We start from the raw sequence: 57108 nt of genomic DNA, 5'->3' as shown, positions 1-57108 counted from the left end.
GCTGGCGCCCTTTCTTCCTCGCCCACCGGGCGCGATCGGGTGCGCCCCGACTCGGAATCGATCCCGGCAGCCGGATTGCGCCCGGAATTTTCCACAGGAAATTCAGCAATCCGGTCCCCCATCCCTTCTCACGCGCAGTAGGCCTACGCCAGAGGCGCGTGATCTGACCAGCGTCTTCCTCACGGCAGCAGCGCCACCAGCCGGCCGGCCAGCGCGGTCACCAGCGGCACGCTCATCGACAGCAGCACCACGCGCGCGCCCAACTCCACACGGCCGGCCAGCGCGCCCTCGCCGGCGTCGCGGCACAGCTGCGCGGCGAACTCGCCGAGCAGCGTCACGCCGGCGGCGCGCAGCATGATCCCGGTCGAGGTGCCGGGCAGCCCCGCGCCCCCGGCCAGCGCGGTCAGCGCGGCGACCGCGTCCTTCACGTAGCCGAGCGCCCAGATCAGCGCCATCACGCCCGCCGCGATCGACAGCGCCATCGCGAGCTCCGGCCGCTGCACGCGCAGCGCCGCACACATCAGCGCCGCCGCCACGCACAGCAAAAACAGCTTCACCACGTCCATCGTCAGTACAGCTGGAAGATCGACCTGACGCTGCCGAAAAATTCGGAGATCAGGTTGACCACCATGAACAGCACGATGATGAGCCCCGCCAGCGCGGTCAGCATCGCCATGTCGTCGCGCCCGGCGCGGCTGAGCACCTGCGACAGCACCGCCACCAGCACGCCGATCGCGGCGATCTTGAAGATCAGTTCAATGTCCATCGCGCCGCTCCTTTCCATTTTCTCTCCTCGGAGGGGTGCCCTCGCGGGGGCGGGGTGGGGGCCTGATTACAGAGCCCGCGAAGCTTGAGCGGTACGACCAGCAGGTTCACCACCCCGCCTGCGGGCGCCCCTCAGAGGAGGGGAATGGGTCGGTTCGTCACAGCAGGCAGATGGATAATGCCAGCCCCGCAATCAGCCCCAGCGAGGTGTAGAGCTTCGCGTGCTCGTCGGCGGTCTTGCGTGCGGCTTGGGCGAGGCGCTTAAGCTCCTCCTGCACGCCCTCGAGCAAAATCCGCTGCTCGGACGCGCCCGACGTACCCAGGCCGTCGAACAGCCGGTCGAGCGCGGCCACGTCCTCGCCGCAGAGCGCCGACAGCTCTCCCCCGCGCGCGCGCAGAGCGTCCGCCGCGCCGAGCCACGAAAGCAGCGCCCCGCGCGCGCCGGTCATGCCCTCTCCGACCGCCCCGAGCGCCGGGTGGGCCGAGGCGGCCAGCGCCTCCTTGAGCGGCAGCAGCTTTTCGAGCATCTGCACCTCGAGCCGCTGAAGCGCCGCCGTGAGCAGCATCAGCTGCACAACGCGCCGCCGCCTGACGGCGGCGAGGCTCCGGCCTGCGGCCGCGCCGCACAGCGTCAGCACCGCCGCCGCGGTAAGCCTCAGCGTCCATCCGTCCACAGCGTTCCCCCCTCGCCGTCCAGGATCCTCACCACATGCCCCGGCGAGCCGTCGAGCTCGACGTAGCGCTCGAACACCCCCGCACGCAGCAGCCGTTCAAGCGACGGCCGCCGGACAGCGCTTTCGAATGAGCGCGCGTGGGCGGTGGCCAGCACCGCGGAGCCGCAGCGCGCCGCCTCTTCGACCGCCTCGGCGTCGCCGGAATGGCCCAGCTCGTCGGTCGCGACCACATCGGGGGAGAGCGCACGCAGCATGCGCATGATGGCGATGCGCTTGGGCACGAGCGCGGCCACGTCGGCGCGCGGCCCGAGCGTCGGCGCGCCGCCCAGCTCGTCGCGCTCGTCGGCCACCGCTACGGCGCAGCCGGCCTCCGACAGCGCGCGAATCAGCGCGCGCAGCAGCGTGGTCTTGCCCATGCAGGGCGCGGACAGGATCAGCGCGCTCAGCGGGCGCGCGCCGTCCATCAGGAACGGCAGCACGGTCTTGACCGCGCCGTCCACCGCGCGGCTCAGGCGGATGCATACCGAGGTGACCTGCTGGATGGGCGCGTCTTCGCCCGAGGCGTAGCGGCCGGTCAGCCCCACGCGCAGCCCGCCGGGCAAGCTGAAGAAGCCTTCGCGCATTTGAACCTCACAGGCGTACAGCGAGTGCGCGGTCAGCGCATGGACCAGCGCTCGGAGCACCGCCGCCGGGACCGGATCGCCCATGAGACGACTGCCGCGCGTGCCGCGCAGCTCCACCTGTTGGCCCAGCCGCACACGCACCTCGCGCACCTCGGAAAGGTCGATTTCCCCGATCCACATCAGCTCGTCGGGCAGCCGTTCGATCAACGAGCGCATGTCCCTCCCTCCCGCACAGCAATATATGTGCCCGAGAAAATGAAAAGAACGCTCGCGCCAAGGCCCGGCCGCCTGCGCGTAAACGCGGATGGGCGTCCGGAGGACAAAGCCCTCCGGACGCCCATCCGCGTTTATGTACGGCGCTTACGCCGCCGCGCCGCGCGTAATCAGCTTGACGGCCACGAAGACCGCCAGCGCGATCGCCAGCGTGGCGATCATGGCGATGCGCAGCTTGGGCGCGTCGCGTTCCAGCCGGCGCTCGGCGTAGCGGGGCACCACCGTGGCCAGCGCCAGCGCGATCAACGACCCCATGGGCAGGAAGCCATTGGACTTGGGGTAGAAGAACAGGCTGGCCGAGGCCAGCAGGCCCAGCACCACGCCGGCCAGCGCCGACCAGAGGTTCCACTCAGACTCGGGCATCTTCTCCACGCGCCGCAAAAACCCGGTCTTGGGCACGGCGGGCTCGCCGTCTTCCGACCGCTCTTCACGAATCTCTTCCGTGCGTTCTTCCCGAGTCTGCGGATCGCGCGGTTCCAGCTCTTCCGACATGGTCATCCCTCCGCATACAATTGGTTTACTTGGCGAACACGACGAAATCCGAACCTTCGGGCCAGGCCTGAACCTGATGAATGCCCTTCTCGGTGTAGCCCAGGGTTTCCTCGTATTGCACGCCGAACTCGTAGTACAGCTGCCGCACCCGGCGACGGGTGAATTTATGCAACTCGTCGAGCGTCACCTTGCCGTCGCCGTCTGCGTCGGCCTTCCAGTCGCAGGTTACGCCCTGCCTAAGGTCCCAGCCGGTGCCTTCGCAGACCGCGGAGCCGAACAGCCCCGCGCCGTAGAAATTCTGCAGCCCGCCCTCGGGGATGTCGTTGTTGTAGTTGAAGATGCTCTCCTGTGTCTGGCTGGCCGCGCACAGCACCAGGTATTTTTCCGCCGCAAGCTCGCCCGACTTGCGCACCCGCCGCTGGGCCGTGAACGCGCGCATGAACGCGTCGAACGAGGGCCCCTTGGCCGTGCCCTTGCCGATCGCGCCGCCGCTGAAGCAGCAGCCCAGCATGACGACGACCTTGCCTTGAACGGTGTCGAGCGCGCGGCGCAGCTGCGCGGAGCTGACCCAGCAGGAGTTGTCGTCGTTTGAGCCGACCGCCATCCAGAAGTCCGGCTCGGTCGTGGCGGGGTCGGCGCCATGGCACTGGATGTATACGTAGCTGACGTCGTCCGGGCCGGCGTCGCGCAGCGCGTGCCTGAGCCCGTCGAGTACTTCGGCCCCGGTCGGCAGATTGGTCAAAAGCGACACGGTGTCAATGCCGCCCGCGCCGCCGAAGCCCGACTGCGCGAAGGCGTTGCGCATTTGCAGCCCATCGTGCGCGAACACGTAGGCGTCGCCGCGCATGCTGCCGCCCTCGGGCAGTACGCTGCCGGTGATGATGACCGCGCGCCGTTTGATGCCGATGGGCGCGGGCGCGTTTGCGGAGGGGCCCACGGTCAAAAACACGCTGGCGCTCACGCCGTTCTTGGAGCGGGCGCTAATCATCGCGTTGCCCATCGTGAGACCTGTGACCAGCCCCTCGCTGTCGACGGTGGCCACCCGCGCGTTGTCGGTCTGCCAGGCGAGCGCCTGGTCGGCCGATATCGGCCACGCCTGGCCGTTCAACTGGAGCGTGCCGCCCGCCCTGAGGTCGAGCGTATCGGCCCCGATCGTCACCGATTGGGCCTTGGGGCGCTTGACGGAGACCGTGCAGGTCGCGCGCCTGTCACCGATCCGCGCGGTGATGATCGCGGTCCCTTCGTAGCCGAAGATTGTGACGATGCCGCGCTCGTCCACGCTCGCCAGTGCCTCGTCGCTGCTCGTCCAGGTAAGGCCGGTGGCGTAGGCGGGCGTCACGCGCGCGGTCAACTGGATATCGTCGCCGTACTCAGCCGAGACCTTCTTCTTATCGAGCACGACCGACCGGGCCTTGATCGCGGGAATCGGGGGCTGGGCCTCGTAGGCGGCGGCCAGCGCGTCGAACTGGCGGTGCGCGCTCGAGCCCGGATCGGTCACGGGCGCGACGCGCTGATCGACGTGCGCGGCCAGATAGGCCTTCAGCTGCTTTTCATACTTTTGCTGGCTCGTCATGCCGTTGTTCACCGTGTAGACGCGCCGGCCCTCTACCTCGTAGGCAGCAAATCCCCGCGCGATTTCGGCCGTCCGCCCCCGCTTGCGCAGCTCGGCCAGTACGCGCTGCTCGGGCGTGCCGCCTTGGAGTTCGGCGCGCCAGGCGTAACCGCCCTTCTTGACGCGGTGCAGCGTAAGCCGAAGCGCGCTTGCCTCGAACGGCAGCGGGAACCCCCCGCTGAGCAGCGCCTGCCTGCCCACGGCCGCAAACACCAGCAACTGCCCGTCCGCCGCGCAGATCAGCTCCGGCGTACCGTCGAAATCGAGGTCGGCGAGCGAGGCCAGCCGAATCTCGTCGAGCCCGAGCAGCCCGAGCAGCCGCTGATAGTTTGCGCGCCAGCCGCCTTCCTCACCCACCGCCAAAACCGGCGCGAGCAGCAAAGCCGCCGACAGCGCCAGCGCAATCCACCGTCTGCTGAACGTATTCATTGTGCCTCCAACCGCGCGATCGACGCCTTGGTGAGCGTCTCAAGCTGCGCCTGCGTTTCTTCCGCCGATTCGGTCACCACATTGGCGTAGATGCGGATCTTGGGCTCGGTGCCCGAGGGCCTGACGCACACCCACGCACCTTTGTCCAACTCGAAGTAGAGCACGTCCGACACCGGCAGGCCCAGGTGGGAGGGCGTTCCGTCCTCGATCCGGATGCCGGTCTGGTAGTCTCGCACGGCGACCACCTTGAACGGGCCGAATTCGGTCGGCGGATCGCTCCTGAGCGAGCGCATGATTTGGCCGATGCGCGTAAGGCCGTCCTTGCCCTTGAGGCTGAACGCGGTCATCTGCTCGCCGTAATGACCGTACTCCTCAAACAGCGCCTGCAGCGCGTTGTAGAGCGTCATGCCCTGCTTCTTGTACCAGGCCGCGGTCTCGGCGATCAGCATGCAGGCGTTTACGCCGTCCTTGTCGCGCACCTCGGTGCCAGATAGGAAGCCGAACGACTCCTCGAACCCGAACAGGAAGGTGTGGTCGTGCTCGGTCTCAAAGCGCTGGATCATCTCGGCGATGAACTTGAACCCGGTCAGCACGTCGAACAGCGTCACGCCGTAGCGGCCGGCGATTGCGCGCGCCATCTCGGTGGACACGATCGACTTGACCGCCGCGCCGTCCTTGGGCAGCTCGCCCCGCGCGGCCTTCTGCGACAGGATGTAGTGCAAAAGGAGACAGCCGATCTGGTTGCCGGTCAGGACATGCACCTGGCCCGCGCCGTCCTTGACCGCGACGCCCACCCGGTCGCAGTCGGGGTCGGTGCCGAACACCACGTCCGCATTCAGTTGCTCTTGCAGCTTAAGCGCCAGGTCGAACACCGCCGGGTCCTCGGGGTTGGGCACCCTGACCGTGGGGAAGTCGGGGTCGGGCGCTTCCTGCTCGGGCACCACGTGGACCTGCTCGAACCCGATCTCCTTGAGCACGCGCCGGACCGGCACATTGCCCGAGCCGTGCAGCGGCGTGTATACGATCCCCACCGTCTTGCCCATCTCGCGCGCAAGCTCCGGGTTGACGCACAGCGACTTGACGAAGTCGATGTAGGCGTCGTCCACCGCGGCCGGGATCATGCTGAGCAGACCCTTGTCAAGCGCCTGCCGCTCGTCCATGGCGACCGCGTCCCTGTAGTCGATCGTGCCGATTATCGAAGTGATCTCCTTCGCGCGCTCGGGCGCGATCTGCCCTCCATCCTCCCAGTACACCTTATAGCCGTTGTACTCGGGCGGGTTGTGGCTGGCGGTAATCACGATGCCAGCGACGCAATTCAGGCGCCGAACCGCGAACGACAGCACCGGCACGGGCCTGAGCGAATCGAACAGGTGCGCCTTCACGCCGCGCGCGCACAGCGTGAGCGCGGCCTCGCGCGCGAACGAATCCGAGCAGCGACGCGAGTCATAGGCGATCGCCACGCCGCGCGCCGCCTGGCCCGGCTCGCGCAGGATGTACTCGGCCAGCGCCGCGGTCGCGCGCCGTACGTTGTATGCGTTCATGCGGTTGAGCCCCGCGCCCAGCACGCCGCGCATACCGGCGGTGCCGAACTCAAGCCCGGTGTAGAAGCGATCCTCGATCGCGCGCTCGTCGTTTGCGATCGCGGTGAGCTCTTGGATGGTCGCGGCGTCGTCCGAAAAGTCTCGCAGCCACTTGTCATACGCTTGCCTGTAATTCATGGCGCAACCTCCATCAGCATGTCGATCAACTCCTGCATGTGCCGCCGCTCCTCGGTGACGATGTCGGCAAACGCGCGGCGGGCGGCCTCGCTTTGGGCGCGCTCGATCATCTCGCCGTAGAACAGGATGGAGTCCTTCTCCGATTGAATGGCGCGGCGCAGGATGGCCGCCGGCCCGTCGACGATGGCATGCGACGCCATCTCGACCAGTCCGCCCGGGAACACCACGTCGGCCGCCACCGCCGCCAGGTACGCGCTGCTTTCCTCCGCGTAGGGCTCGGCCTCTACATGCGCGTCCCGCAGGCGCTCGTAGTGCGCGGAAAACTCGCGCTGGTGGTCGAGCTCGTCCCTTTCCAGCCGATGGACCAGCGCAACCACCTCGGGCCGCCGGCTGACGCGCGCCGCGTGGCGGTACAGCTCCGCGCCGCGTTTCTCCATCTCGATCGCAATGCGCAGTCCCTCCAGATCGCTGAACACATGCTTCATCCCGTCGCCTCCCCCGCGCGTTATCCCAGTGGTCTGACGATCACACTTATCCACAATATCCACAACCCCGAACGCGGGTTCTGTGGATAAATGGTGCAAAAACCTGCGGATCGCTACTGTTTCAGGGCCAAATACTCGTTGAGGTCGCTGACCAGCTGGTCGACGTCGACGCTATGGGCCGCGCCGGCCTGCTCGATCGATTCGGCCGTGGCGTGCGGACAGCCCAGGCAATGCATGCCGTACCTCATAAAGATGGGCGCGGTGCTGCGGTCGAGCGAGAGTACCTGGCCGATGCTCATTGTCTTGTCTATCATAAAAGTCCCTCCGCCTTGCTTGAAATCCGTCCGGTATTAGGATTTGCCGGACGTACGGGCATTATAACACCCCAAGCGCAACGTTGACAAGTGCATAACGGTCGGTATAATAATAGAATGGAGTCTGAAATTGCGGGGTGGGCGCATGGCGCAGGCGGGGGAGCGCGCGTTTGCGGACGCGTTTTCGCTCGGCAGCGAGCACTGCATCAACCGCGAGCTCAGTTGGTTGGCGTTCAACCAGCGCGTGCTCGAGGAGGCGGCGAGCGAGGACAACCCGCTGTTTGAGCGGATGAAGTTCCTCTCGATCGCGTCGAGCAACCTGGACGAATTCTTCATGATCCGGGTAGCCGCGCTGTGGGAGCAGGTGGACGCCTCGGTGGACGAGCCCGACGTGACCGGCATGACGCCGCGCCAGCAGATCGCGGCGATCACCGCGCGCGTGCGCGTGATGGTCGAGCGCATGGGGGAACTGCTGCGCAAGGAGATCCTGCCCGCGCTCGAGAAGGCGGGCATCCGCGTGCGCGGCCCGCGCGCCATCACGTCCGAGCAGGCGGCCTTCCTCGACCGCTACTTCGAGGCGCACATCTATCCGGTGCTCACGCCGATGGCGGTCGACGCGCGCCGGCCGTTCCCGCTGATCCTCAACCGCAGCTTGAATTTGGGCCTCTTGATCGACGAGGGGCCGGGCGAGCCCCCCTCGTTCGCCACCGTCCAGGTGCCGAGCGGCCTGTCGCGTCTGGTGACGCTGCCGGAGGAGCACGGCGTCAGCGTGATGCTGCTCGAGCAGGTGATCGCCCGCTGTATCGGCCAGCTGTTCCCCGGGCGCAAGGTGCTGTGCTGCCATGCCTACCGCATCACGCGCAACGCCGATCTGACGATCGAGGAGGACGAGGTCGATCTGCTCAAGGAGGTCGAAAAGCGGCTCAGGCAGCGCCGGTGGGGGTTCGCGGTGCGGCTGGAGATCGACCACCGCGCCGACGCGCGGCTGGTCAAGGTGCTCGAGGCCGCGCTGGAGCTCGAGGGCGGCGACGCCTACCCGATCCACGGCCCGATCAGCCTGGACTTCTTGATGAAATACCTGTACGCGCTGCCCGGCTACGACGCGCTCAAGTACCCGCCCTACTTGCCGCGTCCGCTGCATCTCGCCGAGGGCGAGACCATGTTCGACCGCATCCGCGCGAGCGATATGCTGCTCTACCACCCCTACGACAGCTTCGAGCCAGTGATCCGGCTGGTGCGCCAGGCCGCGCGCGACCCGCGCGTGCTGGCCATCAAGCAGACGCTGTACCGGGTCAGCGGAGATTCGCCGATCATCGCGGCGCTGGCCGAGGCCGCCGACGCCGGCAAGCAGGTGACGGTGCTGCTCGAGCTCAAGGCGCGCTTCGACGAGGAGAACAACATCCACTGGGGGCGGCGGCTGGAGCGCGCGGGCGCGCACGTGATCTACGGCATGCAGGGGCTCAAGACCCACTCGAAGATCACGCTGGTGGTGCGCGGCGAGCCCGGCGGCATCCGCCGCTACGTGCATCTGGGCACCGGCAACTACAACGACGTGACCGCCAACATCTACACCGACCACGCTCTGTTCACCTGCGACGAGCAGATCGGCGCGGACGCCTCGGCGTTCTTCAACATGCTGACCGGCTTTTCACAACTGCCGCCGCTCGCCAAACTGGTGAGCGCGCCGGATAAGCTGCGCGGGAGGTTTTATGCGCTGATCGACCGCGAGATCGGCAATGCCCGCGCGGGAAAGGACGCCGAAATCTTCGCCAAGATGAATTCGCTGGTGGACGAGGGCATCATCGCCGCGCTGTACCGCGCCTCGATGGCCGGCGTCCAGGTGCGGCTGATCGTGCGGGGCATCTGCTGCCTGAGGCCCGGCATGCCCGGCGTCAGCGACCACATTCAGGTGCGCTCGATCGTAGGGCGCTTCCTCGAGCACAGCCGGGTGTACATGTTCGCAAACGGCGGCGAACGCGAGATATACCTGTCAAGCGCCGATTGGATGCCGCGCAACCTCGACCGGCGCGTAGAGCTGATGTTCCCGGTCGAGCAGGCGGCGCTCAAGCGCCAGGTGGAGGATCTGATGGCGCTGCAGTGGAGCGACAACGTCAAGGCGTCGCAGCTGTCGAGCGACGGGCGGTACGAGCGGCTTTGCAAGCCGGGCGACGCCAAAGTAAACGCGCAGGAAGCGCTGATGAGGATGTACAAGTGACGATCAACCACAACGACGACGCCTTTGCGACCATGCTGCTCATGAGCCAGATCACGCCCAGCCGCGAGGAGCTGGTGCGCCCGCTGTCCGCCGCCGAATGGCACGCGCTGAACAGCCGCGCGCGCGAGGCCGGCCTGCCGGGGCTGGGCGCGCTGCTGGGCTTGGACATGAGCGGCTTTATGATGAAGATGGATCTGACCGAACAGGAGGCCTACCGGCTGTGCGTGCTGCTGGGCCGCACGCTGCCGCTGTCGATGTCGCTCGAGCGGTTCGCGATGAACGGCATCGAGGTGGCCACCTACTTCGAGCGCGCCTACCCGCAGCGGCTGCGCGAGCGGCTGGGCACCGCGGCCCCGCCGATGATCTACCTGGCCGGGCGCAGCGAGCTGTTCCTGCAGGACGCGATCGCCATCGTGGGCGCGCTGCCCGCGCGGGGCGAGGCCGAGGAAGCGGTTCGACAGCTTGTGCAACTGGCGGTCGCGCAGGGCTACGTGGTGGTGACCGACGGCAGCGTGGGCCTGTCGCGCATCGCCGAGGACGAGGCGATCAGGGCCGGCGGGCGCACGGTCGAGGTCGCGGCCGACGCGCTGACGACGCGCGTCGCCGAGCGCGACATGCTGCTCATGATCGAGATGCGTCAGGGCGCCGCGCTGTCGCTCGTGCACCCCGACGCGCCCTACACCATGAGCCACGCGCAGCGGCGCAACAAATGTGTGTACGCGCTTTCACAGGCGGCGTTCGTGTTCGCGGTCGAGGAAAAAAAGGGCGCGGCCTGGGACGGCGCGTGCGAGGCGCTCACCCGGCGCTGGTGCGACGCGCTGTACGCCTGGGACACCGACCTCTACAGCGGCAACCGGGCGCTGATCGCGCGCGGCGCGACGGCGATTTCGAAGATCACGCCGGCGGCGTTCGATCAGATGGCGCTGACCTGGCGCAGCCAGGCCGCGCGGCAACTGAGCATGTTCGATCGGGGCGAGCCGCTGCCGTAAGCGTTGGGGCGAGCGTCGCGGGGTTAATGCGGCGTTGCCTGGCGGTGAATATCCCCCCGCCCCCGCGAATAGCCTTGTAGCGAGCCGAGGGGGTGTGCGGATGGTTCACATCAAGGTGGTGCATGCGTCGCGGATCTTGTTTTGGTTGTCCGTAGCGCTGCTGGTGGCCGTGCTGGCTGCGGCGGGCGCATGGTGGCTGCGGGGCGGCGCGCGGCCGGCGATCAGGCCGCTGGGCACGACGAAGCTGGTCGAGAGGCGCGAGGGGGCGGCGGCGGTTTTCGCCGCCGCCCCTCTGACGCCGCGCGCCGTGGTGTTCGACAGCCCTGACGAGAATGAGCACACCGACGCGCGCGCCGACGGATTCGACGTGGTCATACTGCCCCGGCCCACGCCCGAAAAGGAGCGCGCGCACGATCCGATTCCGAACGCGCAGGGCAAGGGCGTGCTGATCTACCACACGCACACGCACGAGGCCTACAGGCAAACGCCCGACGACCCCTATGTCGAAGTCGAGCCCGGCCGCACAACCGACCGGGCGCACTCGGTGGTGCGCGTGGGCGAGGAGCTGGCGGAACTGCTGCGCGGCTTCGGGCTGACCGTGGTCCACGACGTGACCGACCACGAGCCGCCCAAGCTCGGCACCGCCTACGTGCGCTCGCTCGAGACGCTGAACCGCTACCGCGGTCAGAAGTTCGACCTGTACATCGACCTCCACCGCGACGCCTACGACGAACGCATCATAGCTTCCCGCGCGGTATCGGTGGGCGGCGTGCAGGCGGCGCAGCTGATGGCGCTGATCGGCAACGGCGAGGGCTTCGATGAAAAGCCCGATACCGAGAAAAATCTGTCATTCGCCCGCGCCCTGACCGATCGGGTAAACGCGCTGGCCGACGGCCTGATGCGCCCGGTGCTGGTCAAGACCAACCGCTACAACCAACACATAGGCACCCCCGCCATCCTGATCGAGGTGGGCCATCACCAAAACACGCTCAAGGAAGCGCTGGCCTCGCTGCCCACGCTGGCCCGCGCGCTGGCCGAGCAATTGGGGGAGGGGACCGGGTAGGAGGATGCTATTTTACCGGGTCAGAACCAGCCGCTCGAGCAGCGCCGTAAAGCCGCTTCCCTTTCGGCTTTACGCCGAGGCTTTCAGGCGACGCCAGGACGGAACCCTTAGCGCCGCTCGGTCGTTCGGCACCGCACGGTGCGGCGGGACCCCTTAGCGCCGGGCGGTAGTTCGGTACCGCACGGTGCGGCGGGACCCCTTAGCGCCGCTCGGTCGTTCGGCACCGCACGGTGCGGCGGGAACCCTTAGCGCCGGGCGGTCGTTCGGTATCGCACGGTGCGGCGGGGGAGACGCCGCCTGATGGATGCGGGCATGTCCGGTTCGTATTAAAATAAGGAATCGAGCCCGCCGTTTAGACGACAAGCCCGAAGCAAAAGACCGATCAGCATTCGTATTTCCGGATACGGTCGACTTTGGGCTGCGACGCGCAACCCGGCTCAAACTCGGACGTGAGAAATTCCTCGGTCAGTCGCTTCATGTGCATGATCCCCAGGGTAAACGCGCCGAAGCATGCGATGTTGCAGTCGTTGCTCTTTCTGGCCCGCTCCGCCGAATACACGTCGGCCAGCAGCGCGGCGTACGCGCCCTTGACCTTGTTGGCGGCCAGCGATACGCCGATGCCCGTTCCGCAGATCAGAACGCCCCGGTCATACTGCCCGGCGGCGACTGCTTTTGCCACCTCCACCGCCACGTTGGCGTAGATCGGGTCGTCGCTGCCAAAATCCGTGACGGAATAGCCCTTTTTTTCGAGGAATGCGATCAACCCTTGCTTCGCCTCGGCGGCGTTGGGATCGCATCCAATTGCAATGGTGTGCATCCTGTCATCCTTTCCGGCGATGCCGCGCCGCTTTTCGCGCTGATCGACCGGGAACGGTTGAACCTGGTGTTTTTCAACCTTGCGGACAATGCCGCGTGCCACAACCCAAAGGGCACAAAATTCGGCGTGCACCTTACCAGCGCCGAAGGACGCATCGCGATCACGATCCAGGATGACGGCGTTGGCATCCCGGAATCCGCCGCCCACGACATCTTCAAGCCCTTTGATCGGGTGGACGGCGTCCGGAATTCGGGAACGGGCGGTGTGGGACTGGGGCTTTCGATCGCGCGAAAGATTGCAAAGGCCCACGATGGAGGGCTGACGCTCGACCAGAGCGTGTGCTCCGGATGCGCCTTCAAGCTGGAGCTTCCGCTGATTTAAGGTATGTTAAAACCGGAATAGGCTTGATTTCAACCTGGCCCGTTATAATGAACCGGAAATCAAGCCCATTCACATTGCAATCGGCATGCAAGCAGGCATGCTGCATATGGCTGTTAGGTCAATCGCTATATGCGCCTTGGGATGCGGCAGGCGGCCGCATCCCAAGCGTTGACTATTCTTTGGCTTTGTCGATGCGGATTTGGCACACGTCGCAGCCTTTGGCGATGGTGTCGCCCAACTCGAAGGTGAATTTTTCGTAGGTGCTGATGATGCCGCGATCGCCGTCCATGGCAATGTCGCAGAGTTCGGGGATATCTTCTTCGGGTAGGCCGAGCTTCATCCATGCGCTGACCAGGGGGCAATAGTGAAAGTCGATGTGCAGGTGCTTGTCGTCGTTTTTTAGGAGTTCCATCTCGAATACGCCCTTGACGTCCTCATTGGCGAACGCAGGTGAGAAGACCGTCAGGTCGTCGGTGCGGGGGTACTTGTGTAGACCATGGAACGCGCCGCAGCGCATGATCGCGTCGTGCGCGAAGCTCGTGTCCAGGCCCTTCTTCCTGGCCTCATCGATCAGAAGTCCCATCCAGGTGGCGCGGTGCTCAATGGCATTGCGCAGAAGTTCGGTGCGTTCATTGGTTTTGGAAGGCTTGTTCTTAATCATGGTGTTTCTCTCCCTTTCTTTATTAGAGTAAGTTGCTTGCGATATAGTCGCACAGGCATTCGAGCTGGTAGCTCATCGTAATCGCGCCCGGGTCGAGGTGGCCGACGCCCTTGTTCAATTGGTAGCTGGCGCGGCCCTTGACGGCCTTCATGGCGCGGGTTGCCTCCGCGCCGTCGATAGCGGCGCGTTTTACGGCCTCCATCGTTTCGCGGTCGGACAGGCCCTCGGCGAGCGAGCGCTTATAGGCCTCGGTCGCCGGGTGCAGCGCGTCGATCATCGTCTTCATGCCCGGCTCGGCCTTGCCGCGGTTCATCATGTCCTGAACCATCGCCTCAAGTGCGTCCTTTAGCTCCTTGCTCGATAAGCTCTGCCTGCCCGCGCACTTCTTCGATGCCGCCGTGTACGCGCCGCCGTAGAGGATGCCGGAGCTTCCGCCGATTTTGCTCATCATCAACATGCCGATTTTTTTGAACACGCCGTCGATGGGCAACTTGCGCATCTCCTCGCCGGCGGCGACGAGGTGTTCGAAGCCCATGTTGATGTTTGCCCAGTGGTCGCCGTCGCCGGTGGCGGCGTCCAGCGCGCTGATGTAGTCGCTGTTTTCGCCGATCTTACTCGCGGCGATTTCAAGGTAGTTGACGTAGTCGTCCGAGGTCAGTTGAAAGCCCATTTATCCTTCCTCCCTTCTCTACACCCGGAAGGCGGGGGCCTCGCTCGGGTAGTCGAGGCAGCCCTTTAATTCATCGTCCAGCTTGAAAAGCGTCACGGACGCGCCGGCCATCTCGAGCGAGGTCATGTAGTCGCCGACGAACGCCTGGTGGATGCGGATGTCTTTTTCGGATAGGATTTTCTCGACCTCGTTATAGAGGATGTACAGCTCCATCAATGGCGTGCCGCCCAGCCCGTTGACCATGACGGCCACTTCGCTGCCCGCGTAGTCGAAGTCGGCAAAGATCTTGCCGAGCAGTTTTTCGGCGAGATCGGCCGCGGGTGAGATTTCCTCGCGGTTAATGCCCGGCTCGCCGTGAATGCCCATGCCGATCTCGACCTCGGTCTCGCCCAACTGGAAGCCCGGCTTGCCGACGCCCGGCAGCACGCAGGGCGTCATCGCCATGCCCATCGTGCGGATGTTTTCGATCGCCTTTTCGGCAACCGCCTTGACCCCGGCCAGATCCTTACCCATCTCCGCCGCCGCGCCCGCGATCTTATGCACGAATACCGTGCCGGCGATACCCCGACGGCCGGTGGAGTAGGTACTGTCGGGCACGGCCACGTCGTCCTTGACGACGACGAAATCGGTGCGTATGTCCTCAAACTCGGCGAGCTCGCCCGCCATCTGGAAGTTCATGATGTCACCCGAATAGTTTTTGACGACCATCAGGACGCCCGCGCCGCTGTCGGCGGCTTTGACGCCCTCGATGATGCGGTCGGGCGACGGGGAGGCGAACACATTGCCCGCGATCGCGGCATCAAGCATGCCCTTTCCTACATAGCCCGCGTGCGCCGGCTCGTGGCCGCTACCGCCGCCGGAGATGATGCCGACCTTGCCGGGCGTTTTCTCTTTGCGCGCGATGACCTCGACGCCCTCGCCGAGATAGCTCACGGCGGGATTGGCCTTGGCGAGGCCTTGCAGCATATCGCTAACGACCTGATTGGGGTGGTTGATGATCTTCTTCATATCGTTTCTCCTTTCGGCTGATGCTCGGCGCAGTGCGCATTCCCTCCGAGATATGCGTTTTTTACGCGGGGATCCTCCGACAGCTCCGCCGCCGGGCCGGATATGGCGATATTGCCGGTCTCCAGCACATAGGCGCGGTGTGCGATGGACAGCGCCATGTTTGCGTTTTGCTCGATCAGCAGAATCGTCGTACCCTGCTTGTTAATCGACTCGATCAGGTCAAAGATCATGAGCACGAGGTTCGGTGCGAGCCCCATCGACGGCTCGTCGAGCAGCAGCAGCCTCGGCCGGCTCATGAGCGCTCGGCCGATGGCGAGCATCTGCTGCTCACCGCCGGAGAGTGTGCCGGCGGTCTGTAAGGCGCGCTCGCGGAGCCTGGGGAACAGCTCGTACACGCGATCGAAGGACGCATCGATCTCGCTTTTGTCCCCGCGCGTGTACGCGCCCAGCTTGAGGTTCTCGTGCACCGTCAGCGCCGGGAACACCTCTCGCCCCTCGGGCGACAGGCTGATGCCGGCCTCGACGATCTTGTAGGGCGGCAGGTTCGTGATGTCCTTGCCGCGAAAGCGGATCGCGCCCGAGGCCGCGCGCACAAGCCCGGTGATGGCACCGAGCGTCGTCGACTTGCCCGCGCCGTTCGAGCCGATCAGCGTCACGATCTCACCCTCGCCGACTTCCATGGAGATGCCCTTTAGCGCGTTGATCGGGCCGTAGCTCACGTGGAGCTTTTCAATGCTCAGCATGCTTTTTCCGCTCCCCTCCCAGGTAAGCGTCGATGACGCACCGGTTGTTGGCGATCTCTTTGGGCAGTCCCTCGGCGATGAGCTTGCCGTGGTCGAGCACGTAGATGCGGTCGGAGATATTCATGACCACGTTCATGTCATGCTCGATCAGCAGGATTGTGTAGCCCTTCTGCTTGAGGCTACGGATGAAGCGCAGCAGATCCTCGCTCTCCGCCGGGTTCATGCCCGCGGCCGGCTCGTCGAGCAGCAAGAGCTTCGCGTCGGTCGCCATCGCGCGCGCGATCTCGACCTTGCGCTGCTCGCCGTAGGGCAGGCTCTCCGCATAGCTGTTGATGTGGCGACGAAGGCCGATGCTCTCGAGTATCTCGATTGCGCGCACGGTCTTGTCGCTCTCCTCGCGCCGGAAGCTGCCTGTTCGGAACAGGCTCGAGAGGAAAGAATACTTTGTACCCACGTGCATGCCGACCAGCACGTTTTCAATGACGCGCAGCTTCGGGAACAGCCGTAGGTTCTGAAAGGTGCGCGCGATGCCCAACCTCACGATGTCCTGCGGCATCCTGCCCTTGAGCTTATCGCTGCAAAACTCCATCGAGCCGCCCGTGATTTGGTAGACGCCGGTCAGCATGTTGAACACCGTCGTCTTGCCCGCGCCGTTTGGGCCGATCAGACTTATAATCTCGCCCTCGTCCACGTGGAAACTCACGCCATCGACCGCGCGCAGGCCGCCAAACTGCATGGTGATATCTTTGACGTTCAGAAACACAGCCTACGCCCCCTTCCGCAGGTCCGCGGAAAACCCGAGCCGGTCGAGCTCGCGTCGGGTCCTGCTGGACAGTTGGTAGGGCAGCGTCGACTGCCACCCGAGCGCACCCTGCGGCCGAAACTGCATCATCAGCACCAGCAGTACGCCGTAGATCACGAAGCGCCATTCGTTGAGCCCGCGGAACACCTCAGGGAACAGCAACAGCAGCGCCGCGCCAAACACCATGCCGCGGATCGTTCCCAGCCCGCCGACGATGACCACGCTGATGATCAGCACCGAGATGTTGAACACGAAGTTCGTCGGCTCGATGTAGCCGTTGTTGATGACCGAGTAGAATCCACCCGCGATCCCGGTGATGAACGCGGAGATCACAAAGGCCAATATCTTGTAGCGGGAGGTCTTGATGCCCATCATCGTCGCAGCGAGTTCGTCGTCGCGGATGGCGAGGAATGCGCGGCCGGTCTTCGAGCGCTTGATCGCGAGGCAGGCGACCGCCGCTAGCACCGCCAGCACCAGGATGATCTGGTAGAAGCCGCCGTTTTGCAGGTTGAAGGTGTGGCCGAACAGTTCGGGCTTAGGGATGTTGCGCACGCCGTAGTTGCCAAACGTCACGCTCTCCCACTGCTTGAGGATCATCTGCACGACCTCGCAGAAGCCGAGGGTCACGATCGACAGATAGGCGCCTGACAGCCGCAGTGTCGGCAGGCCCAGCAGGAAGCCGATCAGCGCCGTGAACACGCCCGCGACCGCAAGCGATGGCCAGAAGGCCAAGCCCAAGCGCACTTGCAACAGCGCGCAGGTGTACGCCCCGATGCCGTAGAAGCCCGCGTGGCCGAGCGACACCTGCCCGGTGTAGCCGACCAGTACGTTGAGGCCCATGCCCAGCATTGAGTAAAGCGCGATCATTGTGAGCAGCCGCAGCGTCGCGCGGCTGAGCCCGAGGTAGGGAACCGAAACGGCCAGCAGGCCGAACGCAACGAGCAGCGGCCACTTATAGGCGTTGACGAAGTGCTCGAACACGTACAGCAAGCCGTTTTCCCGGATGGAACCGAATCGCTTGTTCTTCATGCGTTACACCTTCGAAATGCCTTTCTTGCCGAAAATGCCGGTCGGCTTGATGATGAGAATCAGGATCAGGATGACGAAGGCCATCGGATCGCGCACATTACTTCCGAGGTACTGCGCGGCCAGCGTTTCCGCGACGCCCACAACGAGCCCGCCGACGACCGAGCCATACAGGATGCCGATGCCGCCCACGACTGCGGCGGAAAATGCCTTTAAGCCGATCAGCGAGCCCATCGTCGGCGATATGACCTGATAGTAGCCGCCGATCAGCGAACCCGCGATCGCCGCCGACGCGCCGCCGATGAAGAAGGTGAACGAGATCACGAAGTTGACGTTGATGCCCATCAGGTTCGCGGCCTTGCTGTTCTGCTCGGTCGCGCGCATCGCCAGCCCGATCTTGGTATGGCCCACAATAAAGGTCAGCACCATGAGCAGCGCGATCGCCACCACGAGCATGATGATTTGACTCGACTGGATCGTGATGTGCCCGATGATAACGTTCGGGAACAGATTCAGCGAGGGAAAGCCCCGTTTCTCACTGCCGAACACGTATTCAATCGACAGCACGTTTTGAATGATGAAGGACACGCCGATCGTCGTGATGAGTGTCGCGATGGGTATGGATTTTTTCTTTCTCAAGGGCTCCAGCGCTGTCTTGTCGATCAGCAGCGCGAGCGCGCCCGAGGTAATGACCGACAGCAGAATTGCCGGAAACAGGCCGAATTCCAAGGAGACAAAAAAATACACCATATACGCACCGAACGCGTAGACCGCGCCGTGCGAAAAGTTGATGAGCCGCAACACGCCGAACACCATTGAATATCCGACGGCGATTAGTGCGTACGCCATGCCTAGCGCGAGGCCGTTGATCACAGTACCGATCAATGTCTGCATACGTTACTGCGTCGCCGCGCCGTAGGCACCGGCGACAGTCTCCTTCCGTTGGATTGGCTTTGCGGGGGCTGGATGGGATCGAGCGTCCTTCCATTCCCCTCCATTCCTCTCCGAAGGAGGAGAATGGAGGGGAACAAGGCCCTCTAACGCTGCAACGGTCGCTTTTTAGAACTCTGCCAGCTTGAAAATACCGCCGTCGACCGTGATCTTGGTGAACACCTTCTGGGCATCGCCGCCCTCGTCGAAGGTCGTGTAGCCGGACATGCCGTCGTACTCGGTCTTGTACATCTCATCTCTGATGGCCGCGCGGTCGAGCTTGCCGGCGCGCTCGATGGCCGAGAGCAGGATGCCTACCGAGTCATATGCCTGCGTGGTCAGCGCGGACGGCGCTGCGCCGTAGGTATCGGTATACGCCGTGACATAGGTTTGAACGCGCTCGTCGGTGTTGCCTGCAAAGAAGGACACCGGGGCGTAGATGCCGTTGGCGGCATCACCCGCTATCTTGATCAGGTTGTCGGTGTAGGCGTTGGAGCAGCCGACCAGTTTCACGTCGAAGTCGCTGTTCTTAGCCGCTACGGCGAACGGGGCAAGCGTTCCGTACATGCCGGCGACCATGATGACGTCGCAATTCGCCGCCTTGAAGTTCGCGATCTCGGTCGCGAAGTCGACCGCGTCGGTGGAGACCTCTTGGCGCAGCGCGAAGTTGCCGCCGAGTGCCTTAATATTATCCTCCATCGCGTTGCCGGCAGACTGGCCCCACTCGGTGTCGATAGACAGCACGCCGATGTTCTTGCCGGCGAGGTCCTTCACGGCTATTTCCGCGCCGGTCTTGGTCTCGACCGTGATGACTGTGTTGTTGCGGAAGATGTAGTCGCCGATCGAGGAGTAGTCCTTATGGGAGGCCGAGGGGCTGATGTTGACATACTCGGCGTCTTGATAGGTCGGCGCGGCAACCATGCAGATGCCAGACGCGAAGTGGCCGATGATGCCCCAGATATCGCCGTCGGATACGATCTTCTCGGCGATGATCGCGGCCTCGTCGGAGTCGGACTTGTCGTCGAACTCGACGATCTCGATCTGGTAGGCCGAGCCGCCCACGTTAACGCCGCCCTTGGCGTTCCACTCGGAAGCCATCAGCTTCGCCGCGTTGGCAAAGCCGATGCCATACTCGGCGTTGTCGCCCGTCATCGGGGCGGCGACAGCGATCTTGATTGTTCCGCCCTCGGCTAAGGCGAAACTGGGCACGAGCAGCGCGAGGGTCAGGAGAATGGTAAAGATCTTCTTCATGCTGTGGATACTCCCCTTCTTTGATTTTCTCTATTTTAAAGGCCGCGGTCTGCGTGCGGCCTTCAAAAACCCATGGCCGGACTGGGTTTGCTGATATGCTCAATGAGCTTCGATTTGCTAATATGCTCAGCAAGCCACAAGCGCAAGCGTCGATTTACGGCGCAATTATAACATGCATGCAACGGGGTGTCAACAAGAAACTGAAAAGATGGTTGACAGAGTGGGCAATATAGCATATTATATATAACGATGGTTAATGCCCATAGAGAGGAAGCCGAAGGCTGGCGTGGTATGCTGATATGACTAGCGGGACGCTTAAAAGCAAGGTCTATGCCGCGGTACTGCGCGGCATCATCAACGGCGAATACACGGCGGATAGTGTGATCAACGAAAAGCGGCTCGCTGAAAAGCTTGAGGTTTCCAAATCCCCTGTGCGCGAGGCGCTGGTCGAGCTGTGCTCGCAGGGCGTGCTGCGCAGTGTGCCGAGGCTGGGGTATATCGTCGTGCGCTATACCGACCGAAACATCCGAGACATCTTGCAGTTTCGTACGATGCTCGAATGCGGATGCTTAATGGAGAGCTTTGACGACATCACCCCGACGCAGTTGTGCAGGCTGGAGAGCGTTGTCGAAACCGAATTTCTGTTCCTGTCCCAGAACGACGCCAAGGACTATTGGAGCGGCACGCTCAACTTTCACCTGACTCTCGTGTCTTTTGCGGAAAACGAGTTCATCTACGGCCAGCTGCGCGCGGCGCTCGACACGTCGATGCGCGCCTATCTTCAACTCTACTGGGACCGTTGGCAGGACAGCGCCTTCATGCAGCCGTCAATTCTGCACCGGCAGATTGTCGAATGCATTCGCCGCCATGACCGCGACGGGGCGGTCGACGCGCTCAGGCGAGACATCAATACGTTTCGAACGCTCAAATAACGCTCATAGGAGTTCTTTGGCATGGATAAGCGGATATACGACGGCTATATCAAAATCCTTCGGCACGAGTTGGTTCCGGCGCTGGGCTGCACGGAGCCGATCGCCATCGCGTTTGCCGCCGCAAAGGTGCGCGAGGTACTCGGCACATTCCCGGAGCGCATCGTAGCGCACTTAAGCGGGAACATCATCAAGAACGTCAAGAGCGTCACCGTCCCCAACTCCGGCGGACAGCGCGGCATCAAGGCCGCTGCGACGCTCGGCTGTGTCGGCGGCAACGCGGCGCTGACCTTCGAGGTGCTCGCGTCCGTGACCGAGGCGGATATCGCCCAAACGCGCGAATTGGTTGCGGCGGGCTTCTGCGACGTGAAATACGCTCAAGGCAAGGATAAACTCTACATATGCATCGAGGCGACGGGCGGCGGGCAGCGCGCGTCGGTGACTGTCGAGCGTGAGCATACCAACATCACCCGCATCGAAAAAAACGGTGCGGAACTGCTCCGATCATCCGAGCGCACGAAGGCCGAAGAAGGGGTCGACAAATCACTGCTGAGCGTTCGCGGCATCGACGAATTCGCGCGTACGCTCGACGTTGAGGATGTCCGGCCGATCCTCTCCCGGCAGATCGAGATGAACCGAGCCATATCCGACGAGGGGCTCAAGGGTGGCTACGGCGCGGAGGTCGGCAAGCTATTGATGGCGGTCGAGGGCGGTACGGTCGAGGGCCGCGCAGCCGCGCGCGCAGCCGCCGGCTCCGACGCGCGGATGAACGGATGCAGCATGCCGGTGGTCATCAACTCAGGCAGCGGCAACCAGGGCATGACCGTGGCGCTCCCGGTGCTCGAGTACGCCGAGACTTGGGAAAAGGGCGAAGACGATCTCATGCGCGCGCTTGTGCTCGCAAATCTCGTATCGGTCCACATCAAGCGCCACATCGGCAACCTGTCGGCATTCTGCGGCGCAGTCAGCGCCGCCTGCGGCGCGGCGGCGGGTATCGCCTTCCTCGCCGGCTGTGGGTATGACCAAATATCAATGACCATTACCAACACGCTGTGCAACGTCGGAGGTATTGTCTGCGATGGCGCAAAGAGCTCCTGCGCGGCCAAGATCGCCTCCGCCGTCAACGCGGGCACCCTTTCCTTCCGCATGGCGCAGAACTACAAAACCTTCTACGTCGGCGACGGTCTCGTCGGGCGCGACATCGAACAAACCATCTGCAACATCGGCCGCCTGGGCCGCGACGGCATGAAGTCCACCGATGTAGAAATCTTGAACGTCATGGTCGGGGACTAGCGGCCGATGCAAATGACTCCGCTCCAAAAACGAGATCGTCCCGAATTGTATGCAAACCTCCCTGCCATAGGTCCGTCGCGCTCATTTTTCAGTCATGGTTTCCGCCTTCTTTCCTTCCCTCGGAAGTATACCATGACCCCGTATTTTCTGTGCAGTTTAGTGCAGCCTATCCCGACCGCCCCTTGTTCGTTTCGAGGGTGAGTCTCCTTTAACTCCGGCCTGAGCGCTTGCGATCGATCAGCACCGCGGCGATGATGATCGAGCCCTTGACCAGCTGCTTGTAGAAGGCCTCGACGCCGATCAGATCCATGCCGTTGTTGATGACGCCGATCATCATGGCGCCCAATACCATTCCGCCTACGGTGCCGATGCCGCCGGTGAAGCTGACGCCGCCGATGATCGCGCCCGCGATGGCGTCGAGTTCGTACCCCACGCCCATCGCCGGGGCGGCCGATTTGAGCCGGGAGGCCATCAACGTGCCGGCCAACCCCAGCAGCGCACCTTCGATCACGTAGATCAGCATCTTCACCTTGTCCACATTGATGCCGGCCACCCGCGCCGCGTCCTCGTTGCCGCCTACCGCGTAGGCGTAGCGGCCGATGGGCAGCTTGCGCATGGCGAAGTTCATACCCAGAACGATTGCGAGGAAGATGACGACCGACCACGGAATCAGCCCGTTTCCGTCGATTGAAGACGTGCCCAGGTAGTTGAATGCGGCCGGAAACGAGCCCACCGGCATGCCGTGCGCCAGGATCAGCGCCAACCCGCGCGCGATGGACTGCGTGCCCATCGTCACGATGAACGCCGGAATCCGCCCCTTGGCCACGATCGCGCCGTTGAGCAGCCCGAACGCCACCCCCGTCGCGATGCCCACCGCGAAGCCCAGCACCGGCGGCAGCCCGAGTCCGCCGGTGCCGGTCGACACAGTCAGACCGGCCGTCACGCCGCACAGCGCGAACATCGAGCCGATCGACAGATCGTTGCAGTTCATGATAATCAGCATGCCCACGCCGATTGTGGCGATGCCGATCGCCGATACCTGCTTCAGGATGGTCACCAGGTTGCCGATGGTAAAGAAGCCCTTGGCGAAAATGCCGAGCAGCAGCACGATGGCGAGAAAGCCGATCAGGATGCCGTTGCTGCTCAGCATTTGCCTAAGCGCCGGGCGGTCTTTGAAAACGCGTTTAGTCTGGGTCATGCTAATCCCTCCATCGCCGACCCAACGGCCAGCGTCATGATCGCGTCGGGCGTGGCTTCCTGCCGGTCCAGCAGGCCCGTCACCACACCCTCGTGCAGCACGAGGATGCGGTCGGACATGCCCAGTACCTCCGGGAGCTCGGATGAAACCATCAGAATGGATTTCCCGGAGCATGCCAGACCGCTCATCAGCCGGTGAATTTCCGCCTTGGTCTTGACGTCGATGCCGCGCGTGGGTTCATCCAGAATGATGATGTCGGGATCGGCGCTGAGCGCCTTGGCGATCGCGACCTTTTGCTGATTGCCGCCCGACAGGTTGGCGCACACGGTAGCGCTGCCGCCCATCTTGATTTGAAGCTTTTGCTGGTATTCATCGCAGCGCGCCCCTTCCAGCTTCTTTCGGATGAAGCCATTGCGGACGCACTTGCGCACCGACGACAACAGGATATTGTCCCGTACGCTGAGCTTCAGCACCAGCCCGTTGCGCTTTCGATCCTCGGGCACCATGACGATGCCGCGTTCGATGGCGTCGGTGGGGATGCCGATCTTTACGGGCCGGCCGTTAAGCAGGATCTCGCCCGAGTCGGGCCGCCTGACGCCCATGATGCACTCCATGACCTCGGTGCGGCCCGCGCCCATGAGGCCCGCGAAGCCCAGGATTTCGCCGCGCTTCAGGCGGAAGCTGACATCGCGGAACTTGCCCTTAAGCGAAAGGTTTCTGACCTCGAGCACCGGCTCGCCGATCGTTCCCACCTGCTTGGGGAATAGCTCCGACACGTCCCGGTTGACCATCATGCGGATCAGCTCGCGCTCGGGTACATCCGCGACGCTGCCGGAGTATATGAATTTTCCGTCACGCAGCACGGTGACCGCCGTACAGACATTGTAGATTTCGTCCATCTTGTGCGAGATGAACACGATCGCCTTGCCCTGCGCGCGCAGTTGCTCGACCATGTCCAGCAGGTATTTGATTTCCGCATGGCTGAGCGCTGAGGTGGGCTCGTCCATGATGATGATTTCGGCATTGTAGGAGACAGCCTTCACGATTTCGACCAGCTGGAACTTGGCCACCGTCAGCTCGCGCATCATGGTGCGGGGGTTCAGGTCCACGCCCAACTTGTCGAGCAACGCCTTGGAATCCGAGTACATCCGCTTGAAATCGATGACGCCCAGCCGGTTGCGCGGCTCGCGGCCCAGGTAGATGTTCTCCATGACCGACATGTGCCTGACCTGGTTGAATTCCTGGAAGATCATGCTGATGCCGGCCTTGCGCGTGTCCATGACCGATTTAAAGCGCACCGGCTCGCCCTTGAACACGATTTCGCCGCTGACCGGGGTGTACAGCCCGATCAGGATCTTCATGAGCGTGGACTTGCCCGCTCCGTTTTCGCCCACCAGCGCGTGAACCTCGCCGCGCCTGAGCGTCAGCGACACGTCGTCCAGCGCATGCACGCCTTGAAAGCGCATGTCGATGTGCTTCATCTCACAGATGATCTCGCCCCGCATGGCGTCCACCTCCCGAAAATGCCGATCCGCGCCGCGCGCGGCGCGGATCGGCGGTTGCCGCGCATTATCAGAAATACTTCTTCGCCAGCGCGTTGCGCCCCTCGGCCAGCTTCAGATACTGATCGATGTTGTCGCCCGTGCATACCTCGTAGGGCAGCAGGAAGTCTTCCACCGCGTTGCCCTTGGCGGCTTCGATCGCCAGGCGCAGCGCGTTCTCACCCTGGCCCACGCCGTCCTGCCAGATCGAGCTGTCCACCGTGCCCGCGACGATCGCGTCCATGATGACCGGGTCGCAGTCCATGCCGCTGAGCTTTACCTTGCCCACCAGCCCCGCGTTTTCGATGGCGGTGACCACGCCGATCAGTTGGCAGTCGGCGTTGCAGGCCACGGCGTCGAATTCCTTGCCCGCCTGGATCCAGTTCTCGACCAGCTTCATCGAGTCGTCCGCCGACCAGTTGCCGGTGTCATGGGCGACCAGCGTGACGCTGGGGTTGGCGTCCAGCACTTCCTTGTAACCCTGCGCGCGCCCCACTTGGGCCGAGTGGCCCAGCACCGCATCCACGTATACGACCTTCATCTCCGGCCCGACCACATCCAGCAGGCGCTGCATTTGCAGCCTGCCCGACTCCACGTCGTCAGAGCCCACGTGCGCCGCCACGTGCTCGCTGTCGGAGGTGGTGTTGACGGTGATGACCGGGATGCCTTTCTCAAACGCGGCGTCTACCGCTGCGGCCGACTGCACCTTGTCCACCGGGTTGATGACGATGGCATCCACGCCCTTGCTGATGAAGGTCTCCACCTGCGAGAGCTGCTTGGCGGCATCATCGTCCGCAAACACCACTTCGAGGTCGATGTCGGGCGCGTGGTTGGCCTGGTATTCCCAAATGCCCGACGTAATGTACTGAATGAAACCGCTCTGATTGCCCTGCATGGTCACGCCGATGTAGACCTTGTCGGCTTCGGCCATGACGAGCGTCGGGATGCATAGGCACACGAGGACGACAGACAGCACGATGGAAAGCACTCTCTTCATGGTGATTCCTCCCTTTTCATCATTGATGATATATGCCTGGATGGTCGAATCGCACAGCCAACAGAATACCCCGTCAAAACGTACCTTGGTAAGCCTTTTCCGCACAACCTCCTCCTTTTTTATTGACGTTACATGACGCCATCCCAAGTTCCAACCTTGGACTGCATCCGCTCCTGCTGGTCAAACCAGCGCGTAGTGACCACCTTGGACTCCGTGTAGAAGCGCAGAGCGTCCTTGCCCAGGCAGTGCAAATCCCCGAAGAACGACTGCTTGTGCCCGGCAAACGGGAACATGCCTGCCGGCACGGGTATACCCACGTTGACGCCCACCATGCCGCCATGGGTCTCCATCGCAAACCGGCGCGCATAATAACCGCTTTGCGTAAAGATGACCGAACCGTTGGCAAAGCGGTTTTCGTTCATCATGCGCAGGCCCTCGTCAAAGTCGGCGACGCGCTTGACGCACAGCACCGGCCCGAAGATCTCCTCCTGCCCGATCGACATGCCGTCCGTCACATGGTCGAAGATCGTGGGCCCCAGGTAGAACCCCTGCTCAAAGCCGTCCACCGTGGCCCCGCGCCCGTCGAGCACCAATTGCGCGCCTTCCCGGACGCCCTTTTCGATCCAGGACTCGACGGACGCCTTGTGCGCCGCGCTCACGACCGGCCCGAGTTCGGTGCGCTTGTCGTAAGCCGGTCCGATCCGCTTCGTTCCCGCCTGGCGAACCAGCTGCGCGACCAGCGCGTCGGCAATCGAATGCTGAGCAACGACGACCGGCAGCGCCATGCAGCGCTCGCCCGCGCAGCCGAACGCCGAGTTGAGGATGCCGGCGGCCGTGCGTTCAATCGGAGCGTCCTCGAGCACCAGCGCATGGTTCTTGGCCTCGCACAGGCACTGAACCCGCTTGCCGTGCGCCGCGGCGGTGGCATAGATGTGACGCCCGATCGCGGTGGAGCCGACAAAGGTCACCCCCGCGACGTCCGGATGCGTCAGGAGCAGCTCGGCCTCCTTGCGCGAGCAGGTGACGACGTTCACCACGCCGTCCGGCAGCCCGGCCTCCTGGAGCAGCGCGGCCAGCCGAAGCGCCGTCATCGGCGTCATGGAGGCGGCCTTGAGCACCAGGGTGTTGCCGGTGGCGATGCACATCGGCATCATCCAGCCCATCGGGATCATCGCCGGAAAGTTGAACGGTACGATGCCCGCGAACACGCCGATCGGCTCCCGATAGAGCGTCGAGTCAAAGCCGCTGGTCACGTTCATCAGGCTCTCGCCCATCATCAGCGACGGCGCGCCGCACGCCACCTCGACCGGCTCGATCACCTTGAGCAGGTCGCCGCGCGCCTCGTCCCAGTTCTTCCCATGCTCGCGGCACAGGCATTCGGTGAGCGCGTCCATGTCGCGCTCGATCAGTGCGCGGAACCGATACAGCACGCTCACCCGCTTGGCGACCGGGGTGGCGCTCCACCGGGGGAACGCCTCGCGCGCCGCGCCGATGGCCGCCTCCACCTCTTCCTGCGTGCAGCAGGGCGTCCTGGCGATGACCGCTCCGGTCGACGGATCGTAGACGTCCATCGTAGCTTGCGCCGCGCTTTGCGCGAACCGCCCGCCGATGAATGGCTTCAGGGTTGAAATGCTCATGCCCGACCTTCCTTTCTCGCAACCGCGCGGCGCGCCTTGGCGCAAATGTCCGCGCAGGTCAGGTTAAACCGCTCCATCAGGTACTGCTGCGAGCCTACCTCGCCGAACACATCGGGCACGCCCACCCGCTCGAGCGGCGCCGGGCAGTGCTCCGACAGCACCTCGGCCACCGCAGAGCCCAGCGCCCCAATGATGTTGTGGTTTTCGCAGGTCACCACCGCGCCGGTTTTTCGCGCGCTCTCGATCACGCGCTCCCGGTCGAGGGGCTTGAGCGTGAACATATCCAACACCCGCGCCTCGATGCCCTCGTCGTGTAGCTGCCGCGCCGCCTCGAACGCCTGGTGCACCATGATGCCCGACGCGATCAGCGTGACGTCGCCGCCCTCGCGCAGCAGCGCCGCGCGCCCGATCTCAAATTGCGACCCGTCCCGATACAGCCGCACACCCTGTTTGCGCGCGATGCGCAGATAATCGACGCCCTCGCTCGCGGCGATCTGCCTGACCAGCGCGCGCATCATCACGGTGTCGGACGGCTCCACAATCCGCACGCCCGGGATGACGCGCAGGATGCCCGCGTCCTCGAGCGCCATGTGCGTGCCGCCGTTCACCGCAGCCGTCACGCCCGGATCGGCGCCGACCAGCTTGACGGTCAATCCCGCGTAGGCGCAGGAGATGTAGAGCTGATCGTAGATTCGCCGCGAAGCAAAGACCGCGAATGTGTGCAGAAACGGAATAAATCCGCGCCGCGAAAGTCCCGCCGCCAGTCCGCAAGCGTTGGCCTCCTGAATGCCACAGTTGAGGTGGCGCTCGGGAAATCGCTTGATGAACGGCGCGGTGCCGACGGAGCTGCTCAAATCGCAGTCGAGCGCGAACACCCGCTCGTCGGCCTGCGCCGCCTCGATCAGCGCCTCGCAGTAGGCCGCGCGCATTTCCACGGCATCCTGCTCGAAGCTATGGACAAGCTCTACCACCTGACATCCCCCCTCGGATAGCTTCCATCGGCATAGCGCCGCTCGATTTCATCGATCGCGCGCTCGGCCATCGCCTGGTCGATGACCATATAGTGGTTGAAGGCCGCTCGCTCCGCGTCCAGGCAGCCCAATCCCTTGAACGTGTCCAGCACGATCAGCGAGGGCGCGCCGCGCAGAGCCTTGGCGCACTCGATGGCGCGCGCGATGTCCTCGGCGTCGTAGCCCCTACAGGTCTGGACATGCCAGCCAAACGCCCGGAATTTGCCCGCCAAGTCGGCATGGGCGCGGATACCCTTCACGGGCCCGTCGAGTTGCTTCTTGTTGTCGTCGATGAACACGACGAACCGATCGAGCGCAAGCTGCGTCGCCAGCTCGGCCCCTTCCCAAACCTGTCCCTCCTGGCACTCGCCGTCACCCAGCACGCAGTAAGTGTAACCGGGAAGGCCTTTGAGCTTGCCCCCGTAGGCGATGCCCAGCGCGCTCGACATGCCCTGCCCGAGCGACCCGGTCGTCATGTCGATGCCCGGCGTCTTCAACCGATCGCAATGGCTGGGCAGCATGGTGCCGCCCCGATTGATCGACCGCAGCGCCTCCATTGGATAATATCCCTTGAGCGCCAGCGCGGCGTACAGCGCCGGGCCGCAATGCCCCTTGGAGAGCACAAACCAGTCGCGCTCCGGCCAGTCGGGTTCCTCCGGGCGCACACGCATCACGCCGCCGTACAGCACGCCCAGCAGATCGCAAATCGACATCGCGCCGCCGATGTGCCCATAGCCCGCGTTCGCCAACGCGCGGATCGTCTCGATGCGAATGTCGGCGCTCAGCCGCCGCATCGCCCCAATATCATACGCCATGGTTTACTCCCTTTCCGTAAGGCCGGTGCTGCCCGACGGGCAGCCGATGCCCGCGCTGACTTCCTTGGCCGCGTCCATCATGAGCCGGATGGATTTCTCGAGATCGGACGCGCGCACGGTGTGCTTGGGCCCCGATATGCCGATGCTGTAATAGACGGAGTTCCGATAGTTGAAGACCGGGACCGCCACGCACCGCACGCCGATCGACATCTCCTCGTCGTCGATCGCATAGCCCTGCCGCCTGATCTGTTCGAGGTGGCTCATCAGCGTGTCCTCGTCGGTGATCGTATGCTCGGTGTAGCGTGTAAACTCATAGCCCGCGAGCAAGGCGCGCAGCGTCTCCGGACGACGGTACGCCAGAATGCACTTGCCGACCGAGGAGCAATGGAACGGCTCGATCATGCCCACCGTGGCGGACAGGCTGTACGCGCGGCTTGAGCGCACCTGATCGACCACGTACACGCAGTTGTTGTTGAACGCGCACAGGTGAACACTCTCGCCCAACCGGCAACTGAGGTCGAGGATGATGGGACGCGCGATGGCGATGACGTTCAGGCTGTTCTTGAGCGACTCACCCAAGTGCAGGATCCTGAACCCCAGCCGGTACTTGCCGGTTCCCTTGTCGATCTGCACCATGTCGTGCGCGCGCAGCGTGTCCAGCAGCCGCGACACCGTCGATTTGTTGACCGACAGCATCTGCGAAAGCTCGGTCACGCCCAAGCTGTTGCGTTCGGCGATGTGCGACAGGATCCTGATCGCCCTGTCCAGCGATTGAATCATGTAAGCTCCACCCTTCGTCCCCTGATGATGTCGGCAAGGCGGCGGGCGCGCTCGTCGCCCTCAAGGTGCGCCATGAAGCGCTCGCTCTGCGCGATGGGCGAGAGCAGAGTGCGGTCGAGTGAGGAAAGGATGTCCGGCAACGCGCGGTGCGCCGCACGCGAGATGCCCCCAAGCGCGTCCCGGCTCTCGCGCTGGCTCCGGGCCCGCTCGAGCGGATAACCGCGTCCTGGCGGGTCGGCCAGCAGCTCACGCACGATATACGTTAAATTGATGTCGCCCGCCCAGCCGTAGCCCTTGTTGAGCGCGAGCGAGATGCAGTTGCCGCCGTTGATCTGCGTAAACAGCCACGCGTCGAGCGGCGTCTCGACGAGCCCGCAGCACACGCCCGGAAACTGAAGCGCCGCGTTCAGAAACCCCTGGCCGGTACCGCAGCCCCCGACCACCAGGTCGCACGCGCCCACGCCCAGCAGCACGCCGGCCATGATGCCGGTTTGCAGATAGGTCAGCTGGGGCTGCTCGTCCGGGTGCGCCATCCCCAGGTTGAGCACCGTGATCTGCGCGTGCGCCTCAAGCGCGAAAAGGATGTCCCGATTGCGCGCGCACGCGCTTACCTCGTTGAGCACCGCGATCTTCACGCGCGATACGCCTCCATTTCATCGATCGTCACCGGCCTCATCTCGCGGCCCGAGCGAATCGCAGCCAGCGAGAACTTCAGCACCTCGCGCCCGTCCTCGCCCGTCAGCACGGGCGGCCGTCCCTCGTAAATGGCGTCCACGAAGTCGCGCGTGGAATCGACGAACGAATCCGCCCAATCGTCGCGCAGGTTATGGTAGCTTTTGAGCGCGCCGTCGCGGTACACCATCAGCGTGGGGATGTTCAGCATCTTGCCCGTGCAGCGCGTAACCCACAAAACGCCCTTCGTGCCGGTGATCTCCACCCGCTCGTCACATGCGTAGTAATCGGAATTGATCTCGAGGTCCTTCGACCAGGTGATGTCGAACACGCCGAAGCGCTCGGAGTCTTTGTAGCGCCACACGATGACCGAAGGCGCGTCCTGATAGAACTGCACCATCTTACCCGTCTGCCGGTCGGCGTACATCTCCCCCTCCATCGGCGTATGCCCGATGAACGCGAACACGCGCTCGGGCTCGCCCATGAAGTAGCGCGCGATCGAGAACTTGTGGTTGCCGTCGTCAAACACCAACTCCCCGCCGCCGCTCAGTTCCTCCTGCATGCGCCAGGTCCAGCTCGCGGGGTCGACGCGCCAGCCGTGCTTGCCGCTGCCGGCGTTCATCTTGAGCCGGATGGACAGCGGTTCCCCGATCGCGCCCTCATCGATCAGCTCCTTGGCCTTCACATAGGGTGGGTAGAACACGAAATTCTCGTATACCTTGAGCTGAACCCCCGCCTGGCGGGCCGCCTCGATCATCCGGTCGCATTCTTCAAGCGACATCGCCATCGGCTTCTGCACCGACACGTGCTTGCCGGCCCGGCAGGCCTGCACGGTCATCTCGCAGTGCAGGTGGTGGGGCACCAGCAGATCGATCACGTCGATCGCCGGGTCGCATAGCGCCTGCGCGTAGTCGGTGTACACCACCCGCGCCCCGGTCTCAAGCGCAAACGCCTGCGCGCGCGCCTCGTCCACGTCGCACACCGCGTACACCTCGGCGTGCGGATGATCCTTGTAGCCCAAGCAGTTGAGCGTCGCAATGCGCCCGCAGCCCACAATGCAAATCTTCAGCTTATCCACAGCGTCTTCCTCCGTCACACCGTTTCCTGGCCGAGCCCCTCGAGGTATGCGGCGCGGCGCTGTTCCATATAGGCCGGTACCGGCACATCCCACCAGCCGAATGCCTCGCCGCCGGAGTGCGGGTATTCGCGGCACACGCGCACGTGCAGCAGCGTCGGCTTGCCGCCCTCGAGCGCCCGCTTCAGCGCGCCCTTAAGCTCGCCCGGCTGTGACAGGCGCTCCGACGCGATGCCGAACGAACGGGCGATCTCGGCAAAGTCGGGCGAGTAGGGCGCGCCGTCCGCCTCAAAGTCGTTGCCGAAGGTGTGCTCGACGCCCAGCACGTCCGATTGCAAGTCCTTAATGGCCATCCAGCCGCTGTTGTCGGCCACGATCACCACCACCGGCACGTCGTATTGTTTCAGGAACGTAAGCTCCTGCATGGTCATCATGAAGTCGCCGTCGCCCATCAGCGCGATGACGGGCGCGTCGGGGGCGGCCAATTTCGCGCCGATCGCGGCCGGCATGGCCCAGCCCATCGTCGAGAATCCGCCGCTCGTCAGGTGCCGTTGCCCCTTTTTGAACGCAAACTCCTGAAACGCCTGCGCCTGCGTATTGCCCGAAGAGGTCGCGAGGATCGCGCCCTCCGGCAGGCACTCGTTCAATTCTCCGATCAGCTGGGATATGGTGATCTGCTCATGGTGTACCGCGCGTTTGTCCTTGAGCGAGCGCCGCCATTGCGCCTTGAGCTCGGCCATCTCGGCGTGATAGGCCTCGCGCCCGGTCGCCGCGTCGCCGTAGGCGGTCAGCAGCTGCCCCATCACCGTTTGGACGTCGCCCAGCACCCCTACGTCGCATGGGTAGTTTTTCCCCAACTCGCCCGGCTCGATGTCCACGTGGATCAGGCGGGTATCGGGGAATTTGAATCCCGCGCCGTAGCGGTACGAGCAGGTGGTCTCGTCGGCAAAGCGCGTGCCCAGCGCCAGCACCACATCGGCGGTCTGGGTCAACCGCAGCCCGACCGGCGTGCCCTTGGAGCCGGTGTGAAACCCATTGAGCGGATGATCCTCGGGGAACACGCTCTTGCTCGCCATGGTGGTGATGACCGCCGCGCCCCACCGTTCGGCCAGCTCGACCAGCCGGTCCTCCGCGCCGAACAGCGCGCCGCCGGCCAGGATCACCGGGCGCTTGGCGCCGCGCATCAACTCCGCCGCGCGGCGAATCAGCCCTTCATCGCCTGCCCCCGCGCGCAACGCGCGGTGCTTTGCGGGCTCGGGCAACTGGGTTTCGAGCGCGTCCGCCTGCACGTTCATCGGCAGCGCCAGCACCACCGGGCCCCTGCGCCCGCCGAGCATCTGGTTGAACGCGCGCTGCATGATGCGCGGCAGCTGCCCGACCGACTCGGCGCGCCAGGCGCGCTTGCACAGCGGCTCGAGCGCGCGCAGGAAGTTTGAGTCCTGATAGCGCTCGATTTCCTGCAGTACGCCGACGCCTTTCATCTGCACATGCGTGTCGCCCGACACCTGGAAGATCGCGCTCGAATCGACATAGGCTGTCGCCAACCCGATCGCCGTGTTCATCGCCCCCGGCCCGATCGAGGTAAACACGCACAGCGGCTCTTGCTTGATGCGAAAATAGCCGTCTGCAATGTGAAGCGCCGTCTGCTCGTGCTTGACTTGCAAATACTTGATGCCGCCCGACCGGCCGCTTTCGCGCAGCGCATCGAAAAAGCCCAGCACGCCGTGACCGGGAATGCCCAGCGCGTAGGGCACGCCCTCTTTTTCCAGGTATTTGACTACGATCTGCCCGCCCGTCAATTTCATGTCGCTACGCTCCCTTGCCTAATCTGCTTAAGACGAGGTAAGTATAGCAAAGCCATCGGCCACCTACAACCTCATAACCGAAACACGGTTGCGCATTGTGCAACTGATACGGGAAAACTCAACAAACCAAGCCGTTTGGCTACCATTCCGCCCTCTATCGGCTCGGATTATTATAATGTTATGGCATTTGCGGATGGTCTTCTTTCAGGTGTAGGCGGAGTCTTCCACGCTGCGCTTGGCAGAGGGTGCCGGGGTTGGCATACTGAATGATAGATCGGCCTTGGCGACTTTGCGGAGCTGGCGGTTGAAGCCCTCAATGGTGTTGGCCGTATGGATGATTCCGCGAATCTCTCCGGGTACTTGAAATAGGCGGCTGCCCGTCCAGCCCGCCCTCCAGTCCCCTATCTACGAAACCGCCGATCATCGCCCGAAAGAATTCCCGGATGTCCTCCATGGATTCGGTTCCTGCTCCCGCCGTAAGCCCGACGGGCCGTCCCCGGAACGCTGCATTCATATCCGCCGCCCGGATAACAGTCGTACAAATGCGGCCTCAAACCGGGCATCATCTTCCTTCGTGCGCTTTGGCGGGCCCTTGGTTCTGCCGCCGCCCCTGCGCACCTTTTGCCCGATGTGCCGCTCCAACAGCAGCTTATCAATGTTCTCATTCGTAAAGACCAACCCGTTTTGGTTGACGGCCCTCGCGCCCTTGCCCAGCACCATGGCGGCAAGTCCAAAGTCCTGCGTCACGACGATATCCTCGCGGGTCAGGAGGCCCATCAGAGCGTAGTCCACGCTGTCGGCCTGCTTGTCTACCGTTATTACTTGGCTGTACCCGTCGTTATGTTCATGGGATGTGTCCATCAGCATGGTGACGGGAACGCTTCCTTGTCTTGCCAGCCGGACGATGATCTGTTTGACCGGGCAGGCGTCGGCATCGACCAGGATTTTCATGACAGATCTCATTTCTGAATGATGATATACCCCGGTTCCAATATAGCCCAGTCACCGGAACCTGTCAATCGTGCGAGCGGTAATGTGGATTGGCATTACGCCAGGACAATGCTGACCCCCTGTTTTGCGATGCGGTCCAGTTGCGCCTCGTTCTCATCGGTCTTGGTCGTGACCAGGGTATCAATGTCATGCCAATCGCAAAACACGTAGATGCCCCGGCGGATAAATTTGGATGAATCCAAGACCGCAATGCGCTTGTCCGCGCATTCGGCGGAGGCCTTCTTGACCGTCAGCTGGATGGGATAGGACAGCGTAAGCCCCGCGCAGTTGTGGACACCCGTGCTGCCGAGAAAGGCGATGTCCACATTGATCTTCCGATAGAACTCTTCGACCTCCAGGCCCAGAATCGTATCCATCTTCTTGAACAATGCGCCACCCGGAATCGATACATTGTATTTTTGGGCGGCGTACAAGGCGGATGACATGGAGTGGGTCACGATGTCCAGATCGGTGATCCGGTCGTCGTTCAGCAGATGGCTGATGATGGCATTTACCGTGCGGCCGGAATCCAGCGACAGGGTGGTACCGCTTGCGACAAATTTGGCCGCCGTCGCCGCGATGCGCTTCTGCTCCTCATCAAAGATGCCGGCGACAGTTTCTTCGCTGTCCTTGACGTGAGCCGAACCTCTGGAGCGGTAGATTAGGTTCCTTTCCTCCAGCACCAACAGATCCCTGCGGATGGTGGTCGGCGTGACATGGAAGCTCTGGGAGAGCTCTTCGATGGTGGCGCTGCCCTTTCGCAGCAAGATGGTATAGATTTGATCAAGACGATAGGCATTGCTCAAAAACATCATCTCCTTTGTGCTGTGGTATGGCGAGAAGTCACGACAAACGAATGGAATCCTGACAATGTACATCATATACCATCCTTGCGGGCGTGACAATACCAAATATTGCCGAGTTCTATCGTTTGTTGAAATCGATACAACAATACGAACAAGAAATTCGCCACTGTTATCCATACGAACATGCGCAAAAAACATATCGTCCCATTTCGATTGCTTTTGGGAATGGCTATTGACAAGACGTTTCAAACGGAGAAATATGCGATTGCATCATAAAGCGACACGATTGAACAACAATTATCCAAAACTTGCTGCAATAAATGGATTAATTTTATGCAGATGGTAGAAGTTGTATTTATAACAATGATGCGGGCGGGGATGTTCGCAGTGATCTAAAATTTGCGAAATGATGTCCCTTGCGCACAAGGTATTTGCGCGACGTAGGCGCGGATATAGACAAACATTCATGGGGAGGCAGAAGAATGAAAAAGGTTGTCGCGTTGTTCCTGGTTCTCGTAATGAGTTTCGCACTCGCTGTGTCCGGTGCCGCCGGAGCCGCCGCCGAAGGCAAGAAGGAGAAGATTCTGTTCTTCACCGCCTTCATCGGCGACTTTGGTCTGTCCGACATGGGTCACCGTGCCGTTCAGGAGATCGCCGAGAAGTACAACATGGAGTACACCCTCGTCGAGTACGGCGCATACGACCCCGCCTTGGCCGTCAACTGCTTCTGGGATGCACTGGAGACCACGCATTACGATTATTTTTTCGGCCCCACTTGGTACATTGAGAACATCATCGACGAGGCCGCCGCGCAGTATCCCGATACGACCTTTATCCATTATGATGTCGGCAAGGGCGTCACGTTCAACCAGCCCAATGCCTACGGCATTACCTTCGCGCAGAACGAGTCCTCTTTCATGGCGGCCATTTTGCAGGCGCTCATGACCAAGAAGGGCAAGATCGGCTGCATCTCGGCCGACAGCCCCATTCTAAACGACTTCAGCACCGGCTGGCTGGCCGGCGTGAAGTATGCGAAGAAGGAGATGGGTCTGGACATCTCCTGGATGCACTCCTACATGGCCGAGACCAGCATGTCCGCCGTCTACGAAGCGATGAACGTCATGTACGACAACGGCTGCGACGCCGTGTGGCCGATCACCGCGCAGATGATGCTGGCCGGCGCTCAGGCCGCGGAGGAGCACGGCGGTATCGCGAACGGCTACTTCATCATGGGCTGTGACTACGACCAGTGGTCCTACTTCAAGGGCCTGGCCGACAAGGACGCTTCCTCGGCCGTCGGCTACCAGAACATCCTGACCTCGATCACCAAGAACATCGCGTCCTCTGCGATGGCGATCATCGACAGCGTGAAGGGCGACCATTCCATCGCCCCTGGCAACCAGGTATGGGGCGTCTGCAAAAACGGCGTCGGCTACCTGGAGAACGAAAACTTCCTGAACAATGTCCCGGCCGATGTGCAGGCCAAGTTGAAGGAGATCATCGAGAAGATTGGCACCGGCGAGATCGTGGTTCCTTCCTACTATGATTTCGACAGCTACGAAGCCTTTGCCGCCTACCGCGACAATCCCGACGCCGAGTTTGCAAAATAAGGACGTTCCGGAGGGGCGAGGGAAGGACCTTCCCTCGCCCCTCCCTTCATTTAAGAGAGCATTCAAAGAAGGAACGTGAGAGCATGGCGAGAGAACTTCTGAGAATGGAAGGGATCACCAAGATATACCCCAACGGCTTCAGGGCCAACAGCGATGTGACCCTTTCAGTAAATGCGAATGAGATTCACGCCCTGATCGGCGAGAACGGCGCCGGCAAGACGACGCTGATGAAGATCCTCTTCGGCTTGGAAAACTGCCAGGCAGGGAAGATCTACATCGACGGCGAGGAAGTTCACATCGCGGGTCCGCTGGACGCCATCGCCAAGGGTGTTGGCATGGTGCATCAGCACTTCATGCAGGTGCCCAATCTGACGGTTGCGGAAAATGTGGTGCTCGGCATGGAACCGGGCCCCGGCTTCATTTTCGACGGCAAGGCGGCCATCCGAATGACCCAGGAGGTCAGCGACAAGTACGGCCTCGGGGTCAATTCCGATATGCTGATCCGCGACCTCACGGTTGGCCAGAAGCAGAAGGTGGAACTGCTGAAGGCCTTGGCCCGCGGGGTCAAGGTGCTGATTCTGGACGAACCCACCGCCGTGCTCACCCCTCAGGAGACCCGAGAGCTGTTTGCGCAGCTCAAGCATCTTCGGGACATGGGCTACGGCATCATCTTCATTTCGCACAAGCTGGACGAGGTCATGGAGCTGTGCGACCGCGTGACCGTGCTGCGCCACGGCAAATTGACCGGCAACGCCGACATCGAGGAGCTCGACCCGGCGAAGCTATCCAAGATGATGGTAGAGCGGGAGGTCGACCTGACCATCGACAAGGAAGGGGCGCAGCCGGGGAGGACCGTCCTGCATGTGGAAGGGCTGAATTACCTGGACGATTTCGGCAAGCGCGTCCTCAACGACCTGTCCTTCGGCGTGCGCGCCGGCGAGGTCGTGGGCATCGCGGGCGTGGAGGGCAACGGTCAAACCGAACTGTCCGAGATCCTCTCCGGGCTGCTCAAGCGCACCTCCGGCCAGGTTACGCTCAACGGCGAGGAAACGGGCGAGAAGAGCATCGCCGAGATCCGGAAACTGGGGCTTGCGCACATCTCCGAGGACCGCATGAAGTTTGGCATGGCAAGCACGCTGTCCATCCGCGACAACATCCTCGCCACCTACCTGGCCAGCGGCCGGTTCAATAAGGGCCAGTTGCTGAGCATGAAGAAGCTGGACGAGTTTGTCAACGGGTGCATCGAAAAATTCGAGATTGCCTGCACGGGCGGCAATGAAAATGTGAAGTTCCTGTCCGGCGGCAACATTCAGAAGGTGATCGTGGCCCGCGAGTTTTCCGGCGACGCCAACTTCATCATCGCCAACCAGCCCACCCGCGGCATCGACGTCGGCACCTCCGACCTGATTCGCCGGCTGCTGGTCAAGTGCACCCGAGAGGACAATGCCGCCGTCTTGCTCATATCGTCGGACCTTTCTGAGATCATGGAGGTTTCGGACCGCCTGCTTGTCATGAAGGACGGGGAGATCGTCGCGCAGTTCTTGGACGTCAAGGGCGTTTCCGGCAACACCCTGGGCGAGTACATGCTGGGCGTCAAGCGGATGTCTCCGGAGGAGAGGGGGGACTTGTTTTGAAAAAGGTTCAGAGAATCGACTATATGTATGAGGCCTTGCGCGTCGTGCTGGGCATCGTCATCGCGTACACGCTGTGCCTGGTAATCATCGTGATGCTGACCGGCGTGGAGGGATGGCAGGACGCGCTGTACAATTTCGCCATCGGTCCGTTTACCAGCAGGCGCCGCTTCGCCCAGGTGCTTTCCCGCATGGCGCCCTACATGCTGACCGGCTGCGGCATGTGCTTTGTCTACGCCAGCGGGCGTTTCAGCATGATCGGCGAAGGCATCATCAACATCGCCCCCCTGCCGATCCTGTTGGTCATGTTCGGCACCGGCTTCGGGCTGAACGTCATGCCCGGCCTGCCGAAGATCGTCAACCAGCTCATCATCGTGGCGAGCTGCGCGATTACCGGAGGGCTGGTGGCCATGATTCCGGCCTTTGGCCGCGAAAAGCTGGGGGCCAGCGAAACGGTCACATCGGTCATCTTGAATACGGTGTGCATGTACATCACCTTGGCGGTGATCCGAAACACCATCGCCGACCGCAGCAATTCCTACATCGTGACGCCGAAGTATCCCGACGCCATGCGCTTTAGCCGATACTGGGGCAATACCAACCTGAGCGAGGGTATATGGGTCGCGCTGATCGGCGTGGCGATCGCCTGTCTGATCTTCTATCGTACAAAGATGGGCGCGGAGATTCGCATCACCGGTTCAAACCCCTCTTTCGCGAAGTACGCCGGCATCAACACCAACGTCACGCCCTTCATGGGGCAGGTACTGGGCGGCCTATTCGCCGGGGTTGCGAGCGCCGTGGAGAACTTTGGCGCGTACGACCAGTACCAGCTGCCCGCGGTTTTGACCAACATCGGCATGGACGGCCTTATCATCGCGGTCATGGCGAAAAAGCATCCGATATTTGTTCCGCTGACGGCCTTTGTGCTGGCGTACATACGCACGGCGGCTTCGGTGCTGAACACCAACACCAGCATCCCGATCGAGCTCGTCACAATGCTGCAGGCGGTCATCATCTTCTTCGTCGCGGCCGAGGAGTTCCTGGGCAAGAGCCGTCAGAAGGCGATCATTCGGGTATCGCTTGAGCAACGCTAAGGAGGTGTGAGCAAGTGTTAGAGTATATTTCCAACTTCCTATACTCGGTGATTCGCATTTCGACGCCGATCATCTTTGTGGCCATCTGCTCCACCATTTCCGCGCAGGCCGGTCTTTTGAACATGGCCGGTGAAAGCATGATGCTGGTGGCGTCGCTGTCCGGCGTCATTTTCAGCGCGATGTTCCAGAATGTGTGGATCGGCATCCTCTGCGGCATGCTCATGTCCATGCTTATCACCTTAATCCTCTGTTTCGCGGCCTTTGTAATGAAGGTCGACCTCTACCTGATGTCCATCTCCATGAACATGGCCCTGGGCGGCGGCGTGGTGTTCGTCATGTGGGTGTTGACGGGCACGAAGGCCAATACCGCGGGCGCGATCAACGGTCTGGCGCTGGGGAACATCGACATACCGCTCATCAAGGATATTCCCATACTGGGGAGTATTCTGTCCGGCCACAATGTGTTTACCTACCTGGCTATCTTGATGACGGTCGCCGTATGGTTCCTGCTGTTCCGCACCAAGCTGGGCCTCAGGATGCGGGCGATCGGGCAGAACCCCCAGGCCGCCGAATCCGTAGGCATCAACACAAAGAAGATATACACCATCGCGTTCCTGATCGCCGCCGCGGTCGGCGCATTTGGCGGCATGTATCTGTCCATGGGCTATCAGAACTTCTTCTCCAAGGGTTTAACCGGCAGCCGCGGTTTCATCGGCATGGCCGCCGATACCATCGGCAATTCCCAGCCGTTCGGCGCGCTGGTCATGAGCTTCGTGTTTGGCCTGGCCTATGCCATTTCGAATTACCTGCAGCCTGTAATCAACGATTCCTACCTGCTCATGAGCATCCCGTTCCTCCTTTCCACGGTCATCTATCTAATCATTTCCGGATACCGTTCCGGGGCGGAGGGGCGGCGCCTGAAGAAGAAGGCACAGCAGTTGGCCAAGCTGGAGGGCCGCGACCGGGACAGGTGATTCCAAATTACCGCGTGATGTTTTGAAGGAGTGGTGAATGCTTTGAACAAGGCGGATTACTACAACACCATTGGGTTGCAGATCGAGGATCTGCGCGGGCTGGCGGAGGTGCAGACCGAAAAGTGCTTTGACCGCAAGAAGCTCTCGGCGCTGTTGGATGAGCGCGCATATAAAAACCTCAAACGCGTAATTATCACCGGTTGCGGCGACTCCTACTCCGCCGCCGGAGCCATGCTGCCGGCGTTCCGGCTGCACAGCGGCCTTGGGCAGGTGGCGGTTCCCGATCCCATGGATTTCTGCCGGTTCTATGACGAGCGGGAGGTCCTGAAGAATTGCACGAACGAAGAAACGCTGGTCATCGCAGTCAGCGCCAGCGGCGGATCGGATCGGATCGTGGAGATCCTCGCCAAGGGCAATGCGTTGAATGTGGGTTCCATGCTGATTTCCAACAACCCGGATTCGAAGGGCGCGAAGGCTGCGAAGTACATGTATCACGTGGAGACGCCGCCCGGATGCAACTCCCCGGGGCTGCGTTCCTACTTCGCCAGCATGATCGCCATCACGGCCCTGGGCGCGTACATTGGCCTGATGCAGGGCCACATCACCGACGCGCGCTTTGAGGAGGTCAAGCGCGGCATCGTGGCCCACACCAAGGCGTTCATGGCGCACTACGACCGCATCGACGATCAGATGTTCGAGCTTTCCAAGACGTGGAAGCACTATGAAAAGTTTGAAGTGGTGGGCGACTGGGACGAGGGCTTCTCCGCGCAATTTGTGGAGGAAAAGTTCATCGAATGCGCCGGCGTACACTGCACCCATGCCGATTCCGAGGATTGGTGTCACATCAACTACTTCATGAGGGATCCGAAAAACATCGGCACCATCTTCATGGTAAATTCCAGGGCCGCGGACTTTGACCGGATGGTCTACAGCATTCGATCCGCCGTCGCCGTGGGCAGGCCCACGTTGGTCGTGACGGATGCCGACGCGTCCCAATTCCCCGCGGAAGCCGCCGTTTGTACAATCCCCGCCGCGCCGGAGACCTGGCTGATGCCGATGGTCGATTTCGCCCCGGGCTCCATGCTGAGCGCCTACGTCGCGGCCGTCGCCGGCAAGCTGTTTTTCGTCGGCCGTTATGACTTCAGAACGCAGAAATGGAACATGTAACGGAGGGAAAGCGAATGCAAAAGAATGACTTTAACAATACCCTGCGCATGCAATGTTTGGATGTCGAAGCGCTGAGCATGGTGCAGTTCGAACGGTCGGTCGCTTCTTTTCACGGGCTTCTCCCGAACGAGACGGTCAAGCGCGTGAAGCGCATCGTGGCCACCGGATGCGGGGATTCCTTTCTTGCGGCGGCGGAGGCGAGAGCGGCGTTTGCGAAGTATCTGCCCGATGTGGAATACGAAACGCCCACCGGCATCGAGGCCGGACGCTACGTGGATTTTGCGGACAACGAACCGGACACCGTCGTCGTGGCGCTGAGCGTCTCCGGAAGCCCGGCCCGCATTGCCGAGATCCTCGAGCGCGGCAACCGGCACGGCTGCGTTACGATCGCGCTCACGGATGCCGCCAAGTCCCGGGCGGCCAAGACGGCGAAGCTGCTCTATCACACCAATACCCCCGCCGGGGACAATGTCTCGGGCCTGCGCACCTACTATGTTTCCATGATCTCCCTCTACGTCATGGCGGCGGCCATGGCCGAGATCCGAACCGGGAAGGCGCATCTCCAGGATCTGAAGGAGCAGGTCGCCGCCTACAAGGATGCATTCTTTGCACAGATCGGGGCCATCGACGACATCTGCTTTAAAACGGCCGTCGCCTGGAAACAAAAGAAGGTCTTCGAGGTCACGGCGGACGGCCCCATGTTCTTCTGCGGCAAGTTCATTGCGGCGAAGTTTGCCGAGCTGTCGGGCGATGTGTGCTCGGTCATCGACAGCGAGAATTACTTCCATGTAAACAGCCTGATGTACCCCGGCGAGGACATCGGCGAGATGGCGATCATCGCCTCTTATGAGGCGAATGTGGATCGGATCGCCGACACCGTCAACAGCCAGGCAGGGCGCGGAAAACGCGACGTGATCCTCTTCAGCGACAAGGGGCCGGGCGAGCTCGGCATCACCGAAAAGGTCACCCATTGCCCGATGCCGGTTCCGCCCGCCGGGTACGGCTTCCTGCTGCCGCTGCTTGCCTTTATCCCGGCGTCGATCCTGGCCAGCTATCGCGCAGCGACCATCGGCGAGCCCTTCTTCCGGGGCGGCGGCTCCTTCCCCAGCATGACGCTCGGGGACAATCCCATCGTGATCCTATGACGGGCGAGGTAGTATCGGCTATGAAGTATGAGTACATATGCGCCGGCAATGTGATGTTGGACAGCAAGGACTATCTGAACGCCGGCTATGGCTGCGAGGAGTTCATCGGCGGTCCCGCGACCTTTGCCTATACCGGTATCCGCATCTGGACGGACAGCGTGATGCAGGTGAGCCGCGTCGGCGCGGATTACGAGCCGCTGTTCAAGCCCTGGATGGAGCGCAACCGCGTGGAATCGAAGGGGTTTAAGGTGGTCTGCGACCGATCGAATCACACGTACGGCTTTATGCACGCCTATGGCGTCCCGAGGCCCAAGACATTTGACCGGCACAACCTGGACGCCTGGCAGGATCTGGGGTTTATGAAGACCACGCCCGAGGACATCGGCGAATTTACGAAGGACGGCGGGGTCAAGGGGGTCTACATCGCCCAGAACTGCGACGGCGTCTTCTGGAAGAAGCTGGGCGAGATCAAGGCGCGCGACGGCTTCAAGCTCATGTGGGAAATCGAGGGGACCTGGGCGGAAAGGCAATACCTCGATATGGTGACGGATACCTGCCGGTATGCCGACATCTTCAGCATCAATCTGGACGAGACGCGCAAGCTCTTTGACTGCGAGCGCGACGAGGACTGCATAAAGGGCCTACAAACCCTGCCGGTCGACATGACGCTCTTCCGGGTCGGCGAACGCGGGCTGTATGTCGTCACCGCAAACGACGCCATCCATCTGCCGCCGGTGCCCGGCCCGGTTCGGGACACTTTGGGCTGCGGCAACAGCTCCACGGGCGGCGCGTTATACGCCTATGCCGAGGGGAAAGACCCGAGGATGGTGGGTATCATGGCCAACATCGCTTCCGCCCGAAACATCATGCAGTACGGCGTGATTCCCGAGTTTGACTCGATCCGGGAGGAATGCCTGAGGCAGGCGGAGACATTGTACAAGGAGCGCTGAACGATGCGTTACGATTATGTTATAGCGGGCAATGTGATGTTGGACAAGGTCATCTTCCTGGACGCTTCCGAGTCCGGGCGCGAGAACATCGGCGGGCCCGCCACCTTTGCCTACAGCGGCGTGCGGATCTGGACGGACAGCGTCATGCAGTGCAGCAACGTCGGCGCGGACTACGAGCCCCTGTTTGCGCCGTGGATCGAGTTGAACCGCGTCGAGACGGCGGGTTACAAGGTCGTCTGCGACCGGTGCAACCATTCCATCATGCGCTTCATAGATAAGAGCGGCGCATATGCCGCGTATCCCCCGGACGAGGAAGTAGGCGAGGAGGAGCGCTGGCTCAAGAACGACGCATGGCAGGACTTCGGCTACATGAAGACCAGCCCCGAGCAGATCGAGGCCTTTACCAAGAAAGCTGGCGTCAAGGGCGTATATGTCGCGCAAAACGCCGACCGGACCTTCTGGAAGAAGCTGACCGCCATCAAACAACGCGATGGTTTCAAGCTGATGTGGGAGATCGAAGCGCCCTGGGCCTTCAAGCACTATCTTCAGGATATCCGGGAGATTTGCCGGGACGCCGTGGACATTTTCAGCATCAACATCGGGGAGGCGCAGAACCTCTTTGAATGCGAAGGGGACGAGGCTTGCATTGCGGGGCTTCAGGCGCTTGAGGTGGACATGACCCTCTTCCGCGTGGGCGATCGCGGGCTGTATGTCGTCACCGCAAACGACGCGATCTATTTGCCGCCCGCCCCCGGCCCCGTGGTGGATCCCACCGGTTGCGGGAACACGTCCACCGGCTCCGCGCTGTATGCCTATGCGGAGGGAAAGGATCCCCTGATGGTGGGCATTATGGCCAATGTGGCGTCCGGCCAGAACATCCGCCAGTACGGCGTGGTCCCCGATTTCGCCGCGATCCGGGAGGAATCCTACCGGCTTGCCGAGGCGCTGTACGCGCAATACAAAAGATAAGCGCAGCTTATCGATCATGCATCATGGAGGAAGGAACGACTATGGCGACTTGTTTTGACAATCTGAACGGAAAGAAGCTGGTCATCGGCCTCGTGCATCTGGTTCCGATGCTGGGAACGCCCCTTTATCAGGATGGAAATCTGGACAAGATGACCAAGAAAGCCATCGAGGATTGCCTGACGCTGAAAAAGAACGGCGCAGACGGCGGCCTGATCCAAACCGTCGATGTGTATTACCCGAGCACCGACGATACCGACTACGCCCGCGTGGCCGGCCTGGCGGCCGTCACCGCCCGCGTACGCGACGCCGTGGGCGATGATTTCCTGGTCGGCGCTCAAATCATGTGGAACTGCATTACTCCGTCCCTGGCCGTCTGTAAGACTGCCGGCGCGGTCTTTACCCGGTGCACCGCCCTGGCTGGCAACACCGAATCCATGTTCGGCATGATCGAAGCGAATCCCTTGAAGGTCGCCGAATACCGCAGGAAGATCGAGGCGATGGACATCGGCATGCTGGCCGAAATCTCCGGCTATCACCATGTGGGCGAGTACAGCTCGGAAAATGTCAAGTCGCTGGCCCGCACCTCGATGCACCTCGGCGCGAACGCCGTTGAGGTGTGCAGTCGCGACTTTGAGCAGAACGAGCGCCTGGTCAAGGATGTCAAGGCGGCCGGCAACATCCCGGTGATTCTCGGCGGCGGCACCGATGCGGACAACTGCAAGGACCGGCTCAGGTACGCGGACGGGGCGCTGGTCGGCACCGCCTTTGAAGGCGGCAAGTGGGGCGGCCCCATCATCGGGTCCATCGTTTCCGACTATGTCCGGAATGTCCGGGCGCTGGAAGAGGAATTGGCCGCGCGGTAATCATATCGGCGCGCAGGGGGTATGGGCGAATGAAAATCACGAGGAAGAACATATGGGGGTTCCGAAGCGGCACCCCATGGAAGAGCGGCGTCGCGCTCATCTATTATCTTGCGTGCGCCGCGTTCCTCGTGATCGCGATGACCACGCCCCCGCTGATTCCCGCCGGCGCATGGGACGCGGCCGTCGTGAAGCTGTCGTCGTTTGTGCTGTTTGTGTGGATGCTGAGCCCGGCGATTTTCCTGTCTGATACGCCGATGCGGGGGAAATTGCCCTTTTTCAAGGATCGCCGGGCCATGCGTTCGCTGGTAGGGTTGATGATCGTATTCGTCCTCTTCCATTACCTGTTCATGGCGGTGGAGGGACTGCATACGCCGGAATATAAGGCGGCGTTCACCAAGTACATAGGCGCGTCGTTTGACAGGTTTATAGAGGCGGGTTTGGATTGAAACGAATCGAGGGAATGATACCATGAAGTACAAAGGTCAAAAGATGCACTACGCGTGGATGATCGTCGTCGCGTGCATTCTCATGAAGCTCGGTGCAGGCGGCGCGGTGTACTCCATGACGGGCAACTTCGTCACGCCGGTGGTCAAGGAACTCGGATGCCAGGTCAGCGAGTTTACCATGACGATCAGCATCAACGCCATTTCCATGGCGCTGCTCTATACGACGGCCTCCCGCCTCCTTACCACCAAGCGCATCGGCATCGTCATGGGCATCGCTTCCGTGTTGGAGGTGATCGGCCTAGGACTGATGTCGACCTATCGCAACGTGTACATGTTCTATCTCTCCGGCGCGCTCACCGGCGGCGCGGGGGCTTTCACGGGCTTCGTCGCGATTCCCATCGTGGTGAATATGTGGTTCAAAAAGAAGACCGGCACGGTGCTGGGCATCATCATCGCCATCGGCAGCGCGGCGGCCATCGGTTACGGTCTGCTGTCCGCTCAACTGATTACCCACTTTGGCTGGCGAACCGCCTACTTGATCCTGGCCGGCATGGCGGCGGTCATCACGATCCCGGCCGTCTTCCTGATAATCAAAAGCCCCGCCGAGGTGGGCTGCGAACCGTATGGCGCGGACGAGGAGATCCCGTCCAATCAGAATGCCGCGGTTGCGGCCTCCGAGTGGGGCCTGACCCGTCGGCAGGCGTTCCGCCTGCCCATGGTGTACATCGCTTGGATCGCCTGCATTTTCTACAGCTATGGCAGCGGCGTATCCGGCTACGTCGCGCCCTTCGTCACCATGGAACTGGGCCAGAGCATCAACTTCGGCGCGCGCGTCGGGATGTTTATGAGCTTCGGCGGCATTCTGTGCAGTCTGATCCTCGGTTGGATCAACGACAGATTCGGTGTCAAGGCGGGGCTTTTGTGGGGCGCGGTCACCACCACCGCCGGCTTCTTGCTGATGTTCCTGAGCGATCAGAATCCGAACTATGCGTATCTTTCGTCGTTCATCGTGGGGCTGGGCATGAGCATGTACAGTGTGCAGTGTCCGCTGCTGGCCCGCGGCATCGTGGGGGGCCGCCACTATTCGGACATTTGGGCCTTGATGATGATGGCGAACAGCCTGATCGGCGGCGGGCTGTATTCCTCGATCGGCTTGTTCTATGACAAGCTGGGTTCCTTCAAGGGCGCGTTTATCATGGCCATCGCGCTCTTCGTGGCCGCGTTCGTCATCGGCTCGATCGCGATGGACATGGGCCGTAAATACAGACAGCAGCATCCGCATCCGGAGGCGGAGGCGGCATAAGGAGTATGGCAATGAAGGTTACCGGCAGGGATAATCAGGTTAAGCGCGGTCTCATCGGATATCCCGCGTTTGTAGAGGGACTGCTTGCGCGATTGACCGACGAGGCGATCACGAGGGCGATCCCGGATGAGAAGCTGCGCAAGATCAAGCGGGTCATCGTGACCGGCAACGGCGATTCTTACGCGGCGTCGCTGGCCACGAAGGAATTTGGCAGCCGCATGTTTAAGAATACGGACTATCACGCGCTCAGATGCATCGACGTGAGCCGCCATTATGTGTTCCCCACGGAGAAGCCCGAGGAGACCCTGGTCATGGTAATCAGCGTCTCCGGCAGCGGCGCGCGCGTTACCGAGGCGATGCGGCGCGCGACGACCAAGGGCTGCGTTACCCTCGCGATCACCGGCAATCCCGAATCCCGCATGGCGCGGGAAGCGAATCATATTCTGAGGATAGAGGTTGACCGACCCCAGATCCATTCGGTTGCCGACCAGACCAAGTCCTACTTTACGGCCGTCTTCACCACGATCATGCTGGGTCTGCATGCCGGACTGCTGTTTGGCGCGATCACGCTGGACGAGGCGGACGCACAGCGGAGGGAGATCCGGCGCTATGTGAATGCCGTGTGCACGGAAGAGGTGCTTACCCGCGTGGATGACCAGATGTTCGCGTTGGCGGATCGCTGGAAGGATTATCTGGGCTATGACTTCGTGGGCGGTGGGAGCGATTTCGCGACGGCGTACTTCGGCGCGGCCAAATTCTTTGAGCTCTGCGGCTCGCTCAACTGTCTGAACGATTCCGAGGATTGGTGCCATATCGATTACTTCCAAACCAACCGGGATAAGCTGGGCACGCTGGCCGTCGCGTCCGGCAACTGCGCGTCCTTCGGAAGGACGGTGGAGACGATCGGCTCGATGCAAAAGTCGGATCGAAATGTCCTGGTGGTAACCGACGTGGATCGAAGCGAATTCATCGAAGGCCCTTCGGTATGCACGCTGCCGGCGGCGGCGCATGACCACATCAACCCGCTGATGAATTTTATCCCGATCTTTATGCTGGGCAACTATATCGCGATCAAGCGAGGGTATGAGTACTTTGGCGGGATGGATGCCGGCAATCCCCTATTCAGTCAGGAGGGCGGCATCAACACGATCAAGAGCAGCACGATTCTGTACATCGACTGATCTCCGGTTCCCGATCGGCATGCCGATCTTCGGCGTGTGGGAAAGCCGAATTGCGCCGCGATCAGCTTTTGTTTTGGTCGGGCAAATGAGAGAAGGATTATCCGTTCGCGCGGATCATCATTTCGAGTATCTGATTGTCGGTTTCCTTCATGCCCTCGCGGGCGATGGCGGCGACGTTGCTGATGGTCTCGTCGATGGTGCGGCCGGCCAGGCCTTGACCGGCGGGCAGACTGCGATTGCGCTTGACCATCTCAATGGCCAGCATCGCATTGTCGAGCGATACCGATATCTTGGAGGCGCAGCTGGCCTTGGCGCCGTCGCAGAGGATGCCGCCGGAGGTCAGCAGCGTGTTGGTGATGACGCTGCCGATGGCTTCCTCGCCAAGATCCTGCAAATAGCCCAGACCCGCGCCGGCTGCGGCCGCTGCGCTGACCACGCCGCAGAAGGCGGACAGCGTGCCGATCTGCTTCTTGATGTAGATGGCGATGAGGTTTGAGATAACCAGGCCGCGGCGCAGCTTATCGCGCTCCAGATTGTTGTCCCGGGCGTAGACGATGAGCGGCAGGGAGACCGTCATCCCCTGATTGCCCGAGCCGGAGTTGATGACGACGGGTTTGGATGAGCCGGCCATGCGGGCGTCGGAACCGGCGGCTGCGTAGGCGCGGATGCGCGCGCGCGGGTCGTCGGCATAGCTCTCCAGCAGGGTCTTGCCCACCGAAGCGCCATAGTCCTTGCTCAGGCCCTCCTCGGCGATGGCCATGTTGACGTCGATTTCCTGATCGATGCGTTGGCGCAACGGAGCGTCGCGCTCAAAATCAAGCCCCTGCACGAAGGCCAAAATATCCGCCACCGTCATATCCGCCTGGACCTTCCCCGCGGCGGGCGCGGCCTGCGGCGCGGCGCCGGGCAGATGCGCGCCGTTTTTCTTGATGCTGACGAACTGGCTGTGACCGCCTGAGATGATCGCCTCGGCGCTGTCAGATTCGGCGAAGAGCGCGCAGCGGATGTAGAGGCTGTCCTCGCCCCGGACGTGATGCACGCTGACCTTTCCGGCCCTGATGAAGGCTTTGGCGCGCCGGATGTCCTCGGCGCCGACGCGGGTCAATACCTCCAGCCCCTTGTCCGCGTCGCCGCCAAAGCAACCCACGCAGCCCGCCGCCTCGATGCCGGACAGCCCCCCAGTATTGGGTACGACCACGGACTTGGTGTTTTTGATGACGTTGCCGCTGCAGTGGATGTCCATGCGCTCAGGCTCCTTGCCCAAAACCGCGCGAGCCTTGGCCGCGCACAGCGCAATGGCGATCGGCTCGGTGCAGCCCAGCGCGGGTACCATTTCTTTTAAGAGTATCTGCCTGTAATCTGTCATAGCGCTCCTCATTGTTCAGCCACGGGTGGGCCATATATAGACCGACACCTGGCGGAAGCTTATCCCGTTTACCAACGCGCCGCCGTAGACCTGCGCGCCGGCCGTCGCGACGGCGGCGTGCACGTGGATAAACAGCTCGTAGGGGTCGTCCTTGTAGATGCGCTTCATGGTGTCGTCCATCTCCGCCTTGGGCAGTATCTCGCCGGAGAAGGCGAGTATCTCGGCGGGGCCTGCGACGGGCGTGCTGACGGGCTTGATGGGAAAGCTTGAGCCGTCGGGCGCGTTGAACACACAGTCGCTGGCGGAGCCGACCGCGCCCGATACATAGGCGTGGTCGATGCCGTGCTCGAGCGCAAAGGCGTTGATGCGCTCCCTGATATGTTCGCCGCGCGCGATGTTGATGCGCAGGAAATCAGTCATCGGTACCGCTCACTTTCTTGACGGCCTGCGCGGCCGCGATGAGGATGGGGTCATAGACGGGCGCGACCGAGGGCGTGTAGACCAGGTCGAGGCCGTTTATCTGTTCCACCGTCATGCCCATGGTCACGGCGGCCACGAAGACATTCATGCGTCCGGCGATGCTGTCGTCGCCTGAACCTTGAGCGCCCAGCAAACGCCCATCCTTCTTGTCAAAGACCAGCGTGATGGTGTTGGCGCTGCCGCCGGGGTAGTAATTGGCGATGGAGCCCTTCTGGATGCGAACGGAGTCCGCGTCATAGCCCTCTGCTTTCGCCTCGGCCAGATTCATGCCGCAGGCCGCGAGGAAGAGGTCAAACACCTTGACCACCTGGGCGCCGATGACGCCCCCGAAAGCCGCGTTCCGGCCGGCCAAGTTGGCGCCGGCGACGCGGCCCTGCTTGTTGGCCGTGGTGCCAAGGGGGATATACGTCTCTTTCCCGGTCAGCGCGTTATGGACCGTCGCGCAGTCGCCGCATGCGTAGATATCCGGGTCGGAGGTACGCATGCGCTCGTCCACGCGGATGGCGCCGCGCGCACCCAACTCAAGCCCCGCTTCCTTCGCAAGCTCGGTATTGGGGCGCACGCCGGCGCAGACGAGCAGGAAGTCGGCATCCAGCACATGGCCGTTGGAGAGTCTGCAAGCGGTGAAGCGCCCATTTGGGGCGATCACTTCCTGCACGGAGAGGCCGACGTGGAGGCCGACGCCCCGGTCTTTGAGCGCCCCGGCCACTTGGCTCGAGTATTCCTCCTCAAAGAAGGGCAGCAGGCGGGGCTGCACCTCCACGACCTCCACTTCCATGCCGCAGCCGCGCAGCGCGTCGGCCGTTTCCAGGCCGATGGGCCCGCCGCCCAGAATGATGGCCTTCTTGCTTTGCCGGGCCTTGGCCTTGATGGCCACTGCGTCCTCCACGGTCTTGAGCACATAGACGTCCCGGGCTTCGATCCCCCAAATCGGCGGCAGCGATGCGCTGGAGCCGGTCGCCAGAACCAGCTTGTCATAGCGCTCTTCGAACCGCTCGCCCGTATCTAGGTTCTCGACCACGACCTTTTTGGCCGCGGCGTCCAGATGCTTGACTTCATGGCGGATGAAGGTGGGGATCCCACGCTTGTTGGTCAAGGCTTGCGGGGTCAGGGTCACCAAGTCCTCGGGCTTCTTCACCCTGTCCTCGATCAGATAGGGCAGACCGCAGGCACCATAGCTGGTGAAGCCCGACCTCTCGTAGACTTTGAACTCGATCTCGGGCTCGATCCTCTTGGCCTTGGATGCGGCGGACAGACCCGCCGCGGTTCCTCCCACGACAATAGCCTTCATGGCAATCCCCCTACATTAAAATGCTCATTTTGCCAAAGCAATCGCTTGCGAAGCACCCCGGGAGGGTTGGAGGGCCGGAGCCCCCCATGTCCAATCGTACCGGGGCCGCCCGGAATTTCCGCGGAAATTCAGGCGCCGTCTCCGGTCGCCCGCCTATACTCCGTATTTTTTGATAACGCCCATCTCGTCCATCATCTGCTTGAGCGCGTCAAAGTGCGGGCCGGCATAGTCCTGATAGGGCGCGCGCAGCGAACCGCCCGGCAACCCAAGGATGTTGTAGGCGGCCTTCAGCACGATGGGGTTCGACAGGTGATAGAGTTCCTCCAGCAGCGGGAACCACTTGAAATAGCCCTGTCGGCACTCCTCCATGATCTGCATGTCCGTCCAAGGCCTGGAGTAGCTGGCTACCTCCTCGGGGATGATGTTGCCGCCGATGTTGGCCGTGCCGTTGCCGCCGATGGCCAGCGTGGGGATCACGATGGAGTACTTGGGGAAGTCGCAGCAGAGTATGTTGAGCTTGTCGCCGCAAAGGCGCTTGACCTGAACCAGGTGGCGCACATCGGGCATGGCTTCCTTATCGGCCACGAAGTTGGGGTGGAGGTCGGAGAGCTTCTTGATGGTCTCGGCCTCGATGCGCACGCCGGAGCGGGAGGGGTTGTTGTAGATACCGCAGGAGATATCAACGGAACCCATGCACTTGTCCAGATGGATGAAGGCGGAGGCCTGCGGGATCAATACGTAGCTGGGCACCAGGAAGATAACGCCGTCGGCGCCCTCGCTTTGGGCGAACTGGGCCAGCTTGACGCTCTCCTCGGTGGTGTTCATGTTGGCGCTGAAAAACACCGGGATCCGACCCTTGGTCATCTTGATGATCTGGTGGATGATCTCGTGCTTTTCCTCCAGCGTCAGCAGCGTGGCCTCGCCGGCCGAGCCCAGGACGAACAGCTCCTTGGTGCCATAGTGGATCTGGCGGTCGATGAGCACCTTGAACGCCCCGAAATCGACCTTGTTGTTCTTGTCAAAGGGGGTTACCATCGCGACCCAGGAACCGGTTGGCCTACGATAATCGGACATGGATTTTCTCCTTGATGTTAGTTGCTGGCAGCTTGCCCGGCGACGCCGTAGAGCTTCCTGTATAGGAAGAACCAGCCGAAGAAAACAACGGCCGAGGCCAGGCAGAGCCAGTTATTGGGCGAGAGCAGGCTGCAGCCAAGCGCGAACATGATCGCGCGTTCGATGGGGTTCAACGCCTTGACCATCCAGCCCTGCATGGAGAAGGCGACCGGCACGCACATCAGCACCGCGAAGAACACGTTGAGCGCGGTCTGGAGGTTGAAGGGCGTGATGATGAGCAGCAGGTCGGTGTTGATGACGAAGGCATAGGGCACGACGAAGGCCACGATGCCGATGCGTACCGCGTTCCAGCCCACCTTCATGGGATTGGCGTCGCCAAGACCCGCCGCGGCATAGCTCGCGACGGCAACCGGCGGCGTGATGGCCGACAGCGCCGCATAGTAGAAGATAAACATATGCGCGCCAAAGGGAGCGAGCCCCAAGCCGATCAGCGCGGGTGCCAGCGTGGCCGAGCCGATCATATAGGCCGCGGTCGTCGGCACGCCCATGCCCAAGATGATGGTCACCACCATGGCGGCGACCAGGCTCAGCAGCAGGCTGCTCTCACCCAGCGCCATGATGAGGTTGGACAGCTTCAACCCCAGGCCCGTCATGGCGATGATGCCCACCACGATGCCGCTGGTGGCACAGGCTGCGACCACCTGGAGGGCGGACTTGGTGGCGCGTATGCAGCTGTCCACCAAAAAGGAGAAGGAGAGGCGGTTATCCTTGCGGAAGATGGACAGCAGGACGATGGCCGCGGTGGCGACGATGGCCGAGCGCATGGCGTTCCACTGCAAGCCCATCAGCGCGGCGATCAGGATGCCCAGCGGGATGAACAACGGCAGGCCGTTCTTGAGGACATTGAGCAGATTGGGGATCTCGTCCCGATTCAAGCCCTTGATGCCCTTGCGCACAGCCTCGACGTCCACGTTGATGTAGATGCTGATGAAGTACAGCGCTGCCGGGATGATGGCGCCGATGACCACTAGATTGTAGGGGATGCCCACGGCGTCCGCCAGCACGAAGGCCGCGGCGCCCATGACAGGCGGCATGATCTGCCCGCCGGTGGAGGCGACTGCCTCCACCGCGGCGGCATAGGCCTTGTCAAGGCCCGACTTAATCATCATGGGGATGGTAAACGCGCCGTCGCTGACCACATTGGCGACCGCGGAGCCGGATATCATGCCAAACAGGGCGCTTGAGACCACGGAGATCTTGGACTGCCCCCCGCGGTACTTGCCGGCGACCGAGGTGGCCAGGTCGCTGAATATCTTATCGGCGCCCGAGGCGGCAAGGAACGCGGCAAAGACCAGGAAGAGGAAGACGTTGGAGGCCGATACGCCCAGCGCCGAGCCGTAGATGCCCTGATCGCTGAACAGCGTGGTCGCCAACCGCTGCAGGTTGTAGCCTCTGCTGCGGAAAGGGCCCGGCAGCAAGTGGCCGAAGAATCCGTAGAGGATAAAGGTGCTGGCCACGATGGGCAGCGCCCAGCCGACGGATATCTTGGTGGCGTAGAGGATGTTGATGATGGCAACGCAGGCGATGAGTACGTCCAACTTGTTGGGCACGACCTGCATGCGCATGATGTAGGCATCATAGTCCCATACGACATAGAGGCTGAACACCGCGGCCACGACGATCCCGATGATGTTGGCGATCTTTAACTTTTTGGACTTGATCATATCGTTGATATAGATCAGCGACAGCCCAAAGAGCAAATGCGTGGCCAACAGCACACCCTGCTTCATGTGCATGACGGTAAAGGCCAAAATGTGATAGGTGACCATCAGCACGGACAGGATGGCGAAGACGACCACGAGCCAATCAACCATTGTCTTGGGTTTTTTGACCTGTACGATCTCTTCTTCGCTGGCGGTCTCCTGAATGATCTTATCCGCCCTGCTTGTGATTTCCCTGGATTTCATACTTCCCCCTCCTGCGTACCGCCGGTAATCCGCTGCGTATTATTGCGCCGGGGGGATCAGTTTGTCGGCGACTTCGACGTTGTGGTCCTTCAGGTACTTGACGACGCCGGGGTGCAGATAGGTGGAGGCGTACTGGTAGTTGCTCATGTCCACGTTGGCGGTCGCCTTGTGGATGCTCAGCAGGTCGGACTGGTTGGCAAAGGTGGTATCCAGAATCTTGTACACATCTTCATCGGACATATCCGCGCTGCAGACGATCCAGTTCCAGTCGGCGACGCTGATGACGTCTTCCTTGTTGCCCTTGTAGGAATTGGCGGGGATGGTGCCTTCAAAGAGGAAGGGCATGCCGGCGAGCACCTTCTGCTGGGCTTCCTTGGTCATGCCGATGATGGTGACATCGTTGCTGCTCTCAAGCTCCACCAGCGCCGGGTAGGGCGGATTCTGGAAGGAAACGCCCACATCGGTGACGCCGTCGCCTACGTTGGGCGCGGTGTTGGTGTGGCTGTCATTGTGGATGACGCTGGGGGTGATGTCCAGAATCTTGAAGATCCTCTTGGCGGCGGAATCCACGCCCGCGCCCAAGCTGCCGGTGCCCACGGACTTGCCATTCAGGTCATAGATGTCCTTGATGTTGTTCTTGGTCAGCGCATACATGGTCATGTAGGAGGGATACAGGGGCAGCAGAACGCGGATCTTGTCGCACTTATTGCCCTGCGTCCAGTCCGCGGTGCCCTCCAGCGACTCGATGATCGTGGAGCCCAGCGTAACGCCCATGTCCAGCTCGCCCGACTGGATCATGGTCAGGTTGGCGGTGCTGCCGGTGGTGGACTCGGAAGTGACGTTGATGTCGCCTGATTTCTTGGAGATCATGTTGCCCCAACCGCTGCCGACCAGATAGTAATTGCCGCCGGCGGAAGAGGTGCCCAGCGAGAGCTCCCGCGTTTCGGCAGAAACGCAGCCCGGGACGATCAGGGAGACGGCCAACAGCAACGCGGTGACGACGGCCAGATGTGTCCTTTTCATAGTGACCCTCCTGTTTTTCGTTGTCCATACTCAATGGTAAATAAATTCGGCGAGGTTGTCTATATCGCACGATACATATACGGGAAGTCGCAAAATGAAATGCCGCGGGCGGCGGCGGCCGCATGTCCGCCATCTCGCGCCCGCAAAACCCTCGACGCAGCGCTGCGACGCCTTCGGTTTTTGCAAGCGCGAGGGGAAAGTTGGGAAACCATACCCCTGCGAGGTCATGGGCCTCGGGCGCGCTCGGTTTCGTCGGACGGTTGCGGAATAATGCTTGCATTCCCCACGCACAATATCTATGTTGAATTTCCCTTTATTTTCGCCCGCGATCTATGGTATAATCGATATCATCAAAGTACTATAGAAAGGGAGAGCGGCATGGCGTTTTGGATGACGAGCGAGCAGATCGATCTTTTCACGCCGGAAGTGGACGCGCTGCTGGCCGTTCACGGCCGCCATATCTCCCATGCGGCGAAAACGGTTTTTCTCAGTCCCGGCATGACCATCGAGGGCATCTACTACCTGCACAGCGGCCGCACGCGCCATAGCGTGGTCAACGAGGACGGCAACACCAAGCTGCTGTACACCCTGCGCCCAGGCTATTACTTTGGCGAAGCTTCCTATTATCTGCATGCGGAGACCTCCCTCATTTCGGAAACCGAGACGGATGTGGTTTTCTATCATCTGGCGCCTGACGTGTTGAAGCGTCTGCTCGCGGAGTCGGAGGCCTTCCGGCATTCGCTGCTGATGAACTACTCGACCAAACTGATGGTGGCGCGCTATGAGATATCGAACCTGTCCTTTTCCTCGACCAAGGAGCGCTTGATGCGCTTTTTCTGCTCGGTGGCCGATACGAAGCACCCGATCGACCCCAGCTGGTATCCGCTGATCGGGCAGTACAACCAGACGGAGATCGGCGAGATCATCGGCGTGACCCGCGTGACCGTCAACCGCAATTTGACCGAACTGTGCGCCGAGGGCGAGCTGCGCATCATCAAAACGCGGACCCAGGTGCACCGAACCGCCTACGAGCGCTACCGAACGCAGCCGCTGTACTGAACATGCACAGGGGGAATACAAAAAGC

General features: G+C 62.0%; 55 protein-coding genes. 19 read left to right on the top strand and 36 right to left on the bottom strand.

Annotated elements, in window-relative coordinates; all coding sequences use genetic code 11:
• Nucleotides 1-179 precede the first annotated feature (179 nt).
• From ACH6CV_RS09595 to ACH6CV_RS09555, 9 genes are all read right to left on the bottom strand, one after another.
• Nucleotides 180-557: a SpoIIIAC/SpoIIIAD family protein gene (locus ACH6CV_RS09595; RefSeq protein WP_456357965.1), complete on the bottom strand. Its 378-nt coding sequence runs from the start codon at nt 555-557 to the stop codon at nt 180-182.
• 11 nt (nt 558-568) lie between these two features.
• A complete protein-coding gene (spoIIIAC, locus tag ACH6CV_RS09590; protein WP_456357964.1) occupies nt 569-766 on the bottom strand; it encodes a stage III sporulation protein AC in 198 nt (65 codons plus the stop codon).
• A gap of 157 nt (nt 767-923) precedes the next feature.
• A complete protein-coding gene (locus ACH6CV_RS09585) occupies nt 924-1439 on the bottom strand; it encodes a stage III sporulation protein AB (protein WP_456357963.1) in 516 nt (171 codons plus the stop codon).
• Nucleotides 1421-2278, bottom strand: a complete 858-nt coding sequence (locus ACH6CV_RS09580) for a stage III sporulation protein AA (protein ID WP_456357962.1) — start codon at nt 2276-2278, stop codon at nt 1421-1423. The genes ACH6CV_RS09585 and ACH6CV_RS09580 overlap by 19 nt, the downstream gene beginning before the upstream one ends.
• A 144-nt stretch (nt 2279-2422) precedes the next feature.
• Complete coding sequence (locus ACH6CV_RS09575; RefSeq protein ID WP_456357961.1) at nt 2423-2827, bottom strand: hypothetical protein; 405 nt, start codon at nt 2825-2827, stop codon at nt 2423-2425.
• Nucleotides 2828-2852: 25 nt separating this feature from the next.
• The gene (locus ACH6CV_RS09570; protein ID WP_456357960.1) at nt 2853-4868 is read right to left on the bottom strand and encodes an Ig-like domain-containing protein; all 2016 of its coding nucleotides are present in this window, start codon (nt 4866-4868) and stop codon (nt 2853-2855) included.
• On the bottom strand, nt 4865-6586 hold the full coding sequence (locus ACH6CV_RS09565; RefSeq protein WP_456357959.1) for a phospho-sugar mutase: 1722 nt from the start codon (nt 6584-6586) through the stop codon (nt 4865-4867). Before ACH6CV_RS09565 ends, ACH6CV_RS09570 begins: the two co-directional genes overlap by 4 nt.
• Entirely contained in the window at nt 6583-7071 is a 489-nt protein-coding gene (locus ACH6CV_RS09560; protein ID WP_456357958.1) for a ferritin family protein, read from the bottom strand. The genes ACH6CV_RS09565 and ACH6CV_RS09560 overlap by 4 nt, the downstream gene beginning before the upstream one ends.
• 113 nt (nt 7072-7184) lie before the next feature.
• The gene (locus ACH6CV_RS09555) at nt 7185-7385 is read right to left on the bottom strand and encodes a DUF1858 domain-containing protein (RefSeq protein WP_456357957.1); all 201 of its coding nucleotides are present in this window, start codon (nt 7383-7385) and stop codon (nt 7185-7187) included.
• A gap of 145 nt (nt 7386-7530) precedes the next feature.
• Between ACH6CV_RS09555 and ppk1 the strand changes: the two genes are divergently transcribed.
• The 3 genes from ppk1 (at nt 7531) to spoIIP (ending at nt 11652) form a co-directional block, all read left to right on the top strand.
• Nucleotides 7531-9600 (top strand): polyphosphate kinase 1, encoded by a 2070-nt coding sequence (gene ppk1, locus ACH6CV_RS09550; protein ID WP_456357956.1) that lies wholly within the window; start codon nt 7531-7533, stop codon nt 9598-9600.
• Nucleotides 9597-10589 carry a DNA-processing protein DprA gene (locus ACH6CV_RS09545; RefSeq protein ID WP_456357955.1) on the top strand — a complete coding sequence of 331 codons (993 nt, stop codon included), beginning with the start codon at nt 9597-9599 and terminating at the stop codon, nt 10587-10589. The genes ppk1 and ACH6CV_RS09545 overlap by 4 nt, the downstream gene beginning before the upstream one ends.
• Before the next feature lie 100 nt (nt 10590-10689).
• Nucleotides 10690-11652, top strand: coding sequence for a stage II sporulation protein P (gene spoIIP / locus ACH6CV_RS09540; protein ID WP_456357954.1), 963 nt, complete (start codon nt 10690-10692; stop codon nt 11650-11652).
• 382 nt (nt 11653-12034) lie between these two features.
• Here the strand turns inward: spoIIP and ACH6CV_RS09535 are convergent, their stop codons facing one another.
• Nucleotides 12035-12469: an RpiB/LacA/LacB family sugar-phosphate isomerase gene (locus ACH6CV_RS09535; protein ID WP_456357953.1), complete on the bottom strand. Its 435-nt coding sequence runs from the start codon at nt 12467-12469 to the stop codon at nt 12035-12037.
• Between ACH6CV_RS09535 and ACH6CV_RS09530 the strand changes: the two genes are divergently transcribed.
• Nucleotides 12419-12850, top strand: a complete 432-nt coding sequence (locus ACH6CV_RS09530; RefSeq protein WP_456357952.1) for a sensor histidine kinase — start codon at nt 12419-12421, stop codon at nt 12848-12850. The two genes, ACH6CV_RS09535 and ACH6CV_RS09530, sit on opposite strands and share 51 nt — an antisense overlap.
• 172 nt (nt 12851-13022) lie before the next feature.
• Here the strand turns inward: ACH6CV_RS09530 and ACH6CV_RS09525 are convergent, their stop codons facing one another.
• The 8 genes from ACH6CV_RS09525 to ACH6CV_RS09490 form a co-directional block, all read right to left on the bottom strand.
• A complete protein-coding gene (locus ACH6CV_RS09525) occupies nt 13023-13511 on the bottom strand; it encodes an L-2-amino-thiazoline-4-carboxylic acid hydrolase (RefSeq protein WP_456357951.1) in 489 nt (162 codons plus the stop codon).
• 22 nt (nt 13512-13533) lie between these two features.
• Nucleotides 13534-14181: a dihydroxyacetone kinase subunit DhaL gene (gene dhaL / locus ACH6CV_RS09520; protein ID WP_456357950.1), complete on the bottom strand. Its 648-nt coding sequence runs from the start codon at nt 14179-14181 to the stop codon at nt 13534-13536.
• 18 nt (nt 14182-14199) lie between these two features.
• The gene (gene dhaK, locus ACH6CV_RS09515; RefSeq protein ID WP_456357949.1) at nt 14200-15189 is read right to left on the bottom strand and encodes a dihydroxyacetone kinase subunit DhaK; all 990 of its coding nucleotides are present in this window, start codon (nt 15187-15189) and stop codon (nt 14200-14202) included.
• Nucleotides 15186-15932, bottom strand: coding sequence for an ABC transporter ATP-binding protein (locus tag ACH6CV_RS09510; protein WP_456357948.1), 747 nt, complete (start codon nt 15930-15932; stop codon nt 15186-15188). The genes dhaK and ACH6CV_RS09510 overlap by 4 nt, the downstream gene beginning before the upstream one ends.
• Nucleotides 15919-16668 (bottom strand): ABC transporter ATP-binding protein, encoded by a 750-nt coding sequence (locus ACH6CV_RS09505; protein WP_456357984.1) that lies wholly within the window; start codon nt 16666-16668, stop codon nt 15919-15921. Before ACH6CV_RS09505 ends, ACH6CV_RS09510 begins: the two co-directional genes overlap by 14 nt.
• Before the next feature lie 30 nt (nt 16669-16698).
• Entirely contained in the window at nt 16699-17763 is a 1065-nt protein-coding gene (locus tag ACH6CV_RS09500) for a branched-chain amino acid ABC transporter permease (RefSeq protein ID WP_456357947.1), read from the bottom strand.
• A gap of 3 nt (nt 17764-17766) precedes the next feature.
• The gene (locus tag ACH6CV_RS09495) at nt 17767-18654 is read right to left on the bottom strand and encodes a branched-chain amino acid ABC transporter permease (protein ID WP_456357946.1); all 888 of its coding nucleotides are present in this window, start codon (nt 18652-18654) and stop codon (nt 17767-17769) included.
• Nucleotides 18655-18819: 165 nt separating this feature from the next.
• Entirely contained in the window at nt 18820-19941 is a 1122-nt protein-coding gene (locus ACH6CV_RS09490) for an ABC transporter substrate-binding protein (RefSeq protein ID WP_456357945.1), read from the bottom strand.
• A gap of 299 nt (nt 19942-20240) precedes the next feature.
• On the opposite strand from ACH6CV_RS09490, the gene ACH6CV_RS09485 reads away from it, so the two are divergent.
• Together ACH6CV_RS09485 and ACH6CV_RS09480 are read left to right on the top strand one after the other, a co-directional pair.
• A complete protein-coding gene (locus tag ACH6CV_RS09485; protein WP_456357944.1) occupies nt 20241-20873 on the top strand; it encodes a GntR family transcriptional regulator in 633 nt (210 codons plus the stop codon).
• Between the two features lie 21 nt (nt 20874-20894).
• On the top strand, nt 20895-22163 hold the full coding sequence (locus tag ACH6CV_RS09480) for an L-cysteine desulfidase family protein (RefSeq protein ID WP_456357943.1): 1269 nt from the start codon (nt 20895-20897) through the stop codon (nt 22161-22163).
• A gap of 208 nt (nt 22164-22371) precedes the next feature.
• Here the strand turns inward: ACH6CV_RS09480 and ACH6CV_RS09475 are convergent, their stop codons facing one another.
• From ACH6CV_RS09475 to ACH6CV_RS09420, 12 genes are all read right to left on the bottom strand, one after another.
• Nucleotides 22372-23361 (bottom strand): ABC transporter permease, encoded by a 990-nt coding sequence (locus ACH6CV_RS09475; RefSeq protein WP_456357942.1) that lies wholly within the window; start codon nt 23359-23361, stop codon nt 22372-22374.
• On the bottom strand, nt 23358-24866 hold the full coding sequence (locus tag ACH6CV_RS09470; protein ID WP_456357941.1) for a sugar ABC transporter ATP-binding protein: 1509 nt from the start codon (nt 24864-24866) through the stop codon (nt 23358-23360). Before ACH6CV_RS09470 ends, ACH6CV_RS09475 begins: the two co-directional genes overlap by 4 nt.
• 67 nt (nt 24867-24933) lie before the next feature.
• A complete protein-coding gene (locus ACH6CV_RS09465; RefSeq protein WP_456357940.1) occupies nt 24934-25899 on the bottom strand; it encodes a substrate-binding domain-containing protein in 966 nt (321 codons plus the stop codon).
• A gap of 128 nt (nt 25900-26027) precedes the next feature.
• Nucleotides 26028-27536, bottom strand: coding sequence for a CoA-acylating methylmalonate-semialdehyde dehydrogenase (locus ACH6CV_RS09460; RefSeq protein WP_456357939.1), 1509 nt, complete (start codon nt 27534-27536; stop codon nt 26028-26030).
• Nucleotides 27533-28507, bottom strand: coding sequence for a transketolase family protein (locus tag ACH6CV_RS09455; RefSeq protein ID WP_456357938.1), 975 nt, complete (start codon nt 28505-28507; stop codon nt 27533-27535). The genes ACH6CV_RS09460 and ACH6CV_RS09455 overlap by 4 nt, the downstream gene beginning before the upstream one ends.
• The gene (locus ACH6CV_RS09450) at nt 28501-29361 is read right to left on the bottom strand and encodes a transketolase (RefSeq protein WP_456357937.1); all 861 of its coding nucleotides are present in this window, start codon (nt 29359-29361) and stop codon (nt 28501-28503) included. The genes ACH6CV_RS09455 and ACH6CV_RS09450 overlap by 7 nt, the downstream gene beginning before the upstream one ends.
• Before the next feature lie 3 nt (nt 29362-29364).
• Nucleotides 29365-30141, bottom strand: coding sequence for an IclR family transcriptional regulator (locus ACH6CV_RS09445; protein ID WP_456357936.1), 777 nt, complete (start codon nt 30139-30141; stop codon nt 29365-29367).
• Nucleotides 30138-30776, bottom strand: a complete 639-nt coding sequence (locus tag ACH6CV_RS09440) for an RpiB/LacA/LacB family sugar-phosphate isomerase (protein ID WP_456357935.1) — start codon at nt 30774-30776, stop codon at nt 30138-30140. The genes ACH6CV_RS09445 and ACH6CV_RS09440 overlap by 4 nt, the downstream gene beginning before the upstream one ends.
• Nucleotides 30773-31891: a Gfo/Idh/MocA family protein gene (locus ACH6CV_RS09435; RefSeq protein ID WP_456357934.1), complete on the bottom strand. Its 1119-nt coding sequence runs from the start codon at nt 31889-31891 to the stop codon at nt 30773-30775. The genes ACH6CV_RS09440 and ACH6CV_RS09435 overlap by 4 nt, the downstream gene beginning before the upstream one ends.
• 14 nt (nt 31892-31905) lie before the next feature.
• Nucleotides 31906-33693, bottom strand: coding sequence for a thiamine pyrophosphate-binding protein (locus ACH6CV_RS09430; protein ID WP_456357933.1), 1788 nt, complete (start codon nt 33691-33693; stop codon nt 31906-31908).
• A 510-nt stretch (nt 33694-34203) separates the two neighbouring features.
• A complete protein-coding gene (locus ACH6CV_RS09425; protein WP_456357932.1) occupies nt 34204-34644 on the bottom strand; it encodes a YaiI/YqxD family protein in 441 nt (146 codons plus the stop codon).
• Nucleotides 34645-34739: 95 nt separating this feature from the next.
• On the bottom strand, nt 34740-35561 hold the full coding sequence (locus tag ACH6CV_RS09420; RefSeq protein WP_456357931.1) for a DeoR/GlpR family DNA-binding transcription regulator: 822 nt from the start codon (nt 35559-35561) through the stop codon (nt 34740-34742).
• Nucleotides 35562-35971: 410 nt separating this feature from the next.
• Between ACH6CV_RS09420 and ACH6CV_RS09415 the strand changes: the two genes are divergently transcribed.
• The 12 genes from ACH6CV_RS09415 (at nt 35972) to ACH6CV_RS09360 (ending at nt 48822) form a co-directional block, all read left to right on the top strand.
• Nucleotides 35972-37099: a BMP family lipoprotein gene (locus tag ACH6CV_RS09415; RefSeq protein ID WP_456357930.1), complete on the top strand. Its 1128-nt coding sequence runs from the start codon at nt 35972-35974 to the stop codon at nt 37097-37099.
• Between the two features lie 83 nt (nt 37100-37182).
• Complete coding sequence (locus ACH6CV_RS09410) at nt 37183-38733, top strand: ABC transporter ATP-binding protein (RefSeq protein ID WP_456357929.1); 1551 nt, start codon at nt 37183-37185, stop codon at nt 38731-38733.
• On the top strand, nt 38730-39824 hold the full coding sequence (locus ACH6CV_RS09405; RefSeq protein WP_456357928.1) for an ABC transporter permease: 1095 nt from the start codon (nt 38730-38732) through the stop codon (nt 39822-39824). The genes ACH6CV_RS09410 and ACH6CV_RS09405 overlap by 4 nt, the downstream gene beginning before the upstream one ends.
• 14 nt (nt 39825-39838) lie before the next feature.
• Nucleotides 39839-40798: an ABC transporter permease gene (locus ACH6CV_RS09400; protein WP_456357927.1), complete on the top strand. Its 960-nt coding sequence runs from the start codon at nt 39839-39841 to the stop codon at nt 40796-40798.
• Nucleotides 40799-40840: 42 nt separating this feature from the next.
• Complete coding sequence (locus tag ACH6CV_RS09395) at nt 40841-41965, top strand: SIS domain-containing protein (RefSeq protein WP_456357926.1); 1125 nt, start codon at nt 40841-40843, stop codon at nt 41963-41965.
• 14 nt (nt 41966-41979) lie between these two features.
• On the top strand, nt 41980-43110 hold the full coding sequence (locus tag ACH6CV_RS09390; RefSeq protein ID WP_456357925.1) for an SIS domain-containing protein: 1131 nt from the start codon (nt 41980-41982) through the stop codon (nt 43108-43110).
• A 20-nt stretch (nt 43111-43130) separates the two neighbouring features.
• Entirely contained in the window at nt 43131-44060 is a 930-nt protein-coding gene (locus ACH6CV_RS09385) for a PfkB family carbohydrate kinase (protein WP_456357924.1), read from the top strand.
• 3 nt (nt 44061-44063) lie between these two features.
• On the top strand, nt 44064-45029 hold the full coding sequence (locus ACH6CV_RS09380; protein ID WP_456357923.1) for a carbohydrate kinase family protein: 966 nt from the start codon (nt 44064-44066) through the stop codon (nt 45027-45029).
• 41 nt (nt 45030-45070) lie between these two features.
• Nucleotides 45071-45892: a BtpA/SgcQ family protein gene (locus tag ACH6CV_RS09375; RefSeq protein ID WP_456357922.1), complete on the top strand. Its 822-nt coding sequence runs from the start codon at nt 45071-45073 to the stop codon at nt 45890-45892.
• Between the two features lie 29 nt (nt 45893-45921).
• Nucleotides 45922-46338 (top strand): hypothetical protein, encoded by a 417-nt coding sequence (locus tag ACH6CV_RS09370; RefSeq protein WP_456357921.1) that lies wholly within the window; start codon nt 45922-45924, stop codon nt 46336-46338.
• 22 nt (nt 46339-46360) lie between these two features.
• On the top strand, nt 46361-47641 hold the full coding sequence (locus ACH6CV_RS09365) for an MFS transporter (RefSeq protein WP_456357920.1): 1281 nt from the start codon (nt 46361-46363) through the stop codon (nt 47639-47641).
• Between the two features lie 5 nt (nt 47642-47646).
• On the top strand, nt 47647-48822 hold the full coding sequence (locus ACH6CV_RS09360; RefSeq protein WP_456357919.1) for an SIS domain-containing protein: 1176 nt from the start codon (nt 47647-47649) through the stop codon (nt 48820-48822).
• A 97-nt stretch (nt 48823-48919) separates the two neighbouring features.
• Here ACH6CV_RS09360 and ACH6CV_RS09355 read toward each other — a convergent pair whose 3' ends face one another.
• The 6 genes from ACH6CV_RS09355 to ACH6CV_RS09330 form a co-directional block, all read right to left on the bottom strand.
• A complete protein-coding gene (locus tag ACH6CV_RS09355; RefSeq protein ID WP_456357918.1) occupies nt 48920-50188 on the bottom strand; it encodes an L-cysteine desulfidase family protein in 1269 nt (422 codons plus the stop codon).
• A 15-nt stretch (nt 50189-50203) separates the two neighbouring features.
• Entirely contained in the window at nt 50204-50608 is a 405-nt protein-coding gene (locus ACH6CV_RS09350; protein WP_456357917.1) for a PPC domain-containing DNA-binding protein, read from the bottom strand.
• Nucleotides 50601-51959 (bottom strand): FAD-dependent oxidoreductase, encoded by a 1359-nt coding sequence (locus ACH6CV_RS09345; protein WP_456357916.1) that lies wholly within the window; start codon nt 51957-51959, stop codon nt 50601-50603. The genes ACH6CV_RS09350 and ACH6CV_RS09345 overlap by 8 nt, the downstream gene beginning before the upstream one ends.
• Before the next feature lie 153 nt (nt 51960-52112).
• Nucleotides 52113-53033: a dihydrodipicolinate synthase family protein gene (locus ACH6CV_RS09340; RefSeq protein WP_456357915.1), complete on the bottom strand. Its 921-nt coding sequence runs from the start codon at nt 53031-53033 to the stop codon at nt 52113-52115.
• A gap of 17 nt (nt 53034-53050) precedes the next feature.
• The gene (locus ACH6CV_RS09335) at nt 53051-55000 is read right to left on the bottom strand and encodes a TRAP transporter permease (protein ID WP_456357914.1); all 1950 of its coding nucleotides are present in this window, start codon (nt 54998-55000) and stop codon (nt 53051-53053) included.
• Between the two features lie 39 nt (nt 55001-55039).
• Nucleotides 55040-56023 (bottom strand): TAXI family TRAP transporter solute-binding subunit, encoded by a 984-nt coding sequence (locus tag ACH6CV_RS09330; protein ID WP_456357913.1) that lies wholly within the window; start codon nt 56021-56023, stop codon nt 55040-55042.
• Nucleotides 56024-56401: 378 nt separating this feature from the next.
• Here ACH6CV_RS09330 and ACH6CV_RS09325 point away from each other — a divergent pair, with 378 nt between their 5' ends.
• A complete protein-coding gene (locus tag ACH6CV_RS09325; RefSeq protein ID WP_456357912.1) occupies nt 56402-57082 on the top strand; it encodes a Crp/Fnr family transcriptional regulator in 681 nt (226 codons plus the stop codon).
• Nucleotides 57083-57108 lie beyond the last annotated feature (26 nt).

It is taken from the genome of Anaerozeibacter quisquiliarum (assembly GCF_051162045.1).
GTDB classification, from domain to species: domain Bacteria; phylum Bacillota; class Clostridia; order Christensenellales; family Aristaeellaceae; genus Anaerozeibacter; species Anaerozeibacter quisquiliarum.
The sequence above is the reverse complement of the archived record's forward strand: the minus strand, read 5'-3'. Positions and strand labels throughout refer to the sequence as shown.

Coding starts and splice junctions, on each gene's coding strand:
- ACH6CV_RS09475 (WP_456357942.1), bottom strand. CDS start 23,361: ATGACCCAGACTAAACGCGTTTTCAAAGACCGCCCGGCGCTTAGGCAA.
- ACH6CV_RS09565 (WP_456357959.1), bottom strand. CDS start 6,586: ATGAATTACAGGCAAGCGTATGACAAGTGGCTGCGAGACTTTTCGGAC.
- dhaL (WP_456357950.1), bottom strand. CDS start 14,181: ATGGGCTTTCAACTGACCTCGGACGACTACGTCAACTACCTTGAAATC.
- dhaK (WP_456357949.1), bottom strand. CDS start 15,189: ATGAAGAAGATCATCAACCACCCCAATCAGGTCGTTAGCGATATGCTG.
- ACH6CV_RS09470 (WP_456357941.1), bottom strand. CDS start 24,866: ATGCGGGGCGAGATCATCTGTGAGATGAAGCACATCGACATGCGCTTT.
- ACH6CV_RS09485 (WP_456357944.1), top strand. CDS start 20,241: ATGACTAGCGGGACGCTTAAAAGCAAGGTCTATGCCGCGGTACTGCGC.
- ACH6CV_RS09510 (WP_456357948.1), bottom strand. CDS start 15,932: ATGCTGAGCATTGAAAAGCTCCACGTGAGCTACGGCCCGATCAACGCG.
- ACH6CV_RS09580 (WP_456357962.1), bottom strand. CDS start 2,278: ATGCGCTCGTTGATCGAACGGCTGCCCGACGAGCTGATGTGGATCGGG.
- ACH6CV_RS09330 (WP_456357913.1), bottom strand. CDS start 56,023: ATGAAAAGGACACATCTGGCCGTCGTCACCGCGTTGCTGTTGGCCGTC.
- ACH6CV_RS09375 (WP_456357922.1), top strand. CDS start 45,071: ATGGCGACTTGTTTTGACAATCTGAACGGAAAGAAGCTGGTCATCGGC.
- ACH6CV_RS09560 (WP_456357958.1), bottom strand. CDS start 7,071: ATGAAGCATGTGTTCAGCGATCTGGAGGGACTGCGCATTGCGATCGAG.
- ACH6CV_RS09420 (WP_456357931.1), bottom strand. CDS start 35,561: ATGTACATTGTCAGGATTCCATTCGTTTGTCGTGACTTCTCGCCATAC.
- ACH6CV_RS09505 (WP_456357984.1), bottom strand. CDS start 16,668: ATGCAGTTTGGCGGCCTGCGCGCGGTCGATGGCGTGAGTTTCCACGTG.
- spoIIP (WP_456357954.1), top strand. CDS start 10,690: ATGGTTCACATCAAGGTGGTGCATGCGTCGCGGATCTTGTTTTGGTTG.
- ACH6CV_RS09570 (WP_456357960.1), bottom strand. CDS start 4,868: ATGAATACGTTCAGCAGACGGTGGATTGCGCTGGCGCTGTCGGCGGCT.
- ACH6CV_RS09360 (WP_456357919.1), top strand. CDS start 47,647: ATGGCAATGAAGGTTACCGGCAGGGATAATCAGGTTAAGCGCGGTCTC.
- ACH6CV_RS09340 (WP_456357915.1), bottom strand. CDS start 53,033: ATGTCCGATTATCGTAGGCCAACCGGTTCCTGGGTCGCGATGGTAACC.
- ACH6CV_RS09345 (WP_456357916.1), bottom strand. CDS start 51,959: ATGAAGGCTATTGTCGTGGGAGGAACCGCGGCGGGTCTGTCCGCCGCA.
- ACH6CV_RS09335 (WP_456357914.1), bottom strand. CDS start 55,000: ATGAAATCCAGGGAAATCACAAGCAGGGCGGATAAGATCATTCAGGAG.
- ACH6CV_RS09350 (WP_456357917.1), bottom strand. CDS start 50,608: ATGACTGATTTCCTGCGCATCAACATCGCGCGCGGCGAACATATCAGG.
- ACH6CV_RS09390 (WP_456357925.1), top strand. CDS start 41,980: ATGCAAAAGAATGACTTTAACAATACCCTGCGCATGCAATGTTTGGAT.
- ACH6CV_RS09445 (WP_456357936.1), bottom strand. CDS start 30,141: ATGATTCAATCGCTGGACAGGGCGATCAGGATCCTGTCGCACATCGCC.
- ACH6CV_RS09535 (WP_456357953.1), bottom strand. CDS start 12,469: ATGCACACCATTGCAATTGGATGCGATCCCAACGCCGCCGAGGCGAAG.
- ACH6CV_RS09415 (WP_456357930.1), top strand. CDS start 35,972: ATGAAAAAGGTTGTCGCGTTGTTCCTGGTTCTCGTAATGAGTTTCGCA.
- ACH6CV_RS09555 (WP_456357957.1), bottom strand. CDS start 7,385: ATGATAGACAAGACAATGAGCATCGGCCAGGTACTCTCGCTCGACCGC.
- ACH6CV_RS09575 (WP_456357961.1), bottom strand. CDS start 2,827: ATGTCGGAAGAGCTGGAACCGCGCGATCCGCAGACTCGGGAAGAACGC.
- ACH6CV_RS09480 (WP_456357943.1), top strand. CDS start 20,895: ATGGATAAGCGGATATACGACGGCTATATCAAAATCCTTCGGCACGAG.
- ACH6CV_RS09370 (WP_456357921.1), top strand. CDS start 45,922: ATGAAAATCACGAGGAAGAACATATGGGGGTTCCGAAGCGGCACCCCA.
- ACH6CV_RS09460 (WP_456357939.1), bottom strand. CDS start 27,536: ATGAGCATTTCAACCCTGAAGCCATTCATCGGCGGGCGGTTCGCGCAA.
- spoIIIAC (WP_456357964.1), bottom strand. CDS start 766: ATGGACATTGAACTGATCTTCAAGATCGCCGCGATCGGCGTGCTGGTG.
- ACH6CV_RS09430 (WP_456357933.1), bottom strand. CDS start 33,693: ATGAAATTGACGGGCGGGCAGATCGTAGTCAAATACCTGGAAAAAGAG.
- ACH6CV_RS09380 (WP_456357923.1), top strand. CDS start 44,064: ATGCGTTACGATTATGTTATAGCGGGCAATGTGATGTTGGACAAGGTC.
- ACH6CV_RS09490 (WP_456357945.1), bottom strand. CDS start 19,941: ATGAAGAAGATCTTTACCATTCTCCTGACCCTCGCGCTGCTCGTGCCC.
- ACH6CV_RS09325 (WP_456357912.1), top strand. CDS start 56,402: ATGGCGTTTTGGATGACGAGCGAGCAGATCGATCTTTTCACGCCGGAA.
- ACH6CV_RS09425 (WP_456357932.1), bottom strand. CDS start 34,644: ATGAAAATCCTGGTCGATGCCGACGCCTGCCCGGTCAAACAGATCATC.
- ACH6CV_RS09385 (WP_456357924.1), top strand. CDS start 43,131: ATGAAGTATGAGTACATATGCGCCGGCAATGTGATGTTGGACAGCAAG.
- ACH6CV_RS09450 (WP_456357937.1), bottom strand. CDS start 29,361: ATGGCGTATGATATTGGGGCGATGCGGCGGCTGAGCGCCGACATTCGC.
- ACH6CV_RS09355 (WP_456357918.1), bottom strand. CDS start 50,188: ATGACAGATTACAGGCAGATACTCTTAAAAGAAATGGTACCCGCGCTG.
- ACH6CV_RS09365 (WP_456357920.1), top strand. CDS start 46,361: ATGAAGTACAAAGGTCAAAAGATGCACTACGCGTGGATGATCGTCGTC.
- ppk1 (WP_456357956.1), top strand. CDS start 7,531: ATGGCGCAGGCGGGGGAGCGCGCGTTTGCGGACGCGTTTTCGCTCGGC.
- ACH6CV_RS09500 (WP_456357947.1), bottom strand. CDS start 17,763: ATGAAGAACAAGCGATTCGGTTCCATCCGGGAAAACGGCTTGCTGTAC.
- ACH6CV_RS09495 (WP_456357946.1), bottom strand. CDS start 18,654: ATGCAGACATTGATCGGTACTGTGATCAACGGCCTCGCGCTAGGCATG.
- ACH6CV_RS09525 (WP_456357951.1), bottom strand. CDS start 13,511: ATGATTAAGAACAAGCCTTCCAAAACCAATGAACGCACCGAACTTCTG.
- ACH6CV_RS09410 (WP_456357929.1), top strand. CDS start 37,183: ATGGCGAGAGAACTTCTGAGAATGGAAGGGATCACCAAGATATACCCC.
- ACH6CV_RS09465 (WP_456357940.1), bottom strand. CDS start 25,899: ATGAAGAGAGTGCTTTCCATCGTGCTGTCTGTCGTCCTCGTGTGCCTA.